General features: G+C 53.3%; 49 protein-coding genes (2 of these 49 running past the window's edge). 15 read left to right on the top strand and 34 right to left on the bottom strand.

All coding sequences use genetic code 11. The features are described 5' to 3' along the window. From AAE484_RS02925 to AAE484_RS02950, 6 genes are all read right to left on the bottom strand, one after another. On the bottom strand, positions 1-94 hold the 5' end (the start) of the coding sequence (locus tag AAE484_RS02925; protein ID WP_341936835.1) for a rod shape-determining protein. The gene continues 941 nt to the left of window position 1, outside the view; the window shows 94 of its 1,035 coding nt (coding positions 1-94); its start codon is at positions 92-94; its stop codon lies beyond the left edge, outside the window. Between the two features lie 154 nt (positions 95-248). Then, positions 249-2,372, bottom strand: coding sequence for a putative bifunctional diguanylate cyclase/phosphodiesterase (locus AAE484_RS02930; RefSeq protein ID WP_341936836.1), 2,124 nt, complete (start codon positions 2,370-2,372; stop codon positions 249-251). Between the two features lie 269 nt (positions 2,373-2,641). Then, complete coding sequence (locus AAE484_RS02935) at positions 2,642-3,454, bottom strand: potassium channel family protein (protein WP_341936837.1); 813 nt, start codon at positions 3,452-3,454, stop codon at positions 2,642-2,644. Between the two features lie 87 nt (positions 3,455-3,541). Further along, complete coding sequence (locus AAE484_RS02940) at positions 3,542-4,045, bottom strand: CC0125/CC1285 family lipoprotein (RefSeq protein WP_341936838.1); 504 nt, start codon at positions 4,043-4,045, stop codon at positions 3,542-3,544. Between the two features lie 51 nt (positions 4,046-4,096). Continuing rightward, entirely contained in the window at positions 4,097-4,834 is a 738-nt protein-coding gene (locus AAE484_RS02945) for an anti-sigma factor family protein (RefSeq protein ID WP_341936839.1), read from the bottom strand. Continuing rightward, positions 4,831-5,322: an RNA polymerase sigma factor gene (locus AAE484_RS02950; RefSeq protein WP_341936840.1), complete on the bottom strand. Its 492-nt coding sequence runs from the start codon at positions 5,320-5,322 to the stop codon at positions 4,831-4,833. Before AAE484_RS02950 ends, AAE484_RS02945 begins: the two co-directional genes overlap by 4 nt. A 154-nt stretch (positions 5,323-5,476) precedes the next feature. On the opposite strand from AAE484_RS02950, the gene AAE484_RS02955 reads away from it, so the two are divergent. Beyond that, a complete protein-coding gene (locus AAE484_RS02955) occupies positions 5,477-6,862 on the top strand; it encodes a S8 family serine peptidase (RefSeq protein ID WP_341936841.1) in 1,386 nt (461 codons plus the stop codon). Between the two features lie 30 nt (positions 6,863-6,892). On the opposite strand, the gene AAE484_RS02960 is transcribed toward AAE484_RS02955, so the two are convergent. The 3 genes from AAE484_RS02960 to AAE484_RS02975 all read right to left on the bottom strand — a co-directional run bounded on the left by AAE484_RS02960 (position 6,893) and on the right by AAE484_RS02975 (position 9,988). Further along, positions 6,893-7,882 carry a hypothetical protein gene (locus AAE484_RS02960; RefSeq protein ID WP_341936842.1) on the bottom strand — a complete coding sequence of 330 codons (990 nt, stop codon included), beginning with the start codon at positions 7,880-7,882 and terminating at the stop codon, positions 6,893-6,895. 207 nt (positions 7,883-8,089) lie between these two features. Continuing rightward, entirely contained in the window at positions 8,090-9,271 is a 1,182-nt protein-coding gene (gene msrB, locus AAE484_RS17440; protein ID WP_445928819.1) for a peptide-methionine (R)-S-oxide reductase MsrB, read from the bottom strand. Positions 9,272-9,436: 165 nt separating this feature from the next. Continuing rightward, the gene (locus tag AAE484_RS02975; protein ID WP_341936843.1) at positions 9,437-9,988 is read right to left on the bottom strand and encodes a cytochrome P460 family protein; all 552 of its coding nucleotides are present in this window, start codon (positions 9,986-9,988) and stop codon (positions 9,437-9,439) included. A gap of 143 nt (positions 9,989-10,131) precedes the next feature. Between AAE484_RS02975 and AAE484_RS02980 the strand changes: the two genes are divergently transcribed. Next, entirely contained in the window at positions 10,132-10,947 is an 816-nt protein-coding gene (locus tag AAE484_RS02980; protein WP_341936844.1) for an AraC family transcriptional regulator, read from the top strand. Positions 10,948-11,056: 109 nt separating this feature from the next. Here the strand turns inward: AAE484_RS02980 and AAE484_RS02985 are convergent, their stop codons facing one another. The 4 genes from AAE484_RS02985 to AAE484_RS03000 form a co-directional block, all read right to left on the bottom strand. Beyond that, complete coding sequence (locus tag AAE484_RS02985) at positions 11,057-12,538, bottom strand: sensor histidine kinase (protein WP_341936845.1); 1,482 nt, start codon at positions 12,536-12,538, stop codon at positions 11,057-11,059. 3 nt (positions 12,539-12,541) lie between these two features. Next, positions 12,542-13,255 (bottom strand): response regulator transcription factor, encoded by a 714-nt coding sequence (locus AAE484_RS02990; RefSeq protein WP_341936846.1) that lies wholly within the window; start codon positions 13,253-13,255, stop codon positions 12,542-12,544. 33 nt (positions 13,256-13,288) lie between these two features. Next, positions 13,289-13,579: a hypothetical protein gene (locus AAE484_RS02995; RefSeq protein WP_341936847.1), complete on the bottom strand. Its 291-nt coding sequence runs from the start codon at positions 13,577-13,579 to the stop codon at positions 13,289-13,291. A 232-nt stretch (positions 13,580-13,811) separates the two neighbouring features. Beyond that, complete coding sequence (locus AAE484_RS03000; protein WP_341936848.1) at positions 13,812-14,660, bottom strand: hypothetical protein; 849 nt, start codon at positions 14,658-14,660, stop codon at positions 13,812-13,814. Positions 14,661-14,930: 270 nt separating this feature from the next. Here AAE484_RS03000 and AAE484_RS03005 point away from each other — a divergent pair, with 270 nt between their 5' ends. From AAE484_RS03005 to AAE484_RS03015, 3 genes are all read left to right on the top strand, one after another. Next, the gene (locus AAE484_RS03005; RefSeq protein ID WP_341936849.1) at positions 14,931-15,452 is read left to right on the top strand and encodes a hypothetical protein; all 522 of its coding nucleotides are present in this window, start codon (positions 14,931-14,933) and stop codon (positions 15,450-15,452) included. Continuing rightward, positions 15,449-15,952: a hypothetical protein gene (locus AAE484_RS03010; protein WP_341936850.1), complete on the top strand. Its 504-nt coding sequence runs from the start codon at positions 15,449-15,451 to the stop codon at positions 15,950-15,952. The genes AAE484_RS03005 and AAE484_RS03010 overlap by 4 nt, the downstream gene beginning before the upstream one ends. A gap of 503 nt (positions 15,953-16,455) precedes the next feature. Continuing rightward, positions 16,456-16,725, top strand: coding sequence for a hypothetical protein (locus tag AAE484_RS03015; RefSeq protein WP_341936851.1), 270 nt, complete (start codon positions 16,456-16,458; stop codon positions 16,723-16,725). Positions 16,726-16,841: 116 nt separating this feature from the next. Here AAE484_RS03015 and AAE484_RS03020 read toward each other — a convergent pair whose 3' ends face one another. Continuing rightward, positions 16,842-17,657 carry a hypothetical protein gene (locus AAE484_RS03020; RefSeq protein WP_341936852.1) on the bottom strand — a complete coding sequence of 272 codons (816 nt, stop codon included), beginning with the start codon at positions 17,655-17,657 and terminating at the stop codon, positions 16,842-16,844. 912 nt (positions 17,658-18,569) lie between these two features. On the opposite strand from AAE484_RS03020, the gene AAE484_RS03025 reads away from it, so the two are divergent. Together AAE484_RS03025 and AAE484_RS03030 are read left to right on the top strand one after the other, a co-directional pair. Then, the gene (locus AAE484_RS03025; protein WP_341936853.1) at positions 18,570-21,368 is read left to right on the top strand and encodes a sensor domain-containing protein; all 2,799 of its coding nucleotides are present in this window, start codon (positions 18,570-18,572) and stop codon (positions 21,366-21,368) included. Between the two features lie 391 nt (positions 21,369-21,759). Then, positions 21,760-23,076: a GGDEF domain-containing protein gene (locus AAE484_RS03030; protein ID WP_341936854.1), complete on the top strand. Its 1,317-nt coding sequence runs from the start codon at positions 21,760-21,762 to the stop codon at positions 23,074-23,076. Between the two features lie 455 nt (positions 23,077-23,531). Here AAE484_RS03030 and AAE484_RS03035 read toward each other — a convergent pair whose 3' ends face one another. Both AAE484_RS03035 and AAE484_RS03040 read right to left on the bottom strand, forming a co-directional pair. After that, positions 23,532-25,568: an EAL domain-containing protein gene (locus AAE484_RS03035; RefSeq protein ID WP_341936855.1), complete on the bottom strand. Its 2,037-nt coding sequence runs from the start codon at positions 25,566-25,568 to the stop codon at positions 23,532-23,534. Between the two features lie 22 nt (positions 25,569-25,590). Further along, positions 25,591-27,174 carry a methyl-accepting chemotaxis protein gene (locus AAE484_RS03040; protein WP_341936856.1) on the bottom strand — a complete coding sequence of 528 codons (1,584 nt, stop codon included), beginning with the start codon at positions 27,172-27,174 and terminating at the stop codon, positions 25,591-25,593. An 808-nt stretch (positions 27,175-27,982) separates the two neighbouring features. Between AAE484_RS03040 and AAE484_RS03045 the strand changes: the two genes are divergently transcribed. Further along, complete coding sequence (locus tag AAE484_RS03045; RefSeq protein ID WP_341936857.1) at positions 27,983-28,234, top strand: hypothetical protein; 252 nt, start codon at positions 27,983-27,985, stop codon at positions 28,232-28,234. Between the two features lie 43 nt (positions 28,235-28,277). On the opposite strand, the gene AAE484_RS03050 is transcribed toward AAE484_RS03045, so the two are convergent. The 4 genes from AAE484_RS03050 to AAE484_RS03065 form a co-directional block, all read right to left on the bottom strand. After that, positions 28,278-28,628 (bottom strand): hypothetical protein, encoded by a 351-nt coding sequence (locus AAE484_RS03050; protein ID WP_341936858.1) that lies wholly within the window; start codon positions 28,626-28,628, stop codon positions 28,278-28,280. 521 nt (positions 28,629-29,149) lie between these two features. Beyond that, on the bottom strand, positions 29,150-29,635 hold the full coding sequence (locus AAE484_RS03055; RefSeq protein WP_341936859.1) for a hypothetical protein: 486 nt from the start codon (positions 29,633-29,635) through the stop codon (positions 29,150-29,152). 472 nt (positions 29,636-30,107) lie between these two features. Beyond that, positions 30,108-30,629 (bottom strand): 3'-5' exoribonuclease domain-containing protein, encoded by a 522-nt coding sequence (locus tag AAE484_RS03060; protein WP_341936860.1) that lies wholly within the window; start codon positions 30,627-30,629, stop codon positions 30,108-30,110. Between the two features lie 232 nt (positions 30,630-30,861). Further along, positions 30,862-31,278, bottom strand: coding sequence for a DUF6957 family protein (locus AAE484_RS03065; protein ID WP_341936861.1), 417 nt, complete (start codon positions 31,276-31,278; stop codon positions 30,862-30,864). 463 nt (positions 31,279-31,741) lie between these two features. Between AAE484_RS03065 and AAE484_RS03070 the strand changes: the two genes are divergently transcribed. Together AAE484_RS03070 and AAE484_RS03075 are read left to right on the top strand one after the other, a co-directional pair. After that, on the top strand, positions 31,742-32,248 hold the full coding sequence (locus AAE484_RS03070) for a hypothetical protein (protein WP_341936862.1): 507 nt from the start codon (positions 31,742-31,744) through the stop codon (positions 32,246-32,248). Positions 32,249-32,287: 39 nt separating this feature from the next. After that, positions 32,288-32,746, top strand: a complete 459-nt coding sequence (locus AAE484_RS03075; protein WP_341936863.1) for a DUF6957 family protein — start codon at positions 32,288-32,290, stop codon at positions 32,744-32,746. Between the two features lie 38 nt (positions 32,747-32,784). Here the strand turns inward: AAE484_RS03075 and AAE484_RS03080 are convergent, their stop codons facing one another. Genes AAE484_RS03080 through AAE484_RS03100 form a run of 5 tightly spaced genes read right to left on the bottom strand, consistent with a single transcriptional unit; the run spans position 32,785 to position 38,792 of the window. Further along, positions 32,785-34,530: a TniQ family protein gene (locus AAE484_RS03080; protein WP_341936864.1), complete on the bottom strand. Its 1,746-nt coding sequence runs from the start codon at positions 34,528-34,530 to the stop codon at positions 32,785-32,787. Beyond that, positions 34,496-35,239, bottom strand: a complete 744-nt coding sequence (locus tag AAE484_RS03085; RefSeq protein WP_341936865.1) for a TniQ family protein — start codon at positions 35,237-35,239, stop codon at positions 34,496-34,498. Before AAE484_RS03085 ends, AAE484_RS03080 begins: the two co-directional genes overlap by 35 nt. Positions 35,240-35,245: 6 nt before the next feature. Then, positions 35,246-36,181, bottom strand: a complete 936-nt coding sequence (locus AAE484_RS03090) for a TniB family NTP-binding protein (protein WP_341936866.1) — start codon at positions 36,179-36,181, stop codon at positions 35,246-35,248. A gap of 5 nt (positions 36,182-36,186) precedes the next feature. Continuing rightward, positions 36,187-38,109, bottom strand: a complete 1,923-nt coding sequence (locus AAE484_RS03095; protein WP_341936867.1) for a Mu transposase C-terminal domain-containing protein — start codon at positions 38,107-38,109, stop codon at positions 36,187-36,189. Further along, positions 38,106-38,792 carry a TnsA endonuclease N-terminal domain-containing protein gene (locus AAE484_RS03100; RefSeq protein ID WP_341936868.1) on the bottom strand — a complete coding sequence of 229 codons (687 nt, stop codon included), beginning with the start codon at positions 38,790-38,792 and terminating at the stop codon, positions 38,106-38,108. Before AAE484_RS03100 ends, AAE484_RS03095 begins: the two co-directional genes overlap by 4 nt. A gap of 557 nt (positions 38,793-39,349) precedes the next feature. On the opposite strand from AAE484_RS03100, the gene AAE484_RS03105 reads away from it, so the two are divergent. Then, the gene (locus AAE484_RS03105; protein WP_341936869.1) at positions 39,350-40,132 is read left to right on the top strand and encodes a sigma-70 region 4 domain-containing protein; all 783 of its coding nucleotides are present in this window, start codon (positions 39,350-39,352) and stop codon (positions 40,130-40,132) included. 493 nt (positions 40,133-40,625) lie between these two features. Here the strand turns inward: AAE484_RS03105 and AAE484_RS03110 are convergent, their stop codons facing one another. The 9 genes from AAE484_RS03110 to dnaA all read right to left on the bottom strand — a co-directional run bounded on the left by AAE484_RS03110 (position 40,626) and on the right by dnaA (position 55,730). Then, the gene (locus AAE484_RS03110) at positions 40,626-42,110 is read right to left on the bottom strand and encodes a hypothetical protein (protein WP_341936870.1); all 1,485 of its coding nucleotides are present in this window, start codon (positions 42,108-42,110) and stop codon (positions 40,626-40,628) included. Between the two features lie 268 nt (positions 42,111-42,378). After that, positions 42,379-44,307: a hypothetical protein gene (locus AAE484_RS03115; RefSeq protein ID WP_341936871.1), complete on the bottom strand. Its 1,929-nt coding sequence runs from the start codon at positions 44,305-44,307 to the stop codon at positions 42,379-42,381. Continuing rightward, positions 44,300-48,100, bottom strand: a complete 3,801-nt coding sequence (locus AAE484_RS03120) for an HTH domain-containing protein (protein WP_341936872.1) — start codon at positions 48,098-48,100, stop codon at positions 44,300-44,302. The genes AAE484_RS03115 and AAE484_RS03120 overlap by 8 nt, the downstream gene beginning before the upstream one ends. Further along, the gene (locus AAE484_RS03125) at positions 48,087-48,302 is read right to left on the bottom strand and encodes a hypothetical protein (RefSeq protein WP_341936873.1); all 216 of its coding nucleotides are present in this window, start codon (positions 48,300-48,302) and stop codon (positions 48,087-48,089) included. The genes AAE484_RS03120 and AAE484_RS03125 overlap by 14 nt, the downstream gene beginning before the upstream one ends. Before the next feature lie 183 nt (positions 48,303-48,485). Beyond that, positions 48,486-48,974, bottom strand: a complete 489-nt coding sequence (locus AAE484_RS03130; RefSeq protein ID WP_341936874.1) for a hypothetical protein — start codon at positions 48,972-48,974, stop codon at positions 48,486-48,488. Positions 48,975-49,441: 467 nt separating this feature from the next. After that, positions 49,442-51,862 (bottom strand): DNA topoisomerase (ATP-hydrolyzing) subunit B, encoded by a 2,421-nt coding sequence (gyrB, locus tag AAE484_RS03135; protein WP_341936875.1) that lies wholly within the window; start codon positions 51,860-51,862, stop codon positions 49,442-49,444. Between the two features lie 52 nt (positions 51,863-51,914). Continuing rightward, entirely contained in the window at positions 51,915-53,009 is a 1,095-nt protein-coding gene (gene recF / locus AAE484_RS03140) for a DNA replication/repair protein RecF (protein ID WP_341936876.1), read from the bottom strand. A gap of 21 nt (positions 53,010-53,030) precedes the next feature. Continuing rightward, positions 53,031-54,134: a DNA polymerase III subunit beta gene (gene dnaN, locus AAE484_RS03145; RefSeq protein ID WP_341936877.1), complete on the bottom strand. Its 1,104-nt coding sequence runs from the start codon at positions 54,132-54,134 to the stop codon at positions 53,031-53,033. Between the two features lie 99 nt (positions 54,135-54,233). Then, complete coding sequence (gene dnaA, locus AAE484_RS03150) at positions 54,234-55,730, bottom strand: chromosomal replication initiator protein DnaA (RefSeq protein WP_445928822.1); 1,497 nt, start codon at positions 55,728-55,730, stop codon at positions 54,234-54,236. 445 nt (positions 55,731-56,175) lie between these two features. On the opposite strand from dnaA, the gene rpmH reads away from it, so the two are divergent. The 4 genes in view from rpmH to yidC are tightly spaced (at most 43 nt apart) and all read left to right on the top strand, a layout consistent with a single transcriptional unit that may run on beyond the window. Continuing rightward, positions 56,176-56,310, top strand: coding sequence for a 50S ribosomal protein L34 (rpmH, locus tag AAE484_RS03155; RefSeq protein WP_341936879.1), 135 nt, complete (start codon positions 56,176-56,178; stop codon positions 56,308-56,310). Between the two features lie 43 nt (positions 56,311-56,353). Continuing rightward, positions 56,354-56,737: a ribonuclease P protein component gene (rnpA, locus tag AAE484_RS03160; RefSeq protein ID WP_341936880.1), complete on the top strand. Its 384-nt coding sequence runs from the start codon at positions 56,354-56,356 to the stop codon at positions 56,735-56,737. A gap of 5 nt (positions 56,738-56,742) precedes the next feature. Next, a complete protein-coding gene (gene yidD, locus AAE484_RS03165; RefSeq protein WP_341936881.1) occupies positions 56,743-56,991 on the top strand; it encodes a membrane protein insertion efficiency factor YidD in 249 nt (82 codons plus the stop codon). A gap of 1 nt (position 56,992) precedes the next feature. Then, positions 56,993-57,671 carry the start of a membrane protein insertase YidC gene (yidC, locus tag AAE484_RS03170; protein WP_341936882.1) on the top strand. Its footprint extends 1,037 nt past the window's final position, so the window shows 679 of its 1,716 coding nt (coding positions 1-679); it begins with the start codon at positions 56,993-56,995; the stop codon falls past the right edge of the window.

The raw sequence follows: 57,671 nt of genomic DNA on the forward strand, positions 1-57,671 counted from the left end.
CGATGCCGTGGCCTCGCATATAAATCAGAGTGTTCGCGGTACCAAGATCGATCGACAGATCGTTGGAAAACGCGCCACGAAAGTGTTTCAGCATGGTTAAACTCGGTTTTAAGCGACAATCGGAAATGACTGCCGGAGTTGGATCAGGAATAGGGAGGTTCGTTCCCGCACGGTGCGAAAAAACAGCCGGGGACAGATGGGCAGCACTCTAGCAACCGCCGGGCTGAAGGGCAAGATTAAAGTGGCCTTCAGGAAGGCTTTTCCTGACGGCCCCGGCTTAGCAACGCCTCAAAATCTTCCTGGCGAAGGGGCTCGGAGAACAGGTAGCCCTGAGCATAGTCGCAGCCGGCACGGGAAAGAAATTGCAATTGTTCGTCTTTTTTGACGCCAACACCAACCACCTGGACGTTGATCGCGTGAGCCATAGCGATTATGGCCTTCAGTATGCGATCGGCATCGCCGCCCTGACCGGCGTCCTTGATCAGCTCTCTGTCTACCTTGACACTGTCTACCTTGAACTCCTGGAGAGCCAATAGGGAGAACGGTTCGATACCAAAATCGTCGATTGCCAAGTGTAGTCGCAGACCTGTCAAACCCATGCTTTTGACTGGATTGAACCCGGAGGCACGAATGTTGTTGAGGGAGGCCGGGGTCAGTTCCATGGTGATCCGGCTTTCATCGAGACCCACTTGTTTCAGCCGCGCTCGCCATTCTTCAACAAGGGTCCGGGTAAAAAAGGACGCGGGTGATTCGTTGATACTGATCGGAAAGGCCTCGCCACGCTGGTCGCGCCACCTGAGCGAGTGGCTCACCGCCTGTTCCAGGACGTAGGCGTTGATGCTATCCGTCATACCGCTTTGTTCAGTGACGCTGAGAAAGTCGGCCGGCGTCAACAGCCCCCTGTAGGGATGATGCCATCGAAGCAAAGCTTCCGCAGAGGATATGGCACCAGTGCGGATGTCGATTACAGGCTGGTAGTATAACTCCAGCTGGTTAGATCTGAGGGCATCATCCAGCTCCCTGTTCAACCGCATATGCTCTGATTCGCTCTGCGCCATCCGGGGCTCGTAGCTCTTGACCTGTTGGCCTCCCTGCGCTTTGGCCGCGTACATGGCGTGATCGGCATTGTGCATCAGCTGGTCGGCATCCTGGCCGTCAACAGGGAATAGGGTCAGGCCGATACTACCGGAAATGTGTACCCGATGAGAATCAACGTCAAACGCCCTTTCGAGACTGGTCAGAATTGTCTTGGCGGCTTCCTTCGCACCATCCTTGCCGGTTTCCTTCAGGATCAGGGTGAATTCGTCTCCGCCGAGACGGGCCACTGTGTCCATGGCCCGGACATTGGTGCTTATCCGTTCGGCCACCTGCGCCAGAAGGCGGTCACCGGCCTCGTGACCGAGCTGGTCGTTGGCTTGCTTGAAACGGTCCAGGTCGATGAACAGTAAGCCAAAGGAGCTGTTCATTCGTTTGGCCTCCAGCAAGGTCTGCTCCAGCCGGTCAAGGAACAGCCGTCGGTTGGGAATGCCGGTGAGCGAATCAAAATTGGCGTTTCGCCATACTTCTTCGTCAGTCTGTTTGCGCTCAGTGATGTCCCGGGACGTTTTGACGACCGCTTCAACTTCGTTCCGGTCATTAAAAACGGGAACAAATTGGCAGTCAAAATACTGCTCTCGGCCTGAAGGTAAACAGTGATGGAATTCCCTGCGCTGAGTTTGCCCCGAGGTAACAGTTACAGTGATCGCATCGAGCAACTCTGTGGCCCCATCCAGGCCCAGCTCAAGCGGGGTTTTGCCAATAATGTCCCGTTGAGGCGCATTGACCAGATCAGCCATCGCCGTATTGAGAAACAGGTGCTTCCCAGTGAAATCGAATATGGCGGCGGGATCAAGGGAGGCCTTCAGCATGGTTTCGATCAAGCGCGTTTCCTGATATTTAAGGGCTGAAAAGCTTGAGATCGAGCTGATAATCAACTCGTCGACGGCCTCATTGAAGCGCAGCAGTTGCTCGATGTCATTTGCGGTGAAGCTTTGCTGTTCATCGCTCCAGGACCAGGCGACCCGAGCCCGCAGGGCCCGGAGTTCCTGTACCATCTGAAGCATGGACATACCCTGCCTGAGACGGTCTATGCCATGCTCTCCTCCGGCGTCCGAAGCAGGGGCCTTGCCTTTGCCAAGGGCCTTGCGCATCGACTCTTTCCTGGTCCGGGAGGTAACGAGGTCTTGAGAAATGAACTTCAGCATCGAACGGGCATGATCCCTCAGGGCGCGGTTGGCTTCGCCTTTCAATTGTGGAGCGATTTCCAGCGCGGCTTCTTCCCAGTCTTCAAGCTGCTGTTCCATTTTCGTCTGGATAAATTGGGCCAGCTTCATAGCAATAGGCCTCCATTAGCTACTGGCGTGGCTCCTAAGTCGTCAATATCCGGGATAACCCCACCAGCGTGTACAGACGCTGCTGGCTACCGGTTGTTCGGTCGATGCTGCCCCGGGGAATGAGACGTCGGAGAGTGTTTACGCAAAATCCCTTACGACACTCGAAGTTCTTCACAAATACGAGTTCAGCGAGCTTTACCATTAACAGTCGACTTCCGTCTGTACGGTAACGAACGGTCAGGACCGATTACTTACAGCGGATCACGGCGTCAATTGCGCGACAGCGCCCGGATCTCATCGCGTAAGGCGGCAACTTCACCCTGGAGGGCCGCCAATTGTCTGGCGCCAGCCAGCTCAGCCTCGTTACTATCGGCATCCCGCCCGACAAAGAAGGTGGCAAGCGCAGCGGTCACATACCCGAATACACCGAAGGCATAGAGCGAGAGAAAGACGCACAGCACACGTCCCTCCACTGTCTTTGGCCAGTATTCCGAACCCATCGTGGTCATGATCATGGCGGTCCACCAGAGTGATTCACCAAAGCTGTGCGGACCGCCGGGCACCTTGTTCTCCAGGGCAAACATCCCGGCCGCCCCGGCGACGGTCACCAGGAGGGTCAGGGCAATGACATAACCGAACCCCCGGCGGCTCAGACTCGCGCCCAACGCCTTCATCCCGCGGTTGAGCGAACTGACCACGCGAACCAGGCGCAATCCCCGAGCCGCTCTGGCCAGGCGAAGTAAACGGAACAACCGGAAAATGCGCAGTGCGGGGAGCAGTAACGAAATAGCCGTCAGCCAGTTGCGCTTGAGGTAAACGATTCTGTCCGGGGCGAGGACCAACTTCGCAACGAAGTCGATGATGAATACGACCCAGATGGCCGTTCCCAGAAAATAGAACAGCAGGATTTCGCCCCGAACCAGTTCCAGGACCAACAGCACCAGCCACACGAACGCAAGCACCAGCATGGGTGCTTCCAGCCAGCCCTCCAGACGTTGAAGCAACTCGTGGCGCTCCCGTCTGAGCGTTTCCTCGTCTTCATGTTGTTGTTCTGGAGTCTCGTTTGTGCCCTCGCTAGTCATCTCAATTCCCTCGTCTGAACGTCATTAAATGCCAACATTTTTAAATGTAGACAATTCCAGCAAGAGCACTGACCGCCCTACTCTTCCCTACTCTACACGCTTGCGCAAATTGTCCCGCACTTCCAGTGCGTCGTAGCTGTCGCCTTCCGTGGGACGTACGCCCTTACCCAGGCGGATTTCCAGAATCACTTCCTGCTCTGATCGATTGCCCGAGCTGATCTCGGCCCCGTAAGCGGTGCTGGGGCTGGAGTCAGTGGTGCAGCCAAGCAGGCCGCAGTGGCGCTCCGTGTTCCGGGTTCGGCGGGCACTCACTTTGCTTCCCGACTCCTCCCTCGTACCGTCCACCTGCCTGTCGACAACCACAAACCAGTCGTAGTCCGCCATCAGGGTCAGTTCGGAGGCGCGCAGCAGGGCGTAGTCCATGGCTTCGAAGCGCTTGTCGCCGCGCATCCTGAACGACACGCGGTAGCGGTTATCGGCAATCTGGCTTTCCCGGTAGCCGTAGCCGCCGCTTTTGGCCGGCTGGTAGACCGGGGCCGCACAGGCACTGATCAACAAAACCATCATCAGGGCTGTCATTGGCTTTTTCATATATTGTCTCGCTCTTGTCTGGTTAATGGCTTTAACGATTGACCGGATGGCCTATGGCGACGGCTGCCAATCGCGCTCGATCAATTGCTTTTCCTGCTCCGGCTCAATGATGCCGCCGGCCATCATCTGGTCCAGCGCGCTGTCCAGCAAAGAGCCACCGCTGGCGGTCTGATAGCTACCGGACTCCGCGGCCCGCTGTCGAATACTGGCCAGTTGCTCCCAGTCGGTATCGGCCTGTCGGGTCCGGCAAGCAATGTTCTCCGACCGCTCACCCTCTCCAGTGACCCGATACTGACGGCAGTGCTGACCATCCCGGTTGACGAAGGTCAGGCGGGGAGTAATTTCCCGGCCATCGGGCAGGGCCTCGCTGGTGCCGCTGGGCAGCGTTTCCAGACGCTGGGCGATGGGCTGGAAAGTGTCGGCTTGCGGATTCCCAAAGTTTTCGGTGACCTGTGCCAGACCGAACCCCAGAGCGAGCGCAACAGCGGCCGCCATTCCGGTTTGTGCGTTCAGCGCCTGACGGGCCCGGCGCCACAGGGGAAAGGCGATGACCTCGGCGGACTTGGGCTCGGCCTCGTCCTCCGCCAGCATCTGTTGAATGCCACTCGGCAATGGCCGCCCATCAATGGCGTGGGCGCGCTCGCTGACAAGTTTATCCACGGCGCTCAGCTCCGCCAGACGGTCGGCCAGGGCCGGATCTTCGGCCAGCCGGGTGCGAACCTGCTCCATTTCGGCCGGGGTCAGTTCGCCGTCCAGGAAGGCCGACAGGGTTTCATCGTTGATGTTCATGAGCGGGTCCTCGCTACGGGTAAGTTCAGGCTTTGTATCAGAGCGGTTCGGGCGCGGGCCAGGCGGCTCATCACGGTCCCGGCCGGTATTTCCAGAGTGGCAGCCGCCTCCTTGTAGGACAGGCCCTGGACCGCCACCAGCGACAACACCAGGCGCTGGTCGTCCGGCAGCTTATCCATGGCGCGGCTGACCTGATCGAGCTCGACTTCGCTCGACATGGCCCGCTCCCCATCGACAATTTCACGCTCCTGCAGTTGAGGCTGCAGGGTCGCCTCCTGGCGGACCTTCCGGGATCGGTAGCCGTCGATCCACAAATTCCGGCAAACCCGGAACAGCCACTTCGTCAGCTCCACCCCTTCGGGTACAGTACGGGTCAACGCTCGCTCCACGGTGCTCTGTAGCAGGTCGTCGGCTTCGTCCATCGACCCGGTGAGCGAGTAGGCAAATCGTCTTAGTTGAGGCAATACCTCGGTCAAATCACTTTTCATGGGCAACACCTTGCTGTTGTACCCTGTTAACGGGCCAGCGGGTTTTTTATTCCCAGGCTATTATTCACTGCCTGGGGAATGTACTAACGGGTGAGCCCGTTATAGTAACAGGTGGCCCAGGGGCCAGACGCTCACCTTCACCGGAACAGCAATCATGAAAGCCAAAGTCCGCACTCATCGCCCGCCCAGACCCGCAGGACTGACAAGGTGGCGCCCGCTGGTGTTCTGCCTGCTGGGCCTCGGCACATTTGCCCAGGCTCAACTGGGTTTGCCAGCGGTGACAGACACGGTGGATCGCACCATTGATTCTGTAGAACGCCTGCCCCGGGACTCCCTCCCCGATGTCACCAGTGCCCTGGAGCGCCGGCTCAAGGCCCCTTTACCGGACCGGCTCCCGGACAACCTGCGCCCACCGGTAGAACCCCTGGGTGCCCTTCCGAGCGCCCTGCCGATACTCGATTCCCGGGGCGCCACTCTGTTTATGGACGTGGAGGTGGAAGACGGCTGGCGCGCCGTGCAACACGAGTGGCTGCTGATGCTCGCGCCCGGGGAACTGGCCCTGCTGACCCGCCTGGATGTCGAGATTCTGGAGCGCAAGCGCCTGTCCTCTCTGGGGCTGGACATGGTGCGCTTTCGGGTGCCGGCACGGCTGGACTCCTATGCCGCTCTGCACAGCGCCTTACCGGCAGACCTGGCCGAGCGACTGGACCGCAATCACATCTACAGCCCCCAGGCCGCCAAGCCATCCTCTGCATCCGCCGAGCGCCCGCGCAAGCCCGTGTGCGAACAGGCGGTAAAGGTGGGCATGGTCGATACCGCCATCGCCACCGAGCATCCGGGGCTGATCGACAGCCGCATCCTGGAACGGAACTTTTTACCGGACCCCGAGGGCGCGGAAGAGACAGGGCCACCCACCGGGCATGGCACGGCGGTGGCCGGTCTGATGCTGGGGATCATTGACGAGACGCCCGCGCGCTTGCCGGGGGCGACGCTCTATAACGCCTCTGTGTTCTACAGCCGCAACCAATATGCCCAGGGCGCCACCATGATGCATCTGGTGTCGGGCCTGGAATGGCTGACCGAGCAGCAGGTGAGCGTGATCAATATGAGCCTGACGGGGCCCGATAACCGCATACTCGCCACCGCCATGGAGCGTATTATTGGACAGGGCACCGCTGTCGTCGCGGCGGCGGGCAATGAGGGCCCCGCCGCCCCGCCGCTATACCCCGCGGCCTATGCTGGCGTGATCGCCAGTACCGCCGTGGATGCCGAGGGGCAGGTGTACCGCTGGGCCAACCGCGGCGAGCACATCGACTTCGCCGGGCATGGCGTGTCGGTTCGCACCACCCGGGGCAATGGGGAGTTTGGCCATGAGAGTGGCACCTCCATGGCCGCGCCGACGGTCACCGCCCATGTCGCCTGTGCCCTGGCCAACCAACGGGCGTCGAGTGAGGAGGTGGTGCGGTATCTGGCCGGGCAGGCGAAAGATCTGGGGGAGGCAGGCCGCGACCGGGTTTTCGGCCACGGCCTGCTGGAGTAAGGGGCTGGTGAGCAAACGATCCGACAAGACTCAGAACTCCGCACTCAGTAACGCCGATACCCCGGTTTCCCGATAATCCGCCGCATCGAAGTTCGATTGGTAGTTGCCGTGCTCGACTTTGGTTTCCAGCGCCAGCCACTCCACAAAACTGAGTGTCCAGACCGCTTCGACCACATGACTGCGGTCGTGCCGATTGCCGTTTCCGGTGGGTGACATGGGGTCATCGGTTCCGGGCAAGCCTTCTCCGGTTTCATTGTCGGTGACCGGCAGCGACTCCTCGTTGTCATAGTCCCGATCCTGGTACCGCCAGCCCAGTTGTAATTTGCTTTCCTGACCGGCTATCGAGCCTGTGTGGGAATAGCGGGCGCGCAGTTTAAGCGCGGTATTGTCGAACGCCGGCGACCGGGCGTGCTCCACTCCACGGCTCACACCCAAAGACCAGAAACTGCGTGCACCATTGAAAAAGTAATAAACATCGCCGGCCAGTTCTTCACCATCCGCATTGCGTTCGCGGTTGTTATCGAACCGTTTTTCGCTTTCGGTGTAGGCACCGCGAACATATACACCCCCGCTAAACAGTCTGGCGGCGTAGAGGCTGTTCTTGGTCAGATCCAGCAAGGGGTCAGAGGCGAGCTTGGCGTCCGCGACATGACGGCTCAGGCCCCAATTGATGCCCGCCAGCTCAATGGCGGCATCGAGCGAGGCGATACCCAGATCCTGATCGAATTCGCTGACTTCGTGATATCGGCGCGAAGACAGGCTGTAACTGCCTTTCAAAGTGATTCGCTCCGTGGGGTAAAGCTCACCACCGACCCGGCCGTACAGGACATTCGCCCAGTCGCCCTGGCTTGATGTCTGGTCCAGCGAAGGAATCGTAAGCGTGGAATCATAGGCACTGCCGGCCTGGAGTTTCACGTTGAAATCGGCCTTTTTATCCGACGCTCCACCCTCCTGAGCAACGGCGGAAAAGCTGGACACAACGGCGGCAAGGGTTAACGCGATACGGGGTAATCTATTCATGGCCAAGACTCCTGATTGTTGGGTTTCAATCCGTTAACGTCTCAGCTGGAGGTTTATTCCCTCAATGAAATTGCATCAGGGGACATGATCACGTTGGGGAGCGCGCCAGGGACGGGGCCGCGTTCGAGGGGCCGACGTTTGTCTTCTGGGAGACCTTGAACGCCGGGTTTCGCCGGAGCCTCTCCCTGGCTGGACCCGACTTGTAAATTATTTGGACGCAGTGCGGCCGCTTTTTGTCACTTCACCGACCAATGCTCCGTAACCCCGAGCTTCCATCTCCTCCAACGGGATGAACTGCAGCGCCGCCGAGTTAATGCAATAGCGCAGGCCGGTGGGGGCCGGGCCGTCGTTGAAAACATGCCCGAGGTGAGAGTCCGCGTATTGGCTGCGGATTTCGGTTCGTTTCATGAAGAATGAACTATCGTCTTTCTCAACCACCCCATCCGGACTGATCGGTTTGGTGAAACTGGGCCAACCGGTATTGGATTGATACTTGTCTCTGGATGAAAACAACGGCTCACCGGAAATGATATCCACATAGATACCCGGCCGCTTCTCGTCGTAGTATTCGTTCTTGTAGGCGGGCTCGGTCCCATCTTTGCGGGTAACGTAGTATTGCCTTTGGGTCAGACGGGCTTTCAGCGTTTCCTCGTCCGGCATTTTAAAGGTCTCCGGATCGAACGCCTCGACCCGACTTTGGTTCATACCGGAATCACCGCTCGCTTCGGGCTGGTATTGGGTAAAATCCACTTTTTGATCCTCACCCCAGACCTTCTCTATAAACTGATAACGACCGGAGTTGAAGGTGTAGATCTTATACCGCACTGGATTCTTCTTATGATAATCCTGATGGTATTTCTCCGCTGCGTAGAACGTTTTGAAGGGTGCAACTTCAATCCTGACCGGATGGTCATAGCGACCGGACGCTTCCAGCGCTTTCACTGAAGCTTCTGCAGCGCGCTTCTGTTCCGCATTATGATAGAACACAGCGGGCCGATACTGCCTTCCCCGGTCCACGTACTGGCCGTTTACATCGGTCGGATTCGCCGTGCGCCACAGTGCCTGAAGCAGGCCTTCATAGGTAATCACGTCAGGATCGTAGTAAACCTGAACGGCCTCGGTGTGGCCGGTACGCCCACCTGAGACCTGCTGATACGTCGGATTTTTCTCGTCACCACCGCTATAACCGGACACCGCCTCAACAACACCCGGGACTTTTTCCTCGTAGGCTTCTTCAACGCACCAGAAACACCCACCCGCGAAAGTCGCAACCGCCAGATCCGGGTCGTCGAGGGCGTGTTGTGAAGCCGCCTCATTGGAGGGGCCAACCTGACAACCGGTCAGTGCAATGGCCGTCGCCATGGAGATCAATAACAGATACCGTTTCATAACCCTGTCCTCTTGCCTTTTGAATACTGTGACCAGTTTGCACCAGACTGATCACAGCAACTTCTCCTGTTTGTCACGTTTGTATAACACCGTAGAGGTTATTGTGGACACGTTCAGGGCCAGCACCGGCACATAACCCGGGCCGGCTGGGATGGCCTTTCGGGCTTATTTGAGGGTTGGGTATCCCTCGATGAACACCCAATCCGTTTGCTGGGCCGGAATATGGCACCCCTTACATGTCCCCGCGAAACTTTCGGAAACGTTTTTCTCCGGATCCTTGGCCTCAAACAATGCCCATCCCCAGCCTTTGGCCCAATGGGGACTGTCAAAGCGCTCCTGGTTATCCTTGACCATCACAAACCAGACTTCCGTATCCGCCGCCCATTGAGCGGGGCCGGTGGTCAAGGTCTGGGCAGCAATCCCCCTGATTTCCTTGACCAGAATCGCGCCATCGGGAAAACGGCCGGTCTCACGGTAGGCTTTTACCGCCTCAGGCTGAGTGTAAACGTCATGGAAGCCTGCCCCCGGAGCCTCGGTGTCATCCACGATCCAGGACCCCAAATGAGACCAATGCAACCGAAAATCCTCGGGGAGCGAGATTTCCCCCTCCGGACCAACATAATCAGAAAACGTGCGCTCAGCCATCTCTGTAGCCGCTACTGTAACTGAGCCCACCGATAAAAATACGGCCAAACCAAAACATATCAGCGTTTTCATGGTAAAGATCCTTTGCGTGTTCATCGGTTGACGAGCCCTCGGTTTCGGAAATGTTCTACTTATACTGGATCATGCGGGTAGACGGATGGTATCTTATAGTCTCGATTTCTTAACCATTCGTCTCCAATCGAAGGTCGAGCCGTATGGATCGATTAACCGGTTTGCTTCAACATTTCCGTTTACAGGCTCGTGTCTTCAACAACGGCCCCCTCTGTACGGCTTCGAGCCATGGTAGCGATGAAGAGGTTGGCTATATACATATCCTGAAGCAGGGAAACTTACGCCTCGAATTCCCCGGCCGGCGCGCGCGGGTCATTCAGGAGCCCACCATCGTCTTCCTGCCAAAGCCCACTTCACATCGTCTCGTGCCCGGACCGGAAGGTGCCCATACGGTGTGTGGAACATTCAGTTTTGGCCCGGTCACGGCCAACCCATTGCAACAGGCTTTCGATACGCCAGTGGTCTTGCCCCTGGGCTCTTTGCCCTCGCTGGAGAAGACCCTGGATCTGCTGTTCGAAGAGGCCTTTACCAGGCGCTGCGGCCAGCAGACGGCCCTCGATCGGCTTTGCGAACTGGTCATCATCCAGCTCATTCGCCACCTGATGGATCATAAAAAGGTTGATATGGGGTTACTGGCGGGGTTAGCGGATTCAAGGTTGTCCAAAGCCCTGATGGCCATGCACGAAAGGCCATCAGAAGCATGGACGCTCTCGAGACTGGCAGAAAGGGCCGGGATGTCCCGAGCCCGTTTCGCCGCGACGTTTCGGAGCACTATCGGCCAAACCCCCGGGGGTTATCTCGCATGCTGGCGTATTTGCTTGGCGCAAAGCCTGTTACGCCGGGGGCAACCATTGGATTTTGTGGCTCACAGCGTTGGCTACAGCGGCCCGCCCGCATTGGCCAGAATATTCAAACAACAGCTGGGGCAGTCTCCCACCCAATGGTTAAAGCACATCTGAGCGGAGTCTCCCTAAAGCCACAGATCCCAGAGGTACAGGCGGCGGGTACCGCTTGCATACTCTCCTTTGAGGATTTCTAAAGTGCTTGTCCCGATATTTGACTGGCCGATCATTTGGAATACCTGACCGGAAGCCGTATACAAAAGCATGCGCCCCCGGATGCCGCGTTCTCGACACGAATATCGCCCCCCTGCAGAGTCATGATCCGGCGGGCAATGGCCAGACCAAGACCGGCATGGCCGCCGGCCCCACCGAACGATTCACCTCGGTAGAATGGATCAAAAATATGGGGCAGATCCTGTTCGGGAATGCCGGGACCACTGTCGCGCACGCAGACTTCCGGCAGGCCGTCCGCTTGGCTGATAGCCACCTCAATGCGCCCCCCGGCGGGGCTGTAGGCAATGGCGTTGCCGATCAGGTTGTCGAGCACCCGCTCGGTCATGGCCAGATCCGCGTAAGCCAGGGGCTGGTCAGGGTCACCCTTGACGACAAGTTCAATCTGTCGGTTTTGGGCCTTCGGGCCGTGTTTCTGAACCACATCGTGCACCAGCTCTGCCAAGGGGAAGGGTTCCAGCAGCGGCTGCTGTTCTCGTGCTTCCAGGGCGGCAAGTTCGAATAACTCGTCCACCAGGCGGCTCAGGCGCTGACCTTCCTTGAGGGCGATGTCGAGAAAGCGGTCCTGCTCGTCCGGGCTGAGGCGATCCCGTCGCAGTTTCAGGCTTTCAATGTAGCCCTGCATGGAGGCCAGGGGTGTGCGCAGATCATGGGAGACCTGGGCGACCAGTCGCCGGCGCTGGACGTCCTTTTCTGTCAGCTGTTCAATTTGAGAGGCAATCCGGCTGGCCATGTCATCAAACCGGGCGCCCAGGTAATCAATCTCATCACGCACCACCGGATGCCGGTCTCGCCAGGTGCTGACGGGTTGGCGGCTCATGTCACTGTTCTCAAAATCCTCAACCAGCCGGGTCAGCAACGTCAGCCGGCGAGTCAGCAGTCTGAATACCGCCAGTCCCGCAAGCATCACCACCGCCAGACTGACCAGCAGGCCCCAGGCACTCAACTCCAGCAACTGGCCGCCCCGCGCCATGGTTTCCGCGGCGTCGTATTCCTCACCCCGCAACACCACATAGAGATACCCCTCCGGGTTATCGGCCGATGGCACGGGGGTTACGGAAAAGACTTTCTGCCGATCATGGCTGCGCGGATCATCCCCCAATACGGGATAGCGGCTCATGTCGTCGATCAGCCGCTGAATGGGGCCCAACGAGACCTGCTTGCGTTTGATTTTCGCCGGGTCGGCCGAATAGGAAAGGATAGTGCCATCCAGATCCAGCAGATAGATTTCGATGCTGGGGTTGATGGTCATGTACAGGGCGAAGAGTTCTTTCAGGGCACTGCGGTCAAGCTGCCCCTCACTGACCAGGTTGCGATCTGCCACCAGGTTTTTTGCCAGATCCCGATGCAGTTCATGGTTTACCGACGCGGTATACGCCCGCAGCGAATAGAGGCTGATAAAAGTATACAGTAGACCGACCGCCAGCAATAGCAGGAACAGGCCGACCGCCAACCGGGTGTAGAGTGTCTTCACCATGGATCAGTCCCGGAAGCGATAGCCCACCCCCCACACAGTCTCGATAAACTCGGGGTGCGCGGGGTCCTTCTCGATTTTGCCACGCAAGCGATTGATGTGGGTGTTGACGGTGTGCTCATAACCTTCGTGATTGTAGCCCCAGACCTTGTCCAGCAACTGCACTCGGCTGAACACTCGCCCCGGATGGCTGGCGAAGTGCCAGAGCAGGTCAAACTCACGGGCCGTCAGCTCCACTTCCTGCTCCCACACAAACACCCGGCGCCGATCAGGGTCGATACGCAACCCCTCGGTACTCAGCTCACCACTCTTTTCCTCATGGCCGACGCTCTCGGCCGGCGCCGACGCCATGGCATCCACACGCCGGAACAGGGCTTTCACCCGTGCCGACAATTCAGCCACACTGAACGGCTTGGTGAGGTAATCGTCTGCCCCCATTTCCAGACCCAGGACGCGGTCCAGCTCGGTGCTTTTCGCCGTCAGCATCAATACCGGGACATAACCGGGGCCGGAGCGGATCTCGCGGCACACCGAGAGACCGTCCATTCCCGGTAACATCAGATCGAGAACCACCAGGTCGATACCCCCTTCACGAAAACGCTCAAGCCCGGTGTCGCCCCGATCACACAGAATGGGGTTCATATCCAGATCGGCCACGTGGATACTGACCAGCTCTCCAATCTCCGGATTGTCTTCAACAATCAATACGTTTCGTGTCATAGGTTCCTGGCTCAATACTCGCGCCCGTATCTGTTAATCCATGGAATCCGACATATCGTCCTTTTTCATGTCATCTTCTATCATGCCTTTTTCAGACGCCATTTCATCCGCTTTCATCCCCATGCCCTCTCTGGACATATCGTCGTCTTTCATATCGTGATTCATGGAGTCTGACATACCCCCTTTCTTCATGTCTTGATTATTCGCAGACGCTTTCATGTCGTCGTCCATCATACCTTCTCCAGACGCCATTTCATCCGCCTGGACGGCACTGGCCATCAGGCCCAACACGCACACTGCCACAATTGACGTTAATTTGTTCATAGCGATTTCTCCCCAAGGGTTTCGGCCCGCCGGACTGGCAGGTTCAGTCACCATATTGGACTCACGTCGTCACGGGAGAATCACGGGGTAATAAAGAGTGTATAGCGGAAGTTTCACAAATGTGTCACGGTTGAACGGCCATGCAATGCCCGGACTCAACTTGTATCACTCACACATTACGAAAAACCACCGGTCGGGCTGATGCCCGCCGGTGTCAATTATTGAGTGGGTGTTAGCGAGTGATATTGGCATTCAGTGCCTGATTGACGGAGGCTTCAGCGGCCCCTGTCACTTCAGTGGCCACCTCGTCGGCCACGGCGGCACTCACCTGCTGAGTCACTTCCGCATTCACCGCCGTTGCCGTCGCCGCGCTAACGGAATTGGACACTTCATTGCTTACGGTCTGGCTGACTTCCGCGGCCACCTCGGCACCCGCGTTTGCGGCAACGCTGGCCGACTCCACCGCGGAAGCGGCTTGCTCCTCACTTCGGGTGCGAACCTCGGCGGCAGTATCTGCGCCACTGCGAGCCGCGGCTTCGCCAGTGCCCTGCCCCTGTTCCACACGGCCCTCAGCCTCATCACGCTCGGAGACCGCCGTGGTCAGCCCCGCCCGGGCACCGGCGTTGGCTTGGCCCTGAGCACTTTGCGAGGCAGAAGTAGCAACATTGCCACTCTGCTCGGCACCGGCCTCAAGCAGGGAGCGGGACTCGCCGGCCAGAGTGGTGGTGCCATCTGCGGTTTCACCGGCCGTTTCATTGGTAGAATCGCCGGTGCCGGATATCCCATTATCAATGTCAGCGGATTCCTCTCGCGTGGACGAATCTTCGGGCTGAGTGCGTACAGCGGCTGAACCGCGCGCATCGCCCTGAGCGTCCATGGACATGGAAGGGTTTGAGGAAGCCGGGGGATTCTGTTGCTCCTGTTCGCCGGCCGGCTCACTGGTTTCACGATTTGCGGAACTTTGCATCTGCGCGTCGGCTTTAACGCTGGCCTCTGCATTCGCATCTGCATTGAAGGATTGAGCCGAGCTCGGCAGAGCCAGAACGGAAGCGATTGCGAGAACGAGTGCTGATTTTTTCATGACTAAGACTCCTGATCGTTGGGTTTCAATCAGCTGACGTTTCAGCCAGAGGTTTATTCCAGAATTTAGCTGAGGGGGGAAAAATTGACCAGAGTTGAGTCAGCTTAGGTGGCAACAAAACAGACGGTAAATATACTCTAAGAATGCATCATGTGATTCCTGTGACTCTTCCCCGTTCGCTTTGCTATTATGATGACCGGTGGTAGGTGGTTTTAAATAAAAACGCCGCCATCAATCTTAAAGCTAATTTTTATGAAAAGGAGGTTCATTTTGGATGATCATGAGCTAACACAAGTAAAGACCGACTTGGAAACATCAGTGGGTCAGCGTATCGATGAGATATGCAGCTCAACCCTAGGATCAAACTTTGACCAGAACCAATGCGCTCACTATGTAAGCCATATGCTAGGCTACGACTTCTCCCAGAGCGCATCCTGCAAGTACTTGACGTTTGACGATAGCCGAAACGATGATGTAAAAGGTGCCACCATTCGGGTAGACGTTATTTTCAACAAACTTGTTTCCGCTCACCGGCAAAAGCTCGTCAAAAACATGTGTTACAGACCCGGCCTGGTATTTGTGACGCAGGAAAGAAATATTCAGTCCACAGGAGATATGGGCAATACGCCGGCCAAGCATATCGGTATCATGATCTGGCCGTGGGTGTACCACTACAGCAACACTCAAAACAAGGTGAAGAAGGAAGATGCCACCAGCTTTATTAATACCTTTACCTCAGCCTACGCCGGAAACGGGCCCGTGGTATTCTATCGCGGGGAGTTTATTGCATGATTAAAAAACGTGTTACAAGGGGGTGCGCCCTAGCCGCATGCCTCGTCATCTCAGCGTGTGAAGCCACTGACGCCCCGCCAACCAGCTCTGATCCCGGTAAAAACCAGGCTGTATTCAACACTCTATTTGACCACTTCGATTACCAGCTACCTGCAGAGCAAAATTGCTCCACAGAAGGACCGGCGACCATTAGGGAGTTCACCGCTGACTCCCTGGCTTATCTTAGTGAACAGCCGTCAGGAAAAGGGAGAATTGAGGTGAACTGCGAGACGGTGCAGACAGACTCTTCGCTGGCGAATTTCTACGCTATGGATATGTTTCCGGAAGGAACGGATGAGAAGATACACGCCATGGACGGATATGATTCGCTGATGCAGTGCCAAGTGTCATTTTCTGTTTCCGACGAAGAGGTGGTGTGGTCCAGAGCGCTCCAATTTCTATGGAATAGCGAGACTGAAAAGGCGATCGAAAACACGTTCCGTTGCGCCCTCATCCCCTAACGTCGGTTGTTTCCAACCCAATTCACACAAAAGTGTGTCTAAACCGCTGATTGACTTCATAACCCGTCGAAAGGCGTGACGACTCGGATTGAGGTGCCTGCAGGCTGGCTTATTCGGTCGCACACACGCAAGATTCCCGGTCGAACCTGATCTTTCCGGTTCCGACAAAGGTATCCCGGATTGCTTCAAGATTTTCAATACGCGCACGGGGTATGCCGTCAAACGTCTCCATTCGTTTAATCGTGGAGGCGCCTACCCCGGACTTCCGAGCCAGATCCTCTATAGACCAGCGCATAAAGGCTCGCGCCATTCGAATTTGGCCTGACGTGATCAAGTGAGCGACTCCCCGGTTGTGCAACTGCTGGCCTTATGGCCTTGTATGGCTCACTTTATAAACCAAATAGCTTGATCACTCACATTAATGAGCTATAATAGCTCACTAATTAGCTTTAATAGTCAAAATACTGAATGACCCTGATCACTGCTCTTACAAGGAGTCCGTCATGCATAAGCCCTCAAACCCAACCGCAGCGATCCCCTCCCGTGAGCAATTGTTGATGGGTCTCTACGAAGAGTTTGTGGATTTTGATGCCTACTGCGCGTTCTTTTGCGATGCCACTGCAGCATTGTGTGTCAATCGCGAGCAATGGCTGGATGACATCAGCGCGGAGGGGTTAAGCCTTTTTTCTCAATGGCTTAAAGAGCGCTCCAACTCACTAAAACGTGAGCTGGAAGCCCACTGGAAAAGTGCCGGCCAAAACCAACTGAACTGAAGTTCGTGAAGGCTACAACAACGCTTGGCGCGGTGCGAGGGAGCGTATTCGTGGGAGAGAATCAAAAAAAAGCACCGGTCGGGCTGATGCCCGCCGGTGCCAATTAACAGTCGGTGTTAACGAGTGATACTGGCGTCGAGTGCCTGATTGACGGAAGCTTCAGCGGCCCCTGTCACTTCAGTGGCCACCTCGTCGGCCACCGCGGCACTCACCTGCTGAGCCACTTCCGCATTCACCGCCGTTGACGTCGCCGCGCTCACGGAGTTGGACACTTCATTGCTCACGGTCTGACTGACTTCCGCGGCCACATCGGCGCCGGCCGCCGCGGTAACGCTGGCCGATTCCACCGCCGAAGCGGCTTCCGATTCAGCCTGGGTACCTACCTCTGCAGCGGTATCAACGCCACTCTGAGCGGCGGCTTCAGCCGCGCGCTGCCCCTCTTCCAGACGGTCCCCGGCTTCCTCACCGACGGACACGGCCGTGGTCAGCCCCGCCTCGGCACCGGCGTTGGCCTGGCCCTCGGCACTTTGTGAGGCTGAGGTTGCCGCATCGCCAGTGCCTTCCAAAACGGCACGGGACTCGCCCGCCAGGTGGGTGGCGCCCTCCGAGGTTTCATCGGCACCGTCATCGATAGAATCCCCGGTGTCGGACACCTCATCGTCCGCTTCAGCCGATTCATCCTGAGACGACATCTCATCGGAGCGCAGGCTCACAGCGGACGAACCGCCAGCATCGCCCCGGGCGTCCGCAGAAGAACCATTCGGCTGATCCTGTTCGCCGGCCGGCTCACTGGCATCGCGAGCTCCGGAGGTTTGCGTCTGAGCGTCGGCCTGAACGCGAGCGTCAGCCTCGGCGTCAGAGTGGATGGTTTGAGCCGAGCTGGGCAGAGCCAGAACGGAAGCGATTGCGAGTACGAGAGTAGATTTTTTCATGACTAAGACTCCTGATCTTGTGGGTTTCAATCAGTTGACGTTTCAGCCAGAGGTTTATTCCATCAATTCACTTGCACCACTTATATGGAAGAGCATCTGGGTCCGTGAAAGTGTGTCAGCTCAAGCGCCAGGGCCTGGAGCCGATCAAAGCCGCCCGCCCTCCTCTTGGCAATCCATCCAGGACTCACGCATAACGGAGGGCTCATCTGCAACGCTGAAAAACTGTATGTACAACCAGTTCAAATGAAAATGGGGGGGGTGGTTAATAAGGGAGAGAAGGTTCAGCTTCGCACCACATACAACGTAAAAAGGCTCAGCATTTCTGCAGAGCCTTTTCTTGAAGTGCCATAGCTGGCTTTAGGTTATTGGCAGACTTTTCAATTGACGCTCTATACGAATAAGTGACAATTCTTGTGACTACCAACAAACAGTCGTGTTAACCAAAGCATAACTTGGCAAAAGCAGTTGTTGATATCTATCAAGTTTGGCGCTTTATGCTTAGCAGGATTTACCCCTGTTTAACGGCATATAGTGGCAAATAATTTCAAGAATGGGTGAATTATCGTCATAATATGCCTTTTGCCTTGTTTTTCATATAGTTAAGTAACACCAAGCTTTCCTTATATAAGCTAAATTTGGTGTCCAAGTTTCTCACTGTCAGCTCCCTGATCAAAAGAATCAAAATGGACCGGCGTTGACAGCGGTACACATACAGGCTGTTGATCAGTTGGAACAGATTGTATCGCGCTGGCGGGTCATGGGCAGATAGCCGGTAATCCTCCCTTTAGAGTGAGCATTAGTTACTTGGGATATTCCACTATCATTCGGCTCTTTTAATAGGTAGAGTCCACGGAACGCGCTTAGGGAAATGGCTCTCGAAGACCCTTTTACCCGTAGTCTGGTCCGATTCCCATGCCCCCACACGCACACATCGCCGCTGAGCGCGCTCCCGCTTGGCTGGAAGCGCTTCCCGATTCTGCCGTCCTCATCGATGAGAACAGTACCATCCTCGCGGTTAACGCCCTGTGGCGGACGTTCGCCCTGGCAAACGGAGGCGCCCCTCAAGCCTATCTGGGAGATAACTACCTTGAAGTGTGTCAGAGTGTCCCCGCCGATGAGGTTGGCGATCTACCCCAACAGTTGGAAGACGTTCTCACAGGGGCCTCCGACTCCCTGGAGTGGGAATACTCATGCCATTCTCCTTCAGAACGCCGGTGGTTCCGGCTCACCGCCACCCGTATCCAGGAGCAGGGCCAGCATTATGTGGTGGTGATCCACCGGGACATCAGCCATGGGCGCCTGTCTGACGAAGCGGCCAAGGCTCACGAACAACAGCTCGAGTCCGTTCTCGCCCACACCCGGGAGGGCCTGGTAGTGGTCCAGGGACAGGAGACCATTCGCTACGCGAACCCCCGTGCGTGCGAGTTACTGGGGGATTCGCACGAACATCTGGTTGGCCAGAACCTCAGCATTCCCATCCCTTCCTCAACCGGGCAGACTCTCGAACTCCAACCCGCCGGTGAGGGGTCACGGACTCTGGAAATCTACCATGTGCGGAGCGAATGGGCGGGCGAACCCGCCTGGCTGGTCCACCTCCATGACATTACGGTTCAAGTGGCGGCCGAGCGAGCCCTGAAGGAGAACGAAGATCTCCTAGAGCGAACCAACCAGGTGGCCCGTGTGGGCGGCTGGGAAACGGACCTGACGACGGGGGAGCTATGGTGGACCTCCGTGACTCGGGACATCCTCGAAGTTGACCGCACCGAACCCCCGCCTCCCTTGGATGAGGCCTTACCCAAGTTCTACAAGGGCGAGTATTTCGAGTTGGTGAGCAGAAAGTTGCAGCACGCGATTGATCATGGAGTGATTGAAGATTTTGACACCCAGCTCCAAACCAGAACGGGCCGGACCATATGGGTCCGCATCCAGGCCCAACCTGAGATCCAGGATGGCAAGACCGTTCGCTTGCTCGGAACCTTCCAGGACATCAACGAGCGCAAGGAGCTGGAAACCCGGCTGGCCGAATGGGGCGCCGCGTTCAAGGCCGTCGGGGAGGGTGTGATCATCACCAATGCCGAAGACCGTATCACGGCGGTGAACCCGGCCTTTACCGCGATCACTGGGTATTTGGAAGACGAGGTTCGGGGGTGTAGCCCCAGCATACTGCAATTCGATTCGCCCGGCGGCAATACTTATGAGCCGCTATGGGCTCAATTAAAGAAACAAGACCACTGGCAAGGAGAAGTCTGGAGTCGGCGCAAGGACGGGGAAGTATTCCCCACCTGGCAGACCATCAATACAATCACCGATGAAGCGGGCCAAATTACCCACTACGTGTCCATTCTGACCGATCTCTCCCGGATCAAGCACGCCGAACAACAGTGGGAATACCTGGCCCACCACTGCGCGCTCACTGGCCTGCCGAATCGTCGCCTGTTTACGAACCGCCTGGAACAGGCGGTGACCCAGGCGCGCCGTTCAGGCGAAACCTTTGCGGTCCTCCTGATGGACCTGAATGACTTCAAGGCCCTGAACGACGGCTTCGGCCACGAGATTGGCGATCAAGCTCTGAAGGCCCTGGGATCCCGCATTAAAGGGCTCTTGAAGGAAGGCGACACCGTGGCCCGATGGGGCGGTGACGAGTTACTCCTGCTTGTCCGGGATCTGGAGGACTCTTCAGCCATCTCCCCAGTGGCCGAGTGGCTCCTGGACGCAATAGAGGCTCCCTTTGTCGTCGGGACTCAGGAATTCCGGCTGACAGCCAGCATCGGTATCGCCATCGGCGGGGTCTCGGATCAATCGGCCTCTTCACTGATCATGCAGGCAGACGGAGCGATGTATTCGGCCAAGGACTCGGGGCAGCGATTCGCGTTCTTCGCCAAAGAGGTGGGCGAAGCCGCGCGGGAGCGGATGTACCTCGGGACGGAGCTTGCCCGCGCTCTGGAACGGGGCCAACTGGAGGTCCATTATCAGCCCCAGGTGGACATTCAATCAGGTCAATGTCTGGGCCTGGAGGCCCTGGTTCGCTGGTACCACCGAGAGGAAGGGTGGATTTCCCCCGCCCGGTTTATTCCGGTCGCTGAGCAGAGTGGATTGATCCATAAACTTGGGGAGTGGGTTCTGGAAGCGGCGTGTCTGCAAGCCCGTCGATGGTTGACCGATGGATGGGATTTCGGTCGCATGGCGGTCAATATCTCTTCCCAACAACTCAATAGCAACAGTCTGGTTGGCCAGGTCAATCGGGTACTCAATAAAACGGGGCTCGCACCCACCCGGTTGGAGCTGGAATTAACCGAATCCTCCCTGGTTGACCCAAACATCTCGGTCTCCAATACCCTGGATGCCCTTCGGTATCGGGGCATCCACATAGCGATCGATGATTTCGGAACTGGCTACAGCTCCCTTGGCTATCTCAAGGATTTACCTGTAGACCTGTTGAAAATCGATCGCAGTTTTGTGGACGGACTGCCCGAAGATAAAAAGGCCCGAGCGCTCGTCGAAACCGTCATGATTCTCGGTCGCAAGATGGGGTTTCAGATCCTGGCAGAAGGGATAGAGACTCCCGCCCAGCTCCAGGACCTGGTGCAAGCGGGGTGCCTGGCCGGCCAGGGCTATCTTTTCTCAAAACCCCTTGATGCTGAAGGCATTTGGGCGCTTCAGTTTCCGTTGAAAGTCCCGTTTCACAGTAGCGTGGGGGTTGCAGACGCTTAGCCGGCAGATTACCAGTTTCACGGAGATGAGCGCGCTCGGATGGACCCGTCCGGTCGAAGTGAGGGTCCATTCCTTTCCTTGCCAATAACCCTGGTGATAAAGATTGGCGGTGTATGAGACCAGCAATTTTAAGGTTTCTGAGCGCACTTATGTCAAGCCACTCGGCGAACCACACCTCACCAAGATTGCCTTATCACTTCAGCACTTCTACCTATTGCCGATAACCTTCATCTACATTTTGATGTGGACATTTTTATCAAGTATTCTAGAGGACGCTTGTCAGTAATACAGCGTTCCGAGATCGGTACTCCTTGAACCAATTATCATTTACTAGCATATCGCTAAAATAGGTCCCACCCATATGAGGCTTGTCCAATTTATACAGACAGAAATGGAGCAGCTGCTTAAAGACTTTGGGGGGGCCGCGCTGGAAATCGCGCCGGGACTCAGGGGAGGAGACAGCCGGACCCTGGAGGACCATGCCCGTGAAATGCTGGAATTCATTACTGAAGACCTCCTGACTCCCCAGACCAATCGAGAGTCCGCAATTAAAGCGCTGGGCAAAGGCAGATCTCCGGTCTCGAATGCGGCTAGCAACCACGGATCGGGTCGCCATAGTCAAGGGCTATCGATGGTTCAGATGATACAGGAGCTGCGGGCCTTACGGGCGAGGATTATGCAAGCCTGGGGTGATTCGCAGAAAGGCCTCAGCACTGATGACATCGACGAATTATTACGCTTCAATGAGGCGATCGACCAGTTGATCGTTAACTCGGTGGCGAGCTACACCACCCTTAAAGAGCAAGACGCCCACCTGTTCGAAGCCATGCTGAGAGTCTCACCCGACCCCTCCGCCATATTCGATCCCAGTGGCAAACTCCTGTTTCTCAACGCTCCGATGGCCGATTTGGCCAAAACGACGGCCCGGGACGCAGCCGGGAAAACCCCGCGTGAACTGAATCTGGGGTTTGCTTCGAAGTTGCAAGACGCAATTACCGTAACCGTTAGAACCGGCCAGTTGCAGCGCCGAGAGTTTCGCTACCCCTCCCTCTCAGGCCAGGAGCTGTATTTTGACTGCCAGCTCGTCCCGGTTTTTGACGACTGGGGCAAGATTAAAGCCGTCGCGAAGACTTCGCGGGATATCACGGAGCGGAAACAAGCAGAACGCCAGATCTGGCACAGCGCCAACTATGATTCGCTTACCGGCATCCCTAACCGGCGTCTGTTCCTAGACCGGCTTGAGCAAAGTGTTTTAGAGGCCACTCGACAGGACCGCGAGTTCGCCCTGATATTCATCGACTTGGATCTCTTCAAGCAGGCCAACGACAAGCTCGGCCACAGTGCCGGTGACCGGCTTCTGGAGCAGGTAGCCGAACGAATAAGCACCGGCGTCCGGGCAATGGATACTGTCGCACGGCTCGGTGGAGACGAGTTCACCCTGATATTTAAAGACATCAACCGGGGTGATGCAAAGGAAGCCGCAGAGGAACTGTTGGCCAATCTCGAAAGGCCGTTCAAATTAGATACTCAGCAAGTACACCTTTCTGGAAGTGTCGGTGTAGCTATGTTCCCCGACGACGGCAAGGATGTTGAAGAGCTGATGCACAACGCCGATCAGGCAATGTACGCCGCGAAGGAGCGTGGTGGTCACCAGGTCCAACTCCATCAGAGTGAGGTGGAGCAGAGCCACTTTTTTACCGAACTCTGATTTACGCCTTTGCCAGTTTCAGAGTTACAATGCAACTACTGGCTCGTACTCTTGAACCAAACCAGGTATTTCACGAGCGAGGGGCGTCGCGCTTTACCAGAAAACCCTGCCCAAACCGGCAACCGATCTCGCTAAGCCGTTGCTTTTGCACTTCGGTTTCAACCCCTTCCGCCACGATTTTCAGTGAGAGGTGAAGTGGTCAACTCAAACACATAAGTCCGTATTCATTGCCACCGCCGTCAAAATTACGACCTTGGAGTTTTTCCAATAAGTGAACTCTTGACGCTGGGAGGTCAGAGCTCTCTGACTGAAGCAAAAGACGACGAGCTAAACAATACTTGGTGGGTCAATTTTATTTGTAGTAGTCCTCACTTGATCTCACAAACCTTTTCGCGCACGGATAATCATGTATCCGGGAAATGGTGCAATTTCACATTTTTGATTAAGTCACACAATCAGTCGCTAATTTTCCGGGCTAAAACTTCACGATAAGGAAGTGGGCGATCAAAATAGTATCCTTGGCCAAGCGCGCAGCCCATTTTGGTCAGCAATACTGCTTGAGCTTCTGTTTCAATACCTTCTGCTATTACCTGTAGTCCGTAAGCTTGGGCGATGTCAATCATAGCTCGGACAAGCGCTTCACCCTTGGGGTCTGCTATGTCATCAATAAACGACTTGTCAATTTTAATTTCATCCACCTCAAGCCTTTTGAGATAACTTAAGGAGGAATAGCCAGTGCCAAAATCGTCGATACTTATTTTCACTCCTAAATTACGCAGTCGTTGTAAATTGTGCAATGCAACGCTGCTTGTATCAACTATCACACGCTCCGTAATTTCGAGTTCAATGGCCTCTGGTGGAATAGAGAATTCTTTTAAAATATCTGAAACATAATCGAAAATACTAACTCCCGAAAAATGGCCCGCAGTAATGTTGACAGCGATGGCCGGGCAACCGTCTTCAGCCCAACTATAGCCTGAAATAATCTCAGCGACTTTTCTTAGTATATAGCGGTCAAAAGCAGAAGCCATACCTGTCACCTCCGCCACTTCGATAAACTCAGAGGGCGATATAGGCCCTAGTTCGTGATGATGCCAACGCGCCAAAGCTTCATGGGACTGAACTGATAGTGAAGCCAAGTGAACTTTAGGCTGCAAGTAAATCTCAATGGAATTATTGTGGAGAGCGGTTTTAAGTGCTTGCTCGATAACTATACGCCGCAGCAATTTTTGATGATTGCTCTCTTTAAAATATACAACGCACTCATCACGGGATTTCGCGTCCCGCAAAGACGCCTCGGCAAATCTGGGTATTTGTGAAAAATTCGTCTCATCCGAAGGATATAGGGCTACGCCCATTTTTGCGCCCATCCAGAGCTCTTCGCCATCTAGCTCGAAAGGTTTAGAGAAGATCTCCAGGAGGCTACTTACCAGAGATTCTGCATCTGCACGACCATCAACAGGGCAGACAGCCAGAAGCTCGTCGCCTCCGGGGCGAGCAAGCCAAGAATCTCCCCTCAGGGCACGGTTGACGCGCGAAGCAATTTTTATAAATGCTCGATCGCCGTTACGGAACCCATAGCGTTGGTTGATCTGCCCGAAGCGATCAATGTCTAGATAAATGACCGCATAAAGACTGCTCTGCTTTTCTGCTGCCTCAAATTTCTCAACGAGAGCTCGGCCGTTCAGGAGTCCAGTCAGGGGATCGTGATCTTTTAGGTATGCTGCCTTCGCTAATGCAGCTTCCTTTTCTGAAATATCAAAGCCCATTCCCTGAATTTCATCATTAAAGGATTCTTCACCTTCAACTTTTTTGAACGACCAGTCAGCCAGCTTTTCCGAGTTATGGGATTTCATTGTAACTTTGATGTTGATTTCATCGACTTTTGGGCTCGAGAGCAGAGATCCGATGGTGTTAACAAGCTCCTTTTCATTGTCTGCGATAAGCGAACTAAGAGACATGCCAAGTAGCTCTTCGTAAGGCCTTCCAAATACGTTAACAAAGGACGTATTAGCAAAGGTTATGCGCAGCTGGTCGTCCAGTCGACAGATGTAGTGCTTTTGGCTCTCTACAATACCCTTATAACGCCTCTCAGCATCTCGTAGCTTATTGAGCGTTTCATTATATTCGGTAAGGTCGTGGCATATTCCCAAAAAATAGATTTTCCCGTTGTATTCGAATTCGCCAACGGACAAATGCATTGGGAAAGTTGCACCGGAATTCTTCCGACCTAGAGTCTTTCGACCTATTCCGATAATTTTTGCTCGCCCTCCCGCAAGATAATTGGCGATGTACCCATCATGGGCACTACGATCTGGCTCAGGCATCAGTAAACCGACGTTCTGACCAAGACATTCGTCCGCAGAATATCCAAAGAGCCTCTGAACAGAATCGGATACTTGGAGGATAATACCGCGATCGTCAATAACGACAACCGCATCTACGGCTGCCTTCAAAACGGCTGTTAAAGGCCCATCACTTCCTAAAAGCATGTCACCCTAATCCAATCAGAGACTACTTAAACCTGACCACTAACTCGTGCAGGTCCCTAGCTATCTGCCCTAATGCTCTCACACTATCGGTGGACTTGTCTCCTTTTTGGAGGTTGGATTGCGCGAGAGAAGAGATGTTCTCCACTTGTGCGTTGATCTGATCAGAGACTTGGGCTTGCTCCTCTACCGCCGCTGCCATCTGAAGGGCCATATCCGCAATTTCCCCCACGGTGGTCGCGATGCTGGTTAGCGTTGTTTCCGTCTCAAGCATTTTTGCCAGACCAGATTCAGCGGCCTTAGTGCCTTTTTCGGCGATAATTACGGACCGCTCTGACCCGCTCAAAAGATTCTCTACAACACTGTGAATTTCCTGGGTTGAATCCTGTGTGCGCTTAGCCAAATTCCTGACCTCATCGGCAACAACGGCGAAGCCGCGTCCATGCTCGCCAGCGCGTGCTGCCTCAATCGCTGCGTTGAGCGCGAGGAGGTTCGTTTGGTCGGCAATTTGCTCGATTATTCCAGCAGCGGAGGCAATGCTCCGACTCTGGTCCGCCAAATCTGTAACCGATTGCCGAATTCCGTCCACTGTTACCTTAAGTTCCTCGATGGCCTTGCGAGTGGACTCCACGACCTCTTTACCCTTGACCGCCAGGCCTCGGGAGTCCTCGGCTCTGCTAGCCGTCGCCTGCACGTTCGATGACACCTCTGAAATGGTCATTGACATCTCATGCACCGCAGCAGCCACTTGCTCTGTCTCACCCTGTTGTTGGCGCAAAGCCTCTTGGGTCTGATTGGCGATTTCAAGCCCCGATACGGAGCGAGAGGTTACTTGACTCGCCGAGTCTTCCAAGCGGGTCAAAACAGCGTCGAGGTGGGCCTTTTGAGCCATGACGGCGACTCTGATGCGACCCTGTTCAGGCCCGTCGTCTGTATAGCTTTTAGCCGCTAACGTGTCGGTAAAGCTGTTTTCCAACAGGCGAGTGATTGCTTCCCGCAAGCTGTTTTGCGTCGTATACTTCCAAAGAATTGAAGCTAGGAGGCTGATTGAGAGCAATCCCATCGCTAGCATGGGGTAACCCACGGCATACAACCCCGCGGCTAAAGCAATCATTGCAATAAAGGCAACTGTAACCAGAGAGATTTTCTCGTACCACCGGACCAGAGTGCCCCCCGCATTGATTCGCTCGTAGAGCTTTGAAGCGCGTTCAACATCGTTACGTTTTGGACAGGAGCGGACCGACTCGTACCCGACAACCTTTCCACCTTCGGTTACTGGCGTCACATAGGCACTCACCCAGTAATAGTCACCATTTTTGCGACGGTTCTTTACCAGGCCCATCCAAGGTCGACCCGCCTTTAGGTGCCACCACATATTCTCATAAGCTGCTGGTGGCATGTCGGGGTGACGCACAATGTTATGGGGTTGACCGATCAACTCCTCTCGCTTAAAACCGCTGACCTCTACAAATGCACCATTACAGTGCGCTATATTGCCGTTTAAGTCAGTAGAGGATATGAGCTTTTGGTGAGGTGGGAACTTCAGCTCATTACCGGTAACAGGAAGGTTCTTTCTCATGGAAATCCCTGGGTTGTTGTTAGTAGCCATGATCATCCAGATGATCAGTAACTTGCCAGAAGCGAAGATTTTTGAAGCTCACACATTCTTAGTGTTAGTTAGTTAGTAGTCAAACTCAATTGAAGACACAAACTTGATCTGCGTCAAATTAACCATGAGTATTTTGGCGCCACCTTTTGATTTTCCCAATTTCTGAAAAATTCTGATATTCACCACTCGAATCTCTATAATCACTCTCTTATATTGTTCAATCGGAGGCAAACTTGAGGGCCTCGCGTGTAAGTTTTCGCCCCATCTATTTTGTGAAACCGGGGACCAACTGTTGAAAGGGTGCCAACCCCGCAGTGGTAAGTTCCGCCAACCACAAACAACGGCGACCATCAGCCCTTTCGGTCCAGTAGTGCCAGCCGTCGATCTACGTAAGACAGTTCGATTTATTGGCTTAAGTTAGCATCGGAGGGGCCCAAAAAGGTCGCTTTCGCCTCACAGGCTAGCTGAGGGAAAAGCTACTATAGTTAAAGAACCCTAGCCGTTGCCATCGAGAGTCAAGGCTTTGAACGCTGAGTTTTTATGCAAGAGTTTGTAAACAAATTGCCCTAAGCTGGAACTGAAGGCGATGACCTGCAGACACTCGTAAGGCTCTTTGTTAGAGCTCCTGGAGGCGGTCACAGGCTTGGAGTCGACCTACCTGACTTCTATTGATTTACAGAGGTCTGTGTTCGCTCGCAGCACGAATTTCTCACCATTCCAGAAGGATTGAGTGTCCCCGGGGACGACACTCTATGTAAACAAGCTATAGAGGGATTGGCCTGTTTCGAGCGGAGAGGTCATCCGCTCTATGGCGGTCATCACCCGACCGCCACACCCCAGGTTCTCCCGCTACCATGACAAGTCTATCCCCTTTTTCTTGCCTCTGGATCCCGAGGTAATAAGGACCTGGCTGGACCCCAAGATTGGCGCTGACGACCCTGTCATAAAGAGCTTGCTGGACAGACCCAAGATCTATTCATCCCTCTCAGTAACCCGAGTGAAGAGCTTTGTTCGAGGGGAAGCGCTCGACGCCCCTGAGGAACTGCTCCCTGACGCCTGATTCATCATTCTGGAAACAGTTTTGCTCCAAGGAGTCCTTGCCCTTAATCCGAGTCGCCCGTCAAGAAGCGGCCGTCAGTAAATAGAGGCTCATTGATGGCGTCGCGCAGGCGCTTCTCCGCTCCGGGCTCTGTCAATGCAGCCAGATGCTGATCGAACTCACGCCTGATTTCTTCCAGGATCTCTCCATCCTTACGGATTCGATGCCCCGCCAGCCGGATTAAACGCGTGTATTCATCTGGAGTGAGTAAAACACCCTCCGGGCGATGCTGGCCCGTAATGAGCAATGCACCGGCTGGTGACCTCTTTAGACGATCATGCAACCCCGTCCATCCAACTTTTTCCAACTCAGCGGATGGGATTGGTTCAAGCTCGTGTACCGAGGGGAAGTCCATGGGAAGGCCTCGCGAAGGGTTCTCAGTATTTCTACCACTTTGACCAAGGCCGGTCAACGCCCCTAAACAGGCTGTATCCCGCGCCACGACTGACTTACAGCTCTCTGCTGCTCCTCTAAAGACAACCTTGGTTCCCCCTGTCGGGAAACTGTGCTGCTCAAGAGAGTTGAAACGAACTGAGTAGTTACATACACTGAAACTGCTTATATATACAGGTATTATATGCTTAGTTCAAAACGTCAGATCAGCGCTGAGTTTGTCGAACTGCGCTGCAGCCAGTGTGCAGGCGGAGTCTATCGCCTCACCCGCCCCCAGAGCGAACAGACCGAAAAATGGCGAGAATCCGTTGTGATTCAGTGCAATCCAACGGTGTGGGACTGTGCATGCCACCTCTGTGGTCATCAAACAGCTTTCATGCGACCAGGACCATTCGTGGTCTACAAGGGTAAAGAGTTCGTGCTGTTTGACTCGGTCGAGGAGAAAGTACAGGCGCTACGAGCCTTACTGAGGTCGGTTTCACGCTAGTGGGCGGCGCAGGCCGCAGATAGAGACTGGATCCGCTTTCTCATCTGCAACGCTCTAGCCTCCGCCGAGCTACCGTTCAATTCTATTGTTTTTCTGGCGTTATATTTGGGAATACGACCGGTCTCAGATGGATAGCCGAGCTGATTACTCACTAACCTGGTGCGCCCCCTTCTGAGATCGTTGCTGAAATGATTGTGCCCATAGACCCACAGGGCCGGCTGGTATCGATCAACGATGTGATCCACGTTAGCCTGGAAGTACGCCGATATGGTGTCTACTCCGAAGTTCTGATTGCGAGTATCCAGCCCCGGCGGGAAGTGCGTGACAACGACCGTGCTCTCTGGGTCGGAATTAGACAACTCTGTCTCCAGGTAGCGGGGACTCTCCTCGAATCGATCCACAGCGTCCCGGGGCGTGAACCAGTCCCCATCTCTGGTCTGAATCAAGGAAAAATCGGTGATGCTCCGCTCAGCCATATACATGGCACGCTCAGTGTTAATGACGCCACAAACTGACAAAGGTAAAGAGTGATTTAAAACACATTTGGCGGTTTATGCTTACCGATAATTTTCGAGACTTAATTAGATATAATGGCAAAAAATCTCAAAAATGTCTGACGTTCGACCGCTACTCTATTTTACTATATAATTCAAGTAGTTAAGTGCAAAAAAACCATAAAGTAAGAGAAAGTTTGTTTACTCCGGAAACCGCCAATCTCCACTAATAACTTTCATATTTCGATCTACAGCAAAGCTAACAATAGGCCGCTTGTAATGTATGCAAGGATTGCCGCAATTCGGAACGTCTCCTAGGTTTACAGCTCGTGGGTCACCATACTCCATATGTATCCAAAAATTTGCCTCTTCGGACTCGCCATTGGAGTTAACAACTATCGACGGTGGCCAAAAAGACTTGACCACTACAGACGTCAGCGAGAAGCCGCTTTTTAGCTCCTTATTTGAGCCCGATTTTTAATCCCATTTCTTGCTTCATATGTAACAAAGCTTCTGCATTTCCAATAGCATCGTCAACTGGATTATGCGTATGCTTGGTTCTTGTGAGGTGCTTGAAATTCTTAAACGTGTCGCTAACCATACCCTTATAAAGAGACCCAAGGTTGGAAGAGCTAAACCCAAATGGGTTTTCACCAAGGAAGTGATGGAAGTACCAGTTTATAAACTGCCAGTCGAAACCGTTATTGTCACTGTAGAACATAGGATTTCCGTTTGAATTTTCGTTTAGCCAAACCTTGAATTCATTCATCACCTCGACTGGTTCAGAAAAACTCAACACCTCTTCTCTCGTATGACCGGAAACTTCCAGCGCTTCCTGAATCCACTTATCACTTATGGGCTTCAGCTTTCCATAGAAAGTTTTACTGAGGCTTTCTTCAACCACGACTGCTCCAAACGAGACCATCGAATAATCACCAGGAATTGGCCCATCACTTTCAATATCAACCATGATTATAGACATAAATACTCCGATTATAATCTCTACCTAACATTTGAATAGACGCCCTAGTGACGTTTATCTCCGGGTACACCGTCATGACGACTTGTATTTGGATCGTGCGCTATTTCGATGTTCCTGGAAAGCAGTTGCCCGATTTTAATCAGTTAGAGAGAACTCGATATGCAGGTCTGATGATGGGGTTAATTTCATTGTGGGCTACTGTTCCTCTCAAAGAAATCGTGTATTTAGCACTCTAAAAGATAAGGTTGTTGTAAACGGCAGGCTCCACGGTCAAACGAGAGCCTCTTCCTACTAGCACGTAAGCCGTGTTTCTGGTCAGGAATATGCAGTTTTTGTGAAACTCCACCAAGAGCGTGGTTCGCACGGATAGGCCGTTGCTCCACCTGCCCGCCTGATCATCAATAATATTGTTGGCATATACAAAAGACGGAATAACACCTTTGGCTCTGAACTCTTCTTGTTGACGCTTATCTATGTCAACGTCGGCCCAGCACCAGTCTTTTACAACGCAGTATGGCTTTCCAGGGAAGTGCTCTTTGGAGCAGGCGAGCATGACTTCGATCTCTTCTTCAGAACACCCGAAATCGCACGAATCTCCTTTGCCGTTTACGAGCCTTGAGGTCTGAGCGATTTGCTGTCGAGCGTCCAAATTAGCCTCCACCACCTGATTAAACTGCAGCTCTTATAGCTCCCAAGTAAAGCATATATTAATAGCTTTTAACTCTATTAAAGTAGATAGCAATAGCTTATTCCTATAATTGAGCCGATGCAAGTGCCGGCATCGGGTACTGCCTAACGCCAGGGTCAATCGAATAAGGGGATGCTGTGCGGATAGGGTAGCTAAGGGCTCGACTCCCAAAATTTCTAGATTAATTTTCTCTTAAGACCCATCTGGCTCATAAGAAAACACTTTAAAAAAGTCCTCGATCCTCAGTGGATTGACGACCATAACTCGCCAAATCGTCGTTACCTTAGCAGCTTAGAGAATCCCTCATCCGGAGAAAGCGATACAACAATTCCTTTATTATCATGTGGTTACGTTAAAGCCAGCCTTGCGGTATACCACCAATGCGCCTAGATTAAAGCCATCATCTTAATGTAGGTGTTCAGCCGTGACCGACCAGCCTGTCTCGAATAGTTCTAATCCCCACATCCCTCCAATCATCGACTTCGAGGCCTCAGGGCTGGATATGGAAATGAGCTATCCAATCTCGGTTGGAATTGCTACTTCAGACGTCAATTACTACGCCATCATAAAACCAAAGTCCGACTGGACACACTGGTGTGTGGACGCGGAGCGGATTCATAAAATTCCCCGATATCACTTGGTCGAATACGGACTCCCAACCGCTGAGGTCGTAAAGAACATTGAGCGCTTGCTCCCATCGAACCGGACGATCTTCTCTGATAACCCTTCCTGGGATGGATTCTGGGCAACTCGATTAGGACTGACCAATTTTGTCATTGCCAATGTTAAAGATTTGGCCCCTCCCAACAACCGGAGGCAGTTAAAGCGGATCGCCGAAGCAATACGAGCGGATGGTCATTTTTGCCACCACCGGGCTATAGATGATGCGATTACTTTGAGGTTGGCTGTTATTCACCTTTGGGGTGAGTAGCGAGTTCCAGGAGCGGCGCTTAATCAAAGGGGACAAACAATGAATTTATTCGAGTTTTTTGAACAACTCATGGGCATCGTCGATGACTCAGGTGACCCTACCGACTATGGGTGCTCCAGAGAAGAGATCTCCGCATTCAAGCGCATAGCGAGAGATCGTCATCCAGAAAAGCCTGTTTGCGTCGTTGCGGACTGGAAGTGGCTAGACGTTCCAGCGCCGGAAGATAATATGAATGATTCCCCCCGTTCTACGGAGGAATACCTCCAATTCGTGGTTGCGAGGACAATTTTAGAAGATGAAGCCGACCGTCGCTTCAATAGTGTATTTACCAGCCGACTCGTCGATTTCTCTGATGGTTGCATATTCTGCACCCGCAATACCGCGTACATACTTGTCGGGCCAGGGAAACGACGAACTGTGGTACCTGAGGTTCTCGCCTATGCTTCAGTACATAGAGCGGCCCTTGTACTATCCCGGCAGCCAAGGCAGAAGGATTGACTCGAGATTTTTGGAAAGCGCCACGGATACCAATTCGCTTAGCTGATCCCTGATAACTCGAATCGGAGTTTCTCAAACGCCTGCCTTCGCAACCAATACTGGCGACACCCGTCGACGGATGGTCCAGCGACAAATGAGATACCATGCTCACGAAAGGTTGTAACCAACGCTTTTGGTGGACGTCCATAGGTTTTCGCTATGGAAGAGAGTGATACGTAGTTCCGTTTAAAGGCCTTCAGATCCTCCTTTCTCACCTTACGACCCCTACGGCCTCCGCCGACAGATCGAATCATTCCTTTATTAATCAAATGATAGCCCACCTCCTGCTTGATCCCGAGTGCATTACAGGCTTCAGGGACTGTTAACAACCCATGAATTTTGGCCTCCGTTTCCGGCAGCCGCCGGCGGACTCTCAGTCCCAGGGTGAGTCGCTGACTCAGCGGCTCATCAATCCAGTACGGAATCGTACCATTTATACAATCACGGAGAATGGTTCCAATGGTCTCTTCGGTTGACCCGTAGTATCGCAGATAGTGGTTGAGTGTGATTGTATCCTTATGTCCTTCCCTAGAGGCGCCACCTCTCAGTGCCTGAATGACGCGGCCGACCGATTCTTTATCGATCTCCCAGGGGGCACCAGCCTTTCTCGGATTGTAGCCAAAGACTCCTTGGTGTAGAAGAACTCTCAATTCCTTCTTGGTTAGCCCCAGGTAGGTCTTAAGGTCCTGGAAGGACATGAGTTCGACCATTTGATCGTTGGTTGCCGACCCCGTCAGTGAAACGGTCACCTGGCGAGTACCCGACGGTAGAACTCTGACGTACCCATCAATCCTACCGCCCTCAATCAGGTTGACGACTCGATCCAGTCGCATGGCATGATTTTTACAATATTCGGTTCCAGTCATTAGGTCCCCCTGAGCGTCAGCCCACTGGCGTACCCACTTGGCTTTCTTGTCGATCACGTCAGGCCAGATCTCAAGGATATAGCGGGCATAGCCCGTCGATATAAAATCGAACTGATGGCCCACCAAGTCGTTCTTCAGAACCCTAACGAACCGTCCTATCCCGGCTTTTAGCCGTCTTCCGACAAGAGAATGGTCTTCGATCTGTGGAACAAGACGACTGACATGACTGGGCCAGCGCTCCAACACTTCTGATGCCGCCGCTAATACCCGATACGCCACCTCTGGATTGCCTTTTATGGGGGCCTTTAGCGGTTTCGCAATCGACTTCATTCCCGCATAAGCGCCTACTACCAGAATGAGTCGCTGCAAATCATCCACTACCAAGTGGTCCAAAGCGGCAAAGACTTCATTTCTCCCTCGGTAGATCAGGCCCAGCCTGTCTGCCAGGTAGAACATCAGCCCTAGATGGCTTTCACCGACCTTTTGACTGATCTCAGCATCCACCCAGTGATTGATGACGCCAGAACGAACATTCACCAAAAGCCGCTGGTGCTCCAGGCATACGGGCAACAAAGCATGCTCCCACGCTAAACGATAATAAGCCGAGCGCGCCATGCACTCGGGGCAATATCGAAATCCGGTATTGATCAGGTATCTTGGGCTTGAAATAGACTTTTGGCGAGCCAGGAGCTGATAGTTCTGTTCGGATAAGTTGACTTTGCAGATGCGTAGTAAGGTTTCGTCTGGAGACTGGTCAGGTTTCTTGTAAAAGCTTGCCATGGTGCCTGGCGATGGCAATCCATTGCTCAGCGCCAAACGCCATAAGTATCCCTTTAGCCCCTCATCAGAATAGGGTATTGGACGGACAAGCAAGTGCATGGCTTGTACTCCCCACTCCGATCATCTGCGTTTGCAGGCACTCGAAGAAGCGCCAGCGATCAACGCCTCTCAGTGGGAAGAACCGCCTACTGTACTGCCGTTGGCGATCATCCAACTGATTAACAGCCCTTTTCGGTAAGGACCGCCGGAGATAGCGGTCCACCTCCTGAACAACGCTCTGGGATTCTGGCGCCACGGCGGTGTCTCTCTCCAGTCGATCTTCCAGAATGAGCTGGGTTTCAATGAACTCCGACCTGATGTTGTCGTTGGCGGCCAACATGTGCTCGGGGATATCGAGCTCTTTAGCTCCCTCTTCCATCAGCGCTCTTCCATGTCGGGTACATAGGGGTAGCCAGGCCACCTGCCAGCTGGCTCGATAGATATGATCCTCATTTAAACAGTCGGGGCAAAACCATCGCTTTCGAAGCATGTGATAGCTCGGCAGCGCAACTTTCCCGTAGTGATACGATGGTTGCTCGGTGCTGGCATCCTTTATTAGCCTTAATCCTTTGACATGGCTTTCCCTAATACCGGGTACCTTCCGCAACATCTCCGGCGTCACTTCGAGAATCTTGCCCCGGCAGCTCGGCATAAGCATTTCAAGAAATCGATCCAGTTTTGTTACACCATGCTGACTCGATAGGCGCTTCAGATACGATTGAATCGATTCATCGGTTTTCGGCGTAGGATGAACTAACAGTCTTTGCATGAGCACTTATTCCTCGTAGTAAAACGGTTGACCTTCGGCAGTCAGTGACACCGGCCTAAAGGATCCATTAAATGGATTTTGCGCCGGGCAGGCATCAGACCAGATTTCATTCAGAAACGCCTCTTCAAGGACCTTATCTGACAAGGTTGTTTCGCCCTTCGTTACTAATAAGCGAACAGCCTCCGATAACAGCTTGATCATGAAATCAATTCGACCATCGGTGGCATAATGCATCCTCCTTAGATGACTTTCGTATTTCACATAGCTGATGTCCATCGGATAGTCGGATGCCTTAAGAATGTTCGCCAGGTAGCGACTGAATACTTTCATCTCCCCCTCGTTGTCCGCTGGAAACCCTTTAAGGTTAAGGCGCTTGGAAAAGCGCCTGTTTAGTTGTGAATTTGACAGCAGCAGTGCTTTGGCACTGGGGATACCAATCAGTACAATGGAAATATTGGCCCCATCCATCAGACCCTTTATCCAGTCGGCCACCTGCTTAGGGGATTTCAGAATCCGCCCGCCCTCTACGAGGTGCTGTGCCTCATCCACAATTAGCACGCGGGTCTTGATGCTTGTTAACACCGTTTCCAGGCGCCTTTTTAACTGCACCTCTGTGTCTCGTGCTCCATAGACCTGGCCGAGTTGATCGAGAATCAGTTTACACACTGCCACAATCGTGGGGTTGGACGGCATACTGATAGAAATCACTTCATGGACTTCTCGGTCCTCCTGTTTGCTCGGGGGATGCTTTGACAGCATCGACTCGGCAAGCTTTGTTTTCCCAACACCGGGTGGGCCACATAGGAGAAACCCTTTCTGATAGCCACGGGCTGCCATCTCATAAACCTGGTCAAAGGCCTCCAAAGCCAATAGAAACTGCTTGTGTTCGAATGTCACAGAGCGCATCCGTTCAATCGCGTCATAGGGGTTAAAGTCAGACATACAATTCATACCTCCTCATCATCAGAAAATAGGCTCTTTCCAGGATCAGTGCCCATCGGTGACGTTTTCAAAGATCCGCTCTTTCCGTACCGGGAGTTATGTTTTGCCGACTTTTTTGCATTTGCTAACCTTTTACTTTTCCGGGTATCCTCTGTGGCTTTTTCGACCATCTCGATCTGAGCTTTCATGGTTTTATGCAGGTCTTCGGGTTTTACGTTCCCGTAATACCCCCGGTCCCTCCTATCTTTTCGGGCTTTCGTTCGAATTTCGTTGAACTGATCTCTTGTCAAGCGCTGCTCCCTCAACAATCTATCTGAAGCAGGAACGTCAACATATTGTTTCTCGACCGAATCGTAGAAATATACCGATGAAATATCGGCGGGATCCCGGTAAATAGTGATCGTCGCTGACATCCCGTGCTGTTTGGCATAGCGTTGGAGCTCCGGTGACTGGTATTTTGCGCAGTCCCAGGTGACCCCAAATTTTTGGACTTTTAAGTCCTTGTTCTCCCATCGGATCCGAATCAATTCTTCTTTTGAGGCTGGGAGCGAGATTGGGGCACCCAATGCCTCCCTCTCTTTCCATAGCTCAAGTGGGGGCTTTTCCCGACCTGCCTGAATGGACTTATGGTACGTATTGAGAAGCCAAATAAGGTAAAGTCTTTCAAGCTCGTCAAGTGTGAGGACAGCTTTTTTGGACGATTTGTAGTCACCTTTTTTCTGGTAATTTCGAGAAGTATGACCCGGTAGAGATGCGCAGAACGACTCATTCATGGTCCTGAAGAACCGTTCTACTTTACCTTTCCTCTGAGGATGGCCTTTTGGGTTATAGACACAAGAGATATTCATTGACAGAAGGGCCGAGCGAGTGTGATTTGAGATTAGATCCGAGCCATTGTCCATAACAATTTCCCGCATAATACCAAAGCTCGGCCATTCACAATCATTGTTGAGATTGTGCTTCTCCAAAATGGCGTTTTTGGTGTCAATGGCATTCACGATCGCACTCGTCGTCGTATAGCTATTTGGCTCACCAACCATCATAAAATGGCCCTGTTGCACTCCCGTACACCTATCCATAACTGCGGTTAGATAGGGTCTTCCAAGAGACTGCGTTCGGTCATCCGACACAATCTCTACATCCATGGGTGTGTGGTCAATCTCAACTGACAGAAGAATATCGCTTGGCCGTTCGAACAGCATTCCAGCTGGAAAATCTCGCCTTGCCGCCAAGAATCCTTCTCGCTTTAGAGTCTTCTGATATTCACTTAGACTGTTAACTCGCTCAGAAATCGTCGTATAGCTAACGAATGGATATTCTCTTAGCTCCAGAGTATTGGCGATATAGTAATTCACTAGGTTTTGAAAAGCTCTTGTAGTTGCGCTTTTGTCACGCAGGTAGAAGCTTTCACTCAGTTGGTCAATCAAGTCGTTTACGGGCTTGGCGAGTTTTGGTTTTCTGTTCCCTCTCCGGTGAATCTTTGGCACTAAGCTTTCCAAATTTTGGTTGCTTCGCCGGTAGCGAGCGGCGTAGCGACGGAGATTTCGGTCGCTGGGAATGGTTGCTTCGGTTTCAATCAATTGGGCGGCCTGCTCAATACGCGATAGTCGCTCTTCTTTGTTCTTAATCCAACGACCATTTTCATCGGTGGCCGCCCTTACCCAGATCAAATTTCGCTCCGCAATGCTGATTAGGTCCTGGGGGTAGCATTGCGGCTGGTATTTTGGACGCTTTTCTACACAATCACCGATTAGGCTGATCTTGTTATCGGACCATTGAGACTGGAGCTCACCAAGATCCCAGATGCTCTTCTTACCATTGATGCTTTGAAGCTCAATTTGTTTGGCCGTTAGATGAACGTTACAGATTGTCATCTCTTCACCGCTTGAAAACTTAATCTTGTTGCCGGTTGTCAGTTCAGTATTCATTGCTTTTCCTCCGATAAGTAGACAAATTGTTTCTGTGATTCCCATACATCGTTAAAATATTGATAGTCGCTATCACCTGCCTGGCAGAGGGGGCTGTTTATCGCGATGAACTGAGAGAAATCGTGGAACACAAATTGGTTAGCAATGAGCTCCAAGGCAGTTGTGTCGGAGTCACACAGACCGATCAAGTCGGAAAGCAGGAACGGATGAGCCGGTAAATCTGCAGCCACCCTTTCTAGCTCAGCCAGGCGGTCGTCATCCAGGGTGACGAATTTCTGAAAGTAAGAACAATTCTCAATAACGACTTTCTCGTTCCGGATTGTTGCCTCAGTCACGACCCAGTAGGCCATGTTGTAGTGTTCTGCCAACGCGCTACCAATGGCACTTAAGCGCCTGGCTTTCTTCTGCGCCTCCTTGGCGTACTTCACTTCCACATAGGCCTGCGTGCCATCCACAAATGTGAGCAGGAAATCCGGAATCGTGCGGGCGGGAGTGCCGTCAACCTCAAAATGGATAACCGCGGGCTGCTCCTCATAGCAGGCAACGCAGGACGAGAAATCTATCCATAAGGCCACATTTCTCTCCAGCGTTGATTCACAGGCCACCGGCTTAGTGCTCTTCGGGGTCCTGATCAGGTGTCGGTTGGTTAGTCGAGAACGACTCAAAACATTTCGGATAGCCATATTGTTGCTCCACGTGTCCCAGATAAAACCGGAAGACAAAGTCCCCCTGTGCCGAGAAATTCAGAAAATCTCAGCTAAACTATTGATAAATATTGATATTTTGGCTTTTCGAAGGGATACTGAAGCTCGCCTTTGAGTCTCGTCCCTTCAAAAGACCAATTCCTGCCAGCAGGTTTTTTGTTGTCTCTTAAATCATCTGTACTCTCCTTGTTTAACTTGATTAAAAAACGATCAATCTTTTACTAATAGCCCATTTCTAAGGCAAATGCAAACTTTTTGTTATTAAAAATAGATAATCTATTATTAAATCGTATACTCCAGATTTACTCTTGATCGTTGGGATCATCACGTTCACCATTGCCCCCTAGTTTTTTAGGCCGGTATTCTCATTGCCTATACACATAACTAGCGAGTCGCCCTCAACCCGACAAATAATTTCAAATTTATTGTTTTTTTCGTTATTGGGTGAAAATTAACCAACTGCACTTCAGGATCGTTGTTCGCTTTGCCACTCGCACAAGCACAGAAGATGCGGATCATTTTAAGAGACAGTTTTAATGCCTTTAGCCCAGGATCAGTTCATCTCAACTACCAAGTACCACCTGACATCCCTGATAACAGACGCAGACTTTTTCGATTCCCTGGTTGGAATGGTGAGGAACATCTTGCGGCCCTACATCAACGAATCCACGGAATGTCGCTGTATCGCGGAAGATGCTCAGTCAGAAATCGTGATGAAGATGTTAGAAGAGCTTCAAAATGGACAGTTCGGCAGCTTGGAGAAGTTTTCTGGGGAGAGTCGTGTTCCAGAACTATTGGATATCAAGAAAATTGTGATGTGGCGGGCCAAGCGCTACTGTCTGACGCGTGCCATACGGTGGCGAGACTCCCGGATTTCGGAAGATTCCAAGGCTGATACGAGTAAGCCTTCCTCTGAGCAGGGCAGTAGTGATCGTAAAGGCAAGGAAAAGAAGGGTATAGGTTCGAGAGCACGCGTCTATCCCCGGGCAGGGCAACAGTTTGGTTCATCTGTAGATATGGATTCTGACGAGGCCACTTTCTGGGAAGAGGTAATAAGAAATTCCTCAAGTCATCAGATATACGGGCAGTCACGCCAAGAAGCTGATCTCCCCACTATCGAAGAGGCTCTTCGCTACCTTTCCAAGAGAGGGTTGGCGCCCAGCAAAATTGAGCTTGTTAAATTCAGATACGAGGGAAAAAGTTACGACGACATAGCGGAAATTGTTGGAAAGTCCCCGGCCGCTGTGGAAAAGGCATACAAGCGTGTGTTTGACGAGCTTGGTATCCAACCCATTGATGAGCGGGGACAGAGCAAGTAACGGGGGAAGCTTCGATCAGAAATCAAAAGCCCCCCTACAACGAGCTCCACTTAAGGCTTGCTCGCCCTTGCGGTCCATGTATCACTTGGAGCCAAGAGCATCCGCAAAATCAGTAGTGCAAACTGCCGACCAGTTTCCTCATTCTCAAGCAGAGGCATGGAGAGCTTTTCTCGCTACCCACTGCACCAGTCTTGCTTTGATTCTCCCGGCCAGTGGCCGGCACCGAATCCTTGAAGGCCTCTAGAGCGCATTCCAGGAGCCGCATTCAGGGGAAAACTTGGTGTATCATCACCGGGGCTTGAGGATTATTCTTCTGCACGATTTGTGACAGGAGCTGTACAGACTAGGTGACAAAATTTCAACAACTAGTTTTTGATAGAACTGCTCTAAGCCGCCGACAACAGGGATTTGGTCAGTTAAATCTAGGCAGTCGTCGTCTCCACGCGTTGATAGGAAGTGTGTCGACAGGAAACACGATAAACTGCTTTATTATTTATGTTGCGTTTAGCGTGATGAATCCAATCCAAATTGCCAACCCAATCGAGACAATTGAAAGGCCCACTACGACACGTTGTATGCGTATGCTTGAAATTGTTTGCGAGAGCTGATTGCTAGTAGATAAGGTTGACTGAAGAAGGGAGGCCTCTCGCTGAACTTGCCTCGCACGGCTTTTTTGGGAGGAACGCAAGTTAGCAACTAGATCACGCCTATTTTCTGGTGTATATCGCACACGCGAGAATTCGATTACGTTAAACCGGTACCCTGCTTTCTTCTGAGAAAATTCAACGATTTCCTCTGTACATATTCCTATATCGTACAGAGTGGTTCGCGCTAGTGCGCGAAAGTCCTTGAGGTCACGCACGGTCCGGTAACCTCCTTCCCGTGCTATTTGATCGCGCCAAGCGGACAGCATCTCATGGTAAGTGTCTAGCAAGCATGTAATCGCCCAGCGCGAAATAAACCCTCGAATTAAACTATCAGCCCGTTGCGCAATTGTCCAGTTTGACTCCGGATCGTGGTAGTAAGGCTTCTTCGGGACCGCATCTGATCTGCGGCAAGCAAAGGTGAGCCTGCGACTTTCATCCCCCCAGCCCCGTGGAAACGCAAGCTTTGCATCAGGCCACTCATCAGACTCCCAAGCATCGTAATCACGATCTAATGCAAGCCCTTCGAGTGCCCTTACGGAACGCGCCTTCTCTGACATGGGCTTGATTTTGTCCGTGAGCAGAAGGACCGCTGTAGGATTTCGTGAACCAGGCCACGAGGAAAACGTGCCGGGAAGATTTTTTTGAACCCACTCTACACAGGTGCCCTCAACTTCATTCAGGCGCGCTTTCACTGCATCCCTGCGGAGTAGATCTGGAGAGTATATGCTATGGCCAAGGCGATCTGAACAACCCGTCAAAACATATCGAATAACATGCCAAGAGCGAAATAGAGGGTCTTTGCGTGTTATTGTCTCAAATTCCGCACGCAAGGAAGATTCCAACGAAGATGAAACATGGTCATCGAATATAAAACCTATTATCAACGCAGTGATACTCGGCGTAATTGACATCAAAATCGGCAAAGCAGCCCGAGCCCCAGGCGGCAAAGAGGCAGTGCGCTCGCTCATAAAGTGGGCAGCTTCTGCTGGTGACACCACCCCAAGGCTCTTCCATCCGGCTTGGCGGCCTTCTCGAATTTCGTTCATCCATTTCTCAAGGCTGTCACTACGTGTTTTTCCATGCTCCCAGTTTAAATTCCGGACCCCTTTAAGTAAGCTATTTACAGTCGATGGCGTATATAGTTCAGCTACCCATACTGCGGGTAACGCCACGCTCTCATCCTCAGGGAGCCGTCCACGGGCATTCTCTTCCGAATCCTGATCACGCAAGAAGCTCAGATCGTCGTTTCTAATATTCCGGTATCGACGCCAACGCTTCCATGGCCCCCACTGCGTCATACCTTTTGGAAGTTTCCCCTGTTCTTCTTGCATTTTTTTCACTACGTCATTCGTCTCAGAGTGATAAAGCGCTCCGTGAAGCTCATCATCGTTTAAGTCCATTCCATTTAAAATTTGGATAGCCCATGAGGGATACACGGGCAACTCAAGAAAGTTTTAGTCCCGCTTTTCACGTTGCCTTCCTCCACAAGAAACACCTTTCAGCGTGGTATTTGTAAACCAGTAGGAAACGACTTTGTTGGCTGGCCTAGGAAATCTAATTCAACAGCGCCAAACTGCCAAAAGCCTCTTCACAATTATATCAACGGAAACGTATTGCCTTCAGCGCCGCATCTGCCCTAGCACATGAAATCCACAATTCAGGGACAGAATGCATTAGTGTCAATAAATTTGAATGGAGGACCTCAAACTCATCTCCTTCCAACTCACTAAAAGCAAGCTCGGTCAACCAGTCGCCCGTGAATTGTCGCCATTCCATCATGTCTTGGCGACTAGCAGAAGCGACAAGGCATATTCGCGTAGCAACTTCTATTGAGAAGCCATATTCGGCGTCACGGCGATAACGGCGTACAAGAATACGGAGTTCGTCAGCCAAAGCCGGCGCTCGAGCTACAGCTGCGACTGTGGCCAGGCCATTCAAAATGTCGACGAGTTGGAATTTATCCTCCAAGTTAGCGAGCGTGTAGTTGGCCAGCCTAAGGGCCTTTGCTGCCAGCTCCGCATGATCGGGTGTAACCCTGTAGATCATCGCGGAGTTGCAGAGGGCTATGAAAGAGACTGCCTCCATTTCGTCGCCGTTAAGTTTTTTTTCGATAATACGGCCAATGTCTTCAGGCACAAAATTAGGACTATTTTCAGCACCTTCAAGAGGCCCTGGGTAGTACGGACGAGGAAACTCGCATAGATTAATAAGACTCTGCTCTCCGTCACCGAAGACGGTATGTTTCAGCTCTCCCTCTCCGATATTTGCTTGAAAATTGTTCACTTCATTTATGATGCGGCCAAAGAATTCCTCTTGCATTTGGGGCGCGGCGACTAGATCCGGTTCCCATCGCGGCTCAACTCGCAAATCCGCAAGTGTCTGCATATAGAAGTTCTCTACTCGACTACTTACTGCCCATTCGGAAAACCGTTGGTAATCAATACCGTATTGGACAAGCTGTCGATGAATCAAAGCTGCTTGAGCTAATGATGCCAGCCTTCTATAAAACGGCGGTTCTCCGGCCATAATGCGTGTTCTTGCCAGTTCTCCGTCGACCAAAACGAACAAAGCCGAGAATAGCCTAAATTCACTGGCATCGCTTTCCACGTCATCGTCTCGCATTAGATATATCAGCCGAAGGAGGAAACTCTCCACTTCCGGTCTATCAGGAAGAATGTGCAGACCTACTTCGAGCGCTCCTAACCGAGAGAGTGGATCGCCGCAGTTGATCAGAAGTTCGAACGCTTTCTTCAAGTCCTCATGATCGAGGTGATCGACGTTGATTATAGAGGTCATTGCCGCGTGAGAAGAAAGTAATAGGCTGAACAGGAAGCCCTCGTAGGGCCGCCACTCTGCCAATTGCTCAAAAATTTCTCGACCTCTTCCGTCAGCATAATCCTGGATCGAAGCGCTACCGTCATAAGCACCAACGAGTCTTTCAAAAAACCGTCTAGAATTAGGAACTAGAGACGAGATAGTGCATTCGCCTGCCTCGATCCCCTTTATTATAGTTCGCTCCACATGGACCTGCGTATCGGATAAATCACAGTAGAAATCATCAACTTCGTTTTCTTCCAGCGCACGCTCTTTCAGAATGCTCCTCCATTCTTCTTGAGCAGTGGGTGGAAGGTTTACATCTGAAGCGGATTGGTCTAGAAAACGAATACGTGTAGAGGCATCATTGGAAAGAACAGAATAGTCAGGAAGATCTATTCGTTGTTGATTGGATGAAAGGACAAGTTTAGGAAATTTATTGTCCTTGGCCTCATTAGTGAGATTCCATGTCCGATCTTCTTTGTCAATTAGTTTGGCTGGGACTTTTTCGGCGAGAATAGTATGAATAGCGTCGAAAAACTCCGACCGATGAACACAGACGCCGCTCGGTTCGAAGGTAATCATAGCTTCGGCTTTCAAGCAGTGTTCTTCCTTGAAGGGCCGGTCCTTGGACAAACTCGCGCGTATGAGTGGCGGTACAATCCCCAGCGCGGAATTTGCCATTGCTATTCTTTCGTTGAGTTTTTTAATCACGAGCTGGCCTCCCCTGAAAGCCAGTATTCAGCCATCTCGGCAATTCTTTCTTGTACCAGTCGACTATCCATTCGTACACCTCGGGGAACTGTTCCTCTAAAGGGCGCAGAACTCTTACTTCCAACCACTTCCAATAAGCATTAACAATACTTCTTGGGGCACCCGTGGGCGGCGTTAGCAACAAGAGGATATGTGCCGCACGTTCGACCCGAACGACGTTTTCAGCGGCCTCCGGTACAAGGCGGTGTACCCACCCTCGAACATCAATCTGATCCACGATCCAATTTGATCGCGCGGTAATATCTTCAACTTCGGCCCCTTCCACCCACAGGTTTTTAAGAACACGAACAAAAGCGTTCAGCGTTCCGTCCAGCCAGGGCGCCTCTTCGGTAAGTTGCAACCAGTTGCTCATCCTGACACAGAGGACGTACTCTCGAATGGCCTTTAGCTCTGCATTTTCAATCACATTGCCTTCATCAACGGGTGATTCCCTCAAACACTTCTCAAGTTCATCTGCATTGAGTGGAACGAAGAAATAGCCAGCCCGGCGAAGCCTCGTCCGATGCTCCAAATGGTTGTCTTCTGACAAAACGCCGGCTGCTAGCAAGGCATCAAGCAAATCTAGGGTGGAGAATACTGGTATCTGCGCACCGTCACTTTCGATGTTCGAATGCCGATTTAGAAATCTATCATCGAGAACCGCAATGTCGCATTGGGTTGTCAGCGCGAGAATGCCGACTGATGGGTGGTCAGGGATGGAATTCTCTTCAAATTCGTTGAAGTTGCGTCTACGGCTAACCCTTACTTTTCCGGCCTCAATTCGGGAGTTTAATGATGCCCGTATGCGCTCAATGATAGCCTTAACTTCTTCGGAAACTTGTTCGTAAGAAATAAGAGCATTTGTTTCAGAAATCGCTTTTGGTGATGCCAAAGCTTTAAAACCTGCTGCTTTTAGCTTTCCGAGCATGCCTAGGTGTAGCAAGTATGTGATGGCGAGATCATCAAGATAAAGAGTCGCCCCATCGGTTATGGGGGGCTGGTTAGGCCAGGGTTTCTCGTGTAATTGCAGATAGGCGTGAGCCCTTTTTTGCTCCTCAGCTGTGATATGACCTTTTTGTCTGAGCTTGTCCACCACAGAGAGGCAACTGCTCAGGACCGACGTGTGTGCAGAAAGGTCAGCCTCTTCCTCCATCAGGCTTGAAAGCCGATGTACTGGAGCTGATCGAACAACAATATGTTGAGAATCGTCATTATCCCGTCTCTTTTCCGCGTCGGCTATCAATGCTGCTAATTCATCGCCAACCTGAGCAGAAAGTTCGCTATTCGTAGCGGTACTAGGACTGAACTTGTCCAGTAACTCCGTCGCCAGTAAATCCCGAACTTTGTGTGCATTCGCTATAACACTCGGTTGATGGAACGCTACTTTCTGACGTTCTTCAAATAGCCATCCAAGGGTTGAATGAGGGATATAAACAGTTTTGAAGGCGTCTAACGCAACATCAAGTATGTTCAGGAAGCTCAAAGTGAGCAACGCGGTTGCATCCAAAGCAACCGCCTTTCCTTGAAAATCTAGTTTTATGGGTAGGCGCTTACCACTGTAAGAAGAGATTGCGCCTTTCCGCCTAGGGTCAGTCTCGGATAGATTGACTAATGCTTGGAATGTCGTAAGGTCGATTAGAGTCCGATTCAGCGACTGGGCGGCAAGAAAAATTGGAGTTCGGCCTTGTTCCAGAAAGCGCAACATTTCTGACTCGCGACGATCCCATTCGGGTTTTTGATCGAGTATGTCCTTTAGGCTCATTCTTCGAAGCGGGCCATCTTCTCCAGATAGTTCCGCAGCCTTTTCGAGCCATTGGAAAACCTCAGGAGCGTCCTCCCACCCTGCACGTGTTGCGATGAAATATGCGGCGGCCAGTATGGAAGAGTCGTTTTCGCCCTTCGCCGCTGCCGCAAAGAGTAGATTCTTTGCAAGAGGTGACCCCAAATGAAGAGCTAGTTGCGCAGCGCCAACTAGCTCCTGTGCACTCTTCTCTTCCTTTTTATCATATTCTGAGCTTATTTCGGCGTTAAGAGAAGCCCAGTCTCCTGTTGCGATGCCCAGGTTTACCTTTAGCGCGTGATAATTCGGGCCTCCTGCTTCATCACTTAGTTCCTCCAGTGCCGCCCGTGATTCAAGAAAAGCCCCCTCATGGTATAACGCCCAAGCGTAAGACATGCGGAGGTGTTTGGACTGCAGTAACCAATCAGAGTGTTCCTGCAAGAAAGCCATCACGGTTTCTGACCTTTGCATTATGTTTAATGCATTCACTAGACGCTCCGCATCCTTCAGGGATCGCGTCTCTTCAAAAAGGCGTTTGCCATAGTCGCAGAGATCGTCCCATTGCTTATTATTTTCCAGTTCATCGACAAGGTTGATAAGATCGTCAAGCGAACCTGTCTCTTGGTATTGCATCTTGCGAGACTCAACTGGATTATTTCCTTCGGCTTCCGCAATTAGTCGCTGGAAAGTCCTTTCTTCTTCAGAAAGAATTCCCATTTCAATAAGATCGCTTAGAATCGCTTTCGCCTTGCCAGTCGATCCCGCGCGTGCGAACAACTCGATTAGGCGAAATTGCACCAACTTTGGGGCGATGTGCTCGGTAATCTGATTTTGGTGACGTGCTATATAATTTGCCGCCTCTTTCGCCGAGGGCTTCGCAAACGCAAGAGCGAAGCGGGCGTTGGCTGCTTCTATAGTCATTCCACCGCTAATAGCTATGCTACGATCGATATCGCGTTCGACCGTATCTAAGTCCAGTTTGATACCAAACTGGAGTGCATAGTGCACAACTCCCAATCTGGTGTCAGGGTCCCGGAGCTTGCTTTCGAGCCTGCGCTTGCCCTCTAAGGCCATATCTGGGTCTCGCAGTTGGAGCCAAAGAGCGTAATCGTCGTCTGTTTTCGCAATGCGCGGACTCTTTAACTGCTGTGCGACTTCAATTGCATCGATAAAGCGTTTGAAAGAGAGGCGCCGAGCCTCCATGGAAGACGTATCGGAAGCAAGGGGAAATCGCTGCGCGTCAAAGGGAACTTGGCTCAATACAGTAGATCGATATTCCTTCGGGATGGCAGGAATTAAAGTTGCCAAAGCGGCCAAGTGATAAAGGAAGGGGCTTCTCTTAAAGTCCGATTCGGAAATCGCATTGAGCGTTTGCGCGACTTCATTCCAACGCGCAAGTTCAAGCTGAAGGTTCAGGAGAAAACCCTTTCCATCTGAATCCAGATTTCCGGCTACATAACCAGCGTCGTTCATCCAACTTAGAGCGCCTTCGGAGCCATCATGATGCGTAACAAGCATCAATCTCGCAGAACAAGATGCGTCGGAGTCGATACCTGAAAGCGCTTTAATCGCTGCTGTTTTGCCTTTTTTTTCGGAAATCACAAATGCTTCTGCGATTTTCGATTCCGGATAGTCTCCGAGCGTTTTCGAAAGTTCCAGAAGCTCTTCCGCCCGTTCAAGGTCATCTGTACGAGATAGTATCCTGGCGCACCATGCCAAAGCCCACGCCTTTACGTCCCCCGAGCCCCCCGAAAGGTCGCCTTCCTCAAGGCGCCCCCCTAGTCTATGCGCTGACCTGGCCCTATCGAACTCTAGGAAGAATCTTGATTTCCTTAGCCTCTCAACTTCCTCTTCTATTTTTTGATCGACAAGCTCAGTCGGAATATTTCCCTCATAGAAATGGATGTCTCGGCCGGCTATAAGATTTTTCGACTCATCTCCGGAGACAATCGACTGTTTCCTAGTTTTCAGCATCGTTTTCAGTCTTCTCTCTACCGATACTAACGTCTCGTCCCGCCTGAACGTTTGTTGATCGATCACCAGAGCGGATGGTCTGAGTGGACGAAGCGTACTTTTTCTTAAAGACAATACGTCCAATCCAGGCGAGGACCATTAAACCAGCTCCGGAGAACAGCCATTGCTTGTTATAAATTATCCAATCTACAAATTCTTCCAACTAAGTTGCTCCTTTCTATGACATTACGAATCACGTCTGTTTGTTACCTTATCCATCACGCCACAGCTATCGTTTCGACCCCTTGGCGAGCATCATTTTTGTATAGGAGAAAACTGTTCATACAGCGGCAAAACATGGATACAGCGTCGACAAGCGCGAACTGCCAAAGCGTGTTTGAGTTAATCACTTACCTGCCACCGCGGTTATCAAGCTCACTACAGCAACCACAGCGGTAATCCACCAGCGCCGCTCTTGTGCATGCTTGATCTCCCGCTCATGGAGGCTGATTGCGATTTCCACCAGCTTGGTAACTTCAGATGGAGCTAACGGAGGTCGTGATAATCGTTTCTTTCCAGTTTCCTTCTCATCTTCAGTGAGCCGCATTGCTTCTTCACGAGAGAGCAAGTTTCGAGAGTGTGTATCGTAGTTGCGTTCGCGACTGCGACGCCAGACCACTGAGATACTCTCTCTTTGCGTTGTAAAAAATTCCGGATGCTGTTTAAAGACAGTTTCCCAATTTGGCGCCGATACCGGCGTGCGGCCTAGCCGTTTCTCCCATTTTTCTATGTCGCGGCTTGCAAAGCGATAGGTGCCAAGCACTTGAATGGCAGCGATTAGATCAGCCAGCCGATTAGGGTTGGCGATGTATGGTGATGTTTTTAGTTTTAACATGGTCTCTAAAGCAGCGTGTGAGGGAACGAGTTTAAGAGCGTCCAAATGAGCACCACTGCATCGCTTAGGCTTAGTTATTTCTTCCGGAGCACATGGGCATAAGCGTAGCATGGCTTATTCAGTGGCGCACTCGTCCATTTAGCCATGAGCTTTCTGAGGACGCAGGACAGTAAACGGCTTTACTGGTTAATTGATCCTGGTGATCGCCACATCCCAGAGAATTTTCAGGTGTAAGTGAGGATTTAAACGCCAGCTTGGTGAATAGTTGTCAACTTATTTGGCAGGACAACAATGCGCTACTACACGGACTTAATAACCGTTCGGCTGGTAAATGTAACTTGCTCGAAACACCCTAACTTACTGTAACACGTTGATTTTACTATAAATATTGAATTCCATACCATAACTGAGTGTTGTCAGGTTATGGTATGGAATTCGCCAGGTTATGGTGTTATTCACAGTCGTCATCAGACATCCAGGTTGGCGACGGCCAGGGCGTTGGTTTCAATGAAATCGCGCCGGGGTTCCACATGATCGCCCATGAGGGTGGTGAAGATCTGATCGGCGGCGATGGCATCCTGGACGTTGACGCGCAGCATTCGACGGGTTTCCGGATTCATGGTGGTGTCCCACAGCTGCTCCGGGTTCATCTCCCCCAGACCCTTGTAGCGCTGGATGTTGTAACCCTTGCGCGATTCTTTCATCAGCCATTCCAGCGCCTGGTCGAAGCTGGTCACCGGTTGGGTCTTTTCACCGCGCTTGACGTAGGCGCCCTCCTCTATCAGGGTCACCAGCTTCTCGCCCAGCGCCAGTATGGCCTTGTACTCGCCGGACTGGAAGAAGTCGTGGTTGAACGGATAGTGCTTGGACAGGCCGTGGGCGATGATTTCGATCTGGGGCATGAACAGGTGCCGCTCGGTGTCTTCGCGCACGGTGATCTCGTAGCGCTGGCTGCCATCCCGGCTTTCCAGGCTCAGGCGCGCCAGCAACTGATCACACCACTGCTGCATGTGGCCCTGGTCCGCCAGGTGCTCGGGCCGCAAGGACGGCAGGTAGATCATCTGCTCCAGAATATCTTCCGGATAGAGGCGCGAGAGCCGCTCGATGGTCTCCATGACCGAGCGATACTCGTACACCAGCTTCTCCAGCGCTTCACCGGCGATACCGGGCGCATCGGCGTGGACGTGGAGGCTGGCGCCTTCCAGGGCGGACTGGGTCAGGAAGGCGGTCAGGGCCGCTTCGTCCTTGAGGTACTGCTCCTGCTTGCCTTTGCTGATTTTGTACAGCGGTGGCTGGGCAATATAGACGTGACCACGCTCGATCAGCTCGCGCATCTGCCGGAAGAAGAAGGTCAGCAGCAGGGTGCGGATGTGAGAGCCATCCACGTCGGCGTCCGTCATGATGATGATGCGGTGATAGCGCAGCTTTTCCGGGTTGAATTCTTCCTTGCCGATACCGCAGCCCAGAGCGGTGATCAGGGTGCCGACCTCGACGCTGGAGAGCATCTTGTCAAAGCGGGCCTTTTCCACGTTCAGAATCTTGCCCTTGAGGGGCAGAATCGCCTGGGTTTTACGCGCCCGGCCCTGTTTGGCCGAGCCGCCAGCGGAGTCACCCTCCACCAGGTATACTTCTGACAGCGCCGGGTCTTTTTCCTGGCAGTCGGCCAGTTTGCCGGGCAGACCGGCGATGTCCAGAGCGCCCTTGCGCCGGGTCATGTCCCGGGCCTTGCGGGCCGCTTCGCGCGCCCGCGCAGCATCGATCATTTTGCTGACAATGATCTTGGCTTCGTTGGGGTTTTCCAGCAGATAGTCGGCAAAGATCTGGTTCATCTCCTGCTCTACCGCGGTTTTCACCTCGGAGGACACCAGTTTGTCTTTGGTCTGGGAAGAGAACTTGGGATCCGGCACTTTCACAGAGATGATCGCTGTCAGGCCTTCCCGGGCGTCGTCGCCGGTGGTGCTGACCTTGGCCTTGGCGGCAATCCCTTCCCGCTCAATGTAGCTGTTCAGAGTACGGGTCAAAGCCGCGCGGAAGCCCGCCAAGTGTGTGCCGCCGTCGCGCTGGGGAATATTGTTGGTGTAGCAGAAGAGGTTTTCCTGGAAGGAGTCGTTCCACTGCAGGGCGATCTCCACACCGATTCCGTCTTCCCGCTCGGCCGAGACGATATGCACGGTCTGGTTGATCGGCGTCTTGTTGGTGTTGAGGTGCTCGACAAAGGCTCTCAGACCGCCTTCGTATTCGTACACCTCTTCCTTCGCGGAGCGCTCGTCTTTGAGCACAATGCGCACGCCCGAGTTCAGGAACGACAGCTCCCGCAGGCGCTTGGCCAGAATTTCGTAGTGGTATTCAATATTGGTGAAGGTCTCGGACGAGGGCTTGAACTGGATCTCGGTACCGGTCGCGGAGGTGTCTCCCACCACTTTCAGGGGTTCCTGAGGGACGCCGTGGCTGTAGGTCTGCTCAAACACCTGGCCGTTGCGGCGGATGGTGAGTTTAAGGGTTTCCGACAGGGCGTTGACCACAGAGATGCCCACACCGTGAAGGCCACCAGAGACCTTGTAGGTGTTGTCATCAAACTTACCGCCGGCGTGCAGCACGGTCATGATCACTTCGGCGGCGGAAACGCCCTCTTCGTGCATTTCCGTGGGGATGCCGCGGCCGTTGTCAGAGACGGAGATGGTTTCATCGGGGTGGATAGTCACGCGGATTTCGGAGCAGTGGCCCGCCAGCGACTCGTCAATGGAGTTATCGACGATCTCGAACACCATATGGTGCAGGCCCGAGCCATCGTCGGTGTCGCCAATGTACATGCCGGGCCGCTTCCGGACGGCATCCAGTCCCTTCAGGACTTTAATACTGGACGAGTCGTAATTCTGTTCTTCTGCCATAACTAGCTCCGATTTCGCTACTATTCTGTGGTGCCTGTCGCGAGACATTCGCTCAGGACACTGGCGTGACGCCCCCGTGTTCCACGTGGAACACCTGACTGTGGACCTGGGGACGGCTGCGCCAATCCGCCAGAAGCGGTTCCTTTTCTACCCCGGTAATAAAGACCTGGGTGTTCAATCGATCCAACCACTCCACCAACTTGGCTCGGTGATCGCTGTCCAGTTCCGCCGGCAGATCGTCCACCAGATAGACACACTGTCGGCCGGTCAACTGGGAAAATATGTACCCTTGGGCGATCTTCAGTGCGCACACCACCAGCTTTTGTTGCCCTCTGGAGAGCACATCGGCGGCGGCGGTACCATGAACTGTCAATCTGAGATCAGCCCGGTGGCTGCCGGAATGGGTGTACCCCATTTGCCGGTCTCGTTCGAAACCGCCTTCCAGCACCTCACTGTAAGTCCGGGTTTTGTCCCAGCCACGTTGGTAGGAAAGCGAGACCCCCGGGATTCTTATAAAGGAGTCGAGCAGCTCCAGGAACACGGTTTCGAATCGTTCTATGCTGGCACTCCGGTACTGATGCATCCGTTCGGCCAGAGAAGCCAGCTCGCGGTCCCAGACAGCCAACTCCGAGGGTTCTATTCTATCACGTCGCAGCAGGCTGTTGCGGTGTTTCAGGCAGCGCTGTGACGCCTTCCAGGTCGGAAAAAAGTCAGGTTCCACGTGGAACACCAACCAGTCCATGAACTGACGCCGAATCTTGGGGCTGCCCTCCAATAACAGAAAGGTCTGGGAGTTGATGACCTGGATGGGCAGCAGGCTGGCCAGAGCGGCCACGGAGGACACAACCTGCCCGTCGGCTTTGAAGCTGGCTTCCCCTGCCCGACTTCGGTACAGGCCCAGGGGTATCTCACGCTCATCCGAGACAACGCGTGCGAATACCGTAAAGCCTTCCCGTTCGTGCTGTATCAGGGGTTTGTGTTTATGGCTGCGGAAGGAACGGCCCATGGCCAGGGCATGAATGGCTTCCAGGACACTGGTTTTGCCCGAGCCATTTTCGCCGTATAGGAGGTTGATGCGCGGAGACGGCCTGAGATCGACCGACTCCAGATTGCGCAGGTGCTGAATACTGAGTCGACTTAAGGTCATGGAAGCGCCGGTGCGCCCCGATTAGAGGCGCATCGGCATAACAACGTAGAGGGAGTCGCCGTCTTCCGGCTCTTCCAGCAACGCACTGCTGTTGGAGTCGGACAGGGTGATTTTGACGTGATCGGCCGAGATGACATTGGCCACATCCTGGAGGTAACTGACGTTGAAGCCCATCTCCAGGGAGTCGCCGGCGTAATCCACCGCCACCTGCTCTTCGGCCTCCTCCTGCTCGGGGTTGTTGGCGACGATGGTCATGGTGCCATCGTCCAACAAGAGGCGGACGCCCCGATACTTCTCATTGGAGAGGATCGCGGTCCGACCAAAGGCCTGCTTGAGCTCGTTGCGCGGTCCGAATACCACTTTGTCGCCGCCACGGGGCAATACGCGCTCGTAATCGGGGAACTTGCCATCCACCAGCTTGGAGGTGAACGTATAGTCGCCCGTGGCCACCCGAATATGGTTCGCACTCAGGGTGACATCAACCGTAGCGTCGATATCATCCACCAGACGGGACAGCTCCAGCACCCCTTTGCGCGGCAGAATAGCCTGTACCGTGTCTTCTACCGCCACTGTCACCGGACGGGTGCACATCGCCATGCGGTGCCCATCGGTCGCCACCGAGCGCAGCTGATCCTGCTTCACCTCCCAGAGCATGCCATTGAGGTAATAGCGGACATCCTGCTGCGCCATGGCAAAAGCTGTGCGCTCAATCAGGCGCTTGATCTCTTTCTGCGCGCAGGCGAACTGCAGATCGCTGGGGCCGTCTTCCACATTGGGGAAGTCGCTGGCCGGCAGGGTGGACAGACTGAAGCGACTGCGGCCGCTCTTGACCACCATTTTCTGCTCGTCCTGGGTGAACTCGATCACCGAGCCCTCGGGCAGGGAGCGGCAGATGTCCACCAGCTTGCGTGCGGGAACGGTGACCTCCCCCGCCTCGGCGGGCTCTGACAGCGCCACCCGGGCGACGATCTCCACTTCCAGATCGGTACCGGTCAGCGACAGCTGGTCGCCCTCTACCGCCATCAGCACGTTCGACAGTACGGGTAAGGTCTGACGCCGTTCAACAACGCCACCAACCAGCTGGAGCGGCTTTAACAGGGCCTCGCGGGAAACGACAAATTTCATGTTTGGGGTCTCTTGGCTGTGTCCTAACGTTAAGGCACCGGGTTCCCCGGTCCCTGTCTCGGTTCACTGTCTGACTCAAAGGCCAGGATCCAGAGCAATCTAGCTTGTCAGTGAACGCAACAGATTTTTCATATCCTCACGGATATCGGCGTCTTCTTCCTGCATTTGCTTGATCTTGCGACAGGCATGCAACACGGTGGTGTGGTCCCGACCGCCAAAGGCCTCCCCGATCTCGGGCAGACTGTGGTTGGTGAGCTCTTTCGCCAGTGCCATCGCTACCTGCCGGGGGCGCGCCACAGAGCGACTGCGACGCTTGGACAGGAGGTCGTTAAGCTTGATTTTGTAGTACTCGCCCACCACCCGCTGGATATTATCTATGCCTACCTGCTTGTCCTGCAAGGCCAGCAGGTCCTTCAGGGCTTCGCGCACCAGGTCCACATCGATGGCCCGCCCGGTGAACTGGGCATTGGCGATCACCCGCTTCAGCGCGCCCTCCAGTTCCCGCACGTTGGAGCGGATTCGTTGGGCAATGAAAAACGCCGCCTCGTGGGGCACTTCCACGCCCACCTGCTCGGCCTTCTTCATCAGGATGGCCACCCGGGTTTCCAGCTCCGGCGGCTCGACCGCCACCGTCAGGCCCCATCCGAAACGGGATTTGAGGCGCTCCTCCAGGCCATTGATCTCCTTGGGATAGCGGTCGCAGGTCAGAATAATCTGCTGGCCCCCTTCAAGCAGCGAATTGAAGGTGTGGAAAAACTCCTCCTGGGAGCGCTCCTTGCCGGCAAAAAACTGGATGTCGTCAATCAGCAGTGCGTCCACCGACCGGTAGTAGCGCTTGAAATCGTTGATCGCATTGAGCTGCAGCGCCTTGACCATATCCGCCACAAACCGCTCAGAATGCAGATAGATGACCTTGGCGTTGGGGTTGCGGTCCACCAGGGCGTTACCCACCGCCTGCATCAGGTGCGTTTTACCCAGACCGACGCCACCATAGATGAACAGGGGGTTGTAGGAACCACCGGGGTTCTCCGCTACTTGTCGCGCGGCGGCGAGGCCCAACTGGTTGGATTTACCTTCGACAAAGCTGGCAAAGCTGAAGGAACGATTGAGGTTGTTGCGGTGCTTGAGCGCCCCTTCCACCTCCACCGTGTTCTGGCTCATGGGGTTGGAGGGCCCACCCATAGAGGAAGAAGCCGATTCGAGCCCCTCGTGGCGTGCCGAGCCGTTAATGGCCGAAGAGTTGGGTTGATGCCCCAGGCTCTGGGGCCGGCTGACTTCCCTCGGGGCGGCCGGTCGCTCGATGGAACCACTTGTCTGAGGCTGGGCCTGCTGGGTTTGTGTCTGTTGATTCTGAGTGACGGGAGACGCCATCGTCTGAGGCCGTTCCGCCTGGCGTCGGTGTCCGATACCGATCGCCACCTTCAGATGGCCGTCCGTATGGAAATCACCCACCAGCTCCCGTATACGGTGCAGAAACTTTTCATTCACCCAGTCGCATACGAAACGGTTGGGGGCGAGCAGACGCAACTCACCGGGGCTTGCCGACTGGTCTATCTGCAGCGGTCGAATCCAGGTGTTGAACTGCTGAGACGGCAGTTCATCCTGTAAACTTGACGCGCAAAGCTTCCAAACAGATTCCGGCAAAACGGCCCCCCTCCCGGTGCGTTATTATTCACAAAACGGCCGCTAGTGTACTCTCTCTAAAAGCGGTTATCCACATCAGGGGAAGACTTTTTTTAGTGCAATAAAGAATATTAACACTGCCAATTCAAAGGCTTACTGAACACTCCAGGATTTTTTTACACACAGACCGAGGCGTAATTATCGATCATTTTTTGACCTGCACCTGTGGATATCCTGTTTACAACCTCTGCGCAACCTCGGCATAAACCGGTACAACCAAAAACTCCCATAAAAAACCGTCGAAAACCCGGTTAATTCACAGCAATTCATTGCCTTAGCGTCCGATTTTCTATAGAATCGCGCCTCTTTTCCCGCCCAGAGCGGGTATTGTCAGGATTTCGAACGGCAGGTTACTTCCATGAAAAGAACATTTCAGCCCAGTGTACTGAAGCGCAAACGCACCCACGGTTTCCGTGCTCGCATGGCCACCAAGAACGGCCGCGCCGTATTGGCCCGTCGCCGTACCAAAGGACGCAAAGCTCTGGCGGTATAATCCATGCCAGAACTTGCTCCACGCTTGTAGTTGTCAGAGCTAAGTGGCTTCCTACGCGTTCCCCAAATCGCACCGGCTACTTACCTCTGGCGACTTTCAGGCGGTTTTTGCGGACGCGCCTGTCCGAGCATCGCACAAGCATTTCCTGATCCTGGCCCGACCCAATGGTGAATCCCACTCTCGCCTGGGGCTGGTGATCGCCAAAAAACACATCCGTCTGGCCACTCGACGCAACCGACTCAAGCGTCTGATTCGGGAAACCTTTCGCCATCAACAGCCGACTCTGGGTGGAATTGATGTTATTGTATTGGCCCGAAAAGGGATGGATGAGCTGGACAATCGGCAATTGCACGATCAGCTTGACGGCCAGTGGCGGCGAATCGCCCGCAAAGCTCAAAAGTCTACCGACACAACCCCGACAGGCTAAACATCATGCGCTGGTTAGCTCTCAGACTCATCTGGCTCTATCGTTACCTGCTCAGCCCCTGGGTCGGGAATCAGTGTCGTTTTTACCCCAGCTGTTCACACTACGCCGAAGAGGCGATTGCCCGGCACGGTTTCCTGCGCGGCAGCTACCTGACTCTACGTCGCCTGTTAAAGTGCCACCCTTGGCATTCCGGCGGGCTGGATCCGGTACCCCAGAACACCAACCACACACCTCCTACTGATGGCAGCAAATAAGATGGATTGGCAAAAAACCCTGTTAATTACGGCCATGTGTGCCGTCGTCTTCACCCTGGTCATACGCTACAACGACTTTCAGGAAACCCAGAGTGCCCTCGAAGACGCGGCCGTGAGCGAGACTCAAGACGAGCGTGCAAACGGGTCCGCCAATGGCAACGGCTCAGACAATGGACTCCCCAACGCAAATCAGTCCGGTAGCGCCGACGAAGTCCCCTCTGCCCCTGGCGAGCAGACCAGCGAGCCGACTTCCGCCGCGCAGGATGACGAAGCGCTGGAGCCGGTACGTATCGCAACGGATACCCTGATTCTGCATATTGACCCGCGCGGTGGCGATATCGTCTACTCGGCCCTGCCCAAGCACTACGCGGAACTCAATACCCCGGATGAACCTTTTGTTCTGCTCAATCAGACCACTCGCCAGACCTACACCGCTCAAAGCGGGCTGGTGGGCCGCAACGCCACCGACACCAGCGAAGGTCGTCCCCTCTTCCAGACACAGCAGCGTGAATACCGTCTGAGTGAAGGTCAGGATGAACTGACCGTGGATCTCACCCTGGAACAGGATGGCGTGACCATCACCAAGCGGTTCACCGTCGAGCGCGGCGAGTATCTCGTGACCATCGAGTACCTGATCGACAACCAGAGCGACTCAGCCTGGGAGGCCAACCTCTACGGCC

It is taken from the genome of Marinimicrobium sp. C2-29 (assembly GCF_038419845.1).
Taxonomy (GTDB): Bacteria; Pseudomonadota; Gammaproteobacteria; order Pseudomonadales; family Cellvibrionaceae; genus Marinimicrobium.

What these genes read in the sequence shown, in the direction of transcription:
- AAE484_RS02930 (WP_341936836.1), bottom strand. Translation starts at nt 2,372, where the DNA reads ATGAAGCTGGCCCAATTTATCCAGACGAAAATGGAACAGCAGCTTGAA.
- AAE484_RS02935 (WP_341936837.1), bottom strand. Translation starts at nt 3,454, where the DNA reads ATGACTAGCGAGGGCACAAACGAGACTCCAGAACAACAACATGAAGAC.
- AAE484_RS02940 (WP_341936838.1), bottom strand. Translation starts at nt 4,045, where the DNA reads ATGAAAAAGCCAATGACAGCCCTGATGATGGTTTTGTTGATCAGTGCC.
- AAE484_RS02945 (WP_341936839.1), bottom strand. Translation starts at nt 4,834, where the DNA reads ATGAACATCAACGATGAAACCCTGTCGGCCTTCCTGGACGGCGAACTG.
- AAE484_RS02950 (WP_341936840.1), bottom strand. Translation starts at nt 5,322, where the DNA reads ATGAAAAGTGATTTGACCGAGGTATTGCCTCAACTAAGACGATTTGCC.
- AAE484_RS02955 (WP_341936841.1), top strand. Translation starts at nt 5,477, where the DNA reads ATGAAAGCCAAAGTCCGCACTCATCGCCCGCCCAGACCCGCAGGACTG.
- AAE484_RS02960 (WP_341936842.1), bottom strand. Translation starts at nt 7,882, where the DNA reads ATGAATAGATTACCCCGTATCGCGTTAACCCTTGCCGCCGTTGTGTCC.
- msrB (WP_445928819.1), bottom strand. Translation starts at nt 9,271, where the DNA reads ATGAAACGGTATCTGTTATTGATCTCCATGGCGACGGCCATTGCACTG.
- AAE484_RS02975 (WP_341936843.1), bottom strand. Translation starts at nt 9,988, where the DNA reads ATGAAAACGCTGATATGTTTTGGTTTGGCCGTATTTTTATCGGTGGGC.
- AAE484_RS02980 (WP_341936844.1), top strand. Translation starts at nt 10,132, where the DNA reads ATGGATCGATTAACCGGTTTGCTTCAACATTTCCGTTTACAGGCTCGT.
- AAE484_RS02985 (WP_341936845.1), bottom strand. Translation starts at nt 12,538, where the DNA reads ATGGTGAAGACACTCTACACCCGGTTGGCGGTCGGCCTGTTCCTGCTA.
- AAE484_RS02990 (WP_341936846.1), bottom strand. Translation starts at nt 13,255, where the DNA reads ATGACACGAAACGTATTGATTGTTGAAGACAATCCGGAGATTGGAGAG.
- AAE484_RS02995 (WP_341936847.1), bottom strand. Translation starts at nt 13,579, where the DNA reads ATGAACAAATTAACGTCAATTGTGGCAGTGTGCGTGTTGGGCCTGATG.
- AAE484_RS03000 (WP_341936848.1), bottom strand. Translation starts at nt 14,660, where the DNA reads ATGAAAAAATCAGCACTCGTTCTCGCAATCGCTTCCGTTCTGGCTCTG.
- AAE484_RS03010 (WP_341936850.1), top strand. Translation starts at nt 15,449, where the DNA reads ATGATTAAAAAACGTGTTACAAGGGGGTGCGCCCTAGCCGCATGCCTC.
- AAE484_RS03015 (WP_341936851.1), top strand. Translation starts at nt 16,456, where the DNA reads ATGCATAAGCCCTCAAACCCAACCGCAGCGATCCCCTCCCGTGAGCAA.
- AAE484_RS03020 (WP_341936852.1), bottom strand. Translation starts at nt 17,657, where the DNA reads ATGAAAAAATCTACTCTCGTACTCGCAATCGCTTCCGTTCTGGCTCTG.
- AAE484_RS03025 (WP_341936853.1), top strand. Translation starts at nt 18,570, where the DNA reads ATGCCCCCACACGCACACATCGCCGCTGAGCGCGCTCCCGCTTGGCTG.
- AAE484_RS03030 (WP_341936854.1), top strand. Translation starts at nt 21,760, where the DNA reads ATGGAGCAGCTGCTTAAAGACTTTGGGGGGGCCGCGCTGGAAATCGCG.
- AAE484_RS03035 (WP_341936855.1), bottom strand. Translation starts at nt 25,568, where the DNA reads ATGCTTTTAGGAAGTGATGGGCCTTTAACAGCCGTTTTGAAGGCAGCC.
- AAE484_RS03040 (WP_341936856.1), bottom strand. Translation starts at nt 27,174, where the DNA reads ATGGCTACTAACAACAACCCAGGGATTTCCATGAGAAAGAACCTTCCT.
- AAE484_RS03045 (WP_341936857.1), top strand. Translation starts at nt 27,983, where the DNA reads ATGGCGGTCATCACCCGACCGCCACACCCCAGGTTCTCCCGCTACCAT.
- AAE484_RS03050 (WP_341936858.1), bottom strand. Translation starts at nt 28,628, where the DNA reads ATGGACTTCCCCTCGGTACACGAGCTTGAACCAATCCCATCCGCTGAG.
- AAE484_RS03055 (WP_341936859.1), bottom strand. Translation starts at nt 29,635, where the DNA reads ATGTATATGGCTGAGCGGAGCATCACCGATTTTTCCTTGATTCAGACC.
- AAE484_RS03060 (WP_341936860.1), bottom strand. Translation starts at nt 30,629, where the DNA reads ATGTCTATAATCATGGTTGATATTGAAAGTGATGGGCCAATTCCTGGT.
- AAE484_RS03075 (WP_341936863.1), top strand. Translation starts at nt 32,288, where the DNA reads ATGAATTTATTCGAGTTTTTTGAACAACTCATGGGCATCGTCGATGAC.
- AAE484_RS03080 (WP_341936864.1), bottom strand. Translation starts at nt 34,530, where the DNA reads ATGCACTTGCTTGTCCGTCCAATACCCTATTCTGATGAGGGGCTAAAG.
- AAE484_RS03085 (WP_341936865.1), bottom strand. Translation starts at nt 35,239, where the DNA reads ATGCAAAGACTGTTAGTTCATCCTACGCCGAAAACCGATGAATCGATT.
- AAE484_RS03090 (WP_341936866.1), bottom strand. Translation starts at nt 36,181, where the DNA reads ATGTCTGACTTTAACCCCTATGACGCGATTGAACGGATGCGCTCTGTG.
- AAE484_RS03095 (WP_341936867.1), bottom strand. Translation starts at nt 38,109, where the DNA reads ATGAATACTGAACTGACAACCGGCAACAAGATTAAGTTTTCAAGCGGT.
- AAE484_RS03100 (WP_341936868.1), bottom strand. Translation starts at nt 38,792, where the DNA reads ATGGCTATCCGAAATGTTTTGAGTCGTTCTCGACTAACCAACCGACAC.
- AAE484_RS03105 (WP_341936869.1), top strand. Translation starts at nt 39,350, where the DNA reads ATGCCTTTAGCCCAGGATCAGTTCATCTCAACTACCAAGTACCACCTG.
- AAE484_RS03110 (WP_341936870.1), bottom strand. Translation starts at nt 42,110, where the DNA reads ATGCAAGAAGAACAGGGGAAACTTCCAAAAGGTATGACGCAGTGGGGG.
- AAE484_RS03120 (WP_341936872.1), bottom strand. Translation starts at nt 48,100, where the DNA reads ATGCTGAAAACTAGGAAACAGTCGATTGTCTCCGGAGATGAGTCGAAA.
- AAE484_RS03130 (WP_341936874.1), bottom strand. Translation starts at nt 48,974, where the DNA reads ATGTTAAAACTAAAAACATCACCATACATCGCCAACCCTAATCGGCTG.
- gyrB (WP_341936875.1), bottom strand. Translation starts at nt 51,862, where the DNA reads ATGGCAGAAGAACAGAATTACGACTCGTCCAGTATTAAAGTCCTGAAG.
- recF (WP_341936876.1), bottom strand. Translation starts at nt 53,009, where the DNA reads ATGACCTTAAGTCGACTCAGTATTCAGCACCTGCGCAATCTGGAGTCG.
- dnaN (WP_341936877.1), bottom strand. Translation starts at nt 54,134, where the DNA reads ATGAAATTTGTCGTTTCCCGCGAGGCCCTGTTAAAGCCGCTCCAGCTG.
- rpmH (WP_341936879.1), top strand. Translation starts at nt 56,176, where the DNA reads ATGAAAAGAACATTTCAGCCCAGTGTACTGAAGCGCAAACGCACCCAC.
- yidD (WP_341936881.1), top strand. Translation starts at nt 56,743, where the DNA reads ATGCGCTGGTTAGCTCTCAGACTCATCTGGCTCTATCGTTACCTGCTC.